Below are 47514 nucleotides of genomic sequence, written 5' to 3'. Positions count from 1 at the left end.
TGGCGGGCGGGCGTTGCGGCGGGGTGGGCGGGCCGGCGGCCGGGTCGGAGGCGGGCGGGTGCCGTGCGCGGCGGGTGCGCATCCGGACGGGGCGCGGCGGGCGGTTGGCCGGCGGCCGGGCGGTGGATCCGGGCGGGTGGTGTGGCCGGGTGGGCGCGCGGTGGCCGGGTGCGTGCGCGGCGGGGTGCGGAGCCGGGTGGGCGCGCGGCGGCCGGGCGGTGTGGTGCCTGGGTGGGCGCCGGACCGGGGCCGTGCCGGGCGGTGTCCGGTGGCGGGCCTCGGCCGGGACCGGGGACCTCGCCCGAGTCGCAGTCGTCCCCCGCACGGTGCCCGGCCGGGGCTGCCGGGGCCATGCAAGGTGCCGGCCCCCGGCCGGGGCGTGCCCTGCCCGGGTGGGCGCCCGCGCCGGGACGCGCTGCCCGGCCGGGCCCGGGAGCCGGGCAGACACCATGCCGCGTCGGCGACCGGGCGTGGGCCCGGCGTACCTCTCCAGCCTTCTCCGCGTTTCGTTGTTTTAAGGAAGTGACTGTGACCAGCACGGATACCGTGACGGCCGAGAGCCGGGGGGCCGCGGTGCTCCTCGACCGGACCCGTACCGTCGTCACCCCCCAGTTGCGCTCCACCGTGGAGACGCTGCCCGGGTCGATACGCCGCGTGGCGATGTACCACTTCGGCTGGGAGGAGCCCGACGGCACACCCGCCGCCGGGCAGGCGGGCAAGGCGATCCGGCCCGCGCTCGTGCTCGCCGCCGCACGGGCCCTCGGCGGTGAGCCGCACACCGCCGTCCGGGCGGCCGCCGCCGTGGAGCTCGCGCACAACTTCACGCTGCTCCACGACGACATCGTCGACGAGGACCCCACCCGCCGGAGCAGGCCCACCGCCTGGACCGTCTTCGGCATGCCGGACGCACTGATCGCCGGCGACGCCATGCTCGCCCTGGCGCTGCGGCTGCTCGCCGAGGACCGGCATGCGGCGGCGGCCGCCGCCTCCGCCCGGCTCGCCTCCTGCGTGATCGAGCTGTGCGCCGGCCAGCAGGCGGACTGCGCCTTCGAGGGGCGGGGGCCGCACGAGGTGTCGCTCGACGAGTGCCTCGCCATGGCGACCGCCAAGACGGGCGCGCTGCTCGGTTGCGCGTGCGCCCTGGGCGCGCTCTACGCGGGCGCGGACGAGGCGGAGGTCGCGGCGATGGACGCGTTCGGACGGGAGGCGGGCCTGGCGTTCCAGCTCATCGACGATCTGATCGGCATCTGGGGGGACCCGGAACGCACGGGCAAGCCCGCCGGAGCGGACCTGGCCGCCCGCAAGAAGTCGCTGCCCGTGGTCGCCGCCCTGGGCTCCGGCACGCCCGCCGGTGCGGAACTGGCGGAGCTGTACGGACGGCCCGGTCTGGACGGTGCCGGAGTGCGGCGTGCGGCGGACGCCGTGGAACGGGCGGGGGGACGTGACTGGGCGCAGGCGGAGGCGGCCGACCGGATGGCACGCGCGGTGCAACAGCTGTCGAGGGCGGTGCCGGACCTGTCGGCGGCCGGGGACCTGCTGGCGCTCGCGGAGTTCGTGACCCGTCGCACCCGCTGACCCGTCGCACGCGATAAACCCGGCGTATGCGATGAACCCGGCGTACGCGCCACCAGGCGTACGCGCCGCCGTCCAGGCGTACGCGCCGGCCGGGCGCCGACCCGGCCGCGTGCCCGTCCGGTCGCGGGCCCGCCCGGCGGTGCCGGGGACTAGCGGGCGGGCACGATCCGGTTCACCACCATTTCCACGACGCGGTCCAGGTCCTCCTCGGAGAGCACCCCGGGCAGGGTGAAGTGCTCCAGCAGCAGACCCGTCATGGCCAGGTACAGAGCCAGCACGGTGTCCGCGTCCCCCGGCAGCCCCGCCGCGAGGTGGAAGCGGACGTTCTCGTCGAGGTCGGCGCGGACCGCCCGGGTCAGCTCCGCCTGGAGGGCGGGGCGCCGGGTGGCCTCCAGCCGCAGCTCCAGCATGGCCAGATAGCCGGTGCGTTCCGCCGCGATGCGCCGTACCAGCCACTTCATCAGCTCGGTGACCAGCTCGCGGCTCGGTTCCGGCCGCATCGCCGCGTCGACCTTCTCGGGTGCGGGGACCATCCGTGCGTGAATCCGGGTCCCGGCCTGGGTGAGCAGGTCGTCGCGGTTGGCGAAGTAGTTGGACGACGTCCCCGCCGGTACCCCGGCCTGGGCGTCCACGGCCCGGAAGGTCAGCCCGCGGGCTCCGTCCCGGGCCAGCACGTCGATGGCGGCGTCCAGCAGCGCCGTCCTGCGTTCCGGATTCCTCGCCATGCGGCGGCCTCCTGAAAATGCCCTTGCTCAACCACTACGCCTGGAGCACTATAGCCGTCGTGGTTACGGCTTCCGCAGCCATGGCATCTGACCATCCGCAGAACGGGGGACTCCCACATGCGCAAGCTCACCTACTTCGTCGCCTGCTCGATCGACGGCTTCATAGGCGACCCGGACGGTGACGCCGGCTCCTTCATGCGGTTCGTCGACGGCGACTACCTGACGTTCCTCACCACCGAGTACCCCGACACCATCCCGGCGGAGGGCCGGAAGGCCCTGGGTCTGGAGGCCGTGGCGAACAGGCACTTCGACGCGGTCGTCCAGGGCCGCGGCAGTTACCAGGTCGGCCTCGACGCCGGCCTGCCCAGCCCGTACGGCCATCTTCGCGAGTTCGTCGCCTCCCGCACCATCGAGAAGTCCCCGCACCCCAACGTGGAGATCATCGCCGACGATCCCGTCGGCCGGATCCGGGAGCTCAAGGCGGAGGAGAGCGAGTACGGCATCTGGCTCTGCGGTGGCTCCGGGATCGCCGGTGAACTCGTCGACGAGATCGACGAACTCGTGATCAAGACGTACCCGCAGGTGTACGGCTCCGGCATGCCGATGTTCGGCTCCGGCTTCGCCATCACCGACTTCACGCTGGACTCCGTGCGCGCCTTCGGTGACGGTGTCGTGGTGCGCTGGTACAGCAGGAAGCGGTGACCGTCCGGCGCGGGACGCCCGACCGCCCGCGGCTCGCGGTCCGTGACCCGTCTCCTCCGTCGCCCGTGGTCCGTAGTCCGTGGTCGGACGGTATGAGCGGCCGGCCCGCGGGCGTCCTGTCGGTACGTCTGCGAGGTGACGCGAGATCCTCGGGGCGCGGGCGCCCGCCCGGCAGCCTCGGCCTGCCCGTGATCGCGCCGCGCGCCGGCGCCGCCGGGGCGGGGCGGGCGGACGAGCCGGGCAAGAGCGCCGAGACCGGCCGAAGTCCGGCTCCGGGGTGACCGGCTGCACCTCGGAGGCGGTCCTAGCGCTACAGTCCGCGCCATGTCATCGGAGTCGACGGAAGTCTGGACCGGCTGGTACCGGGACCGCCGTGGTGCGGAAGCGATCGCGATCACGGCGGACGGGCGGCGGATCGCCACCCGTATCAGGGGCGTGGAGTACGCGGGCCGGAGCTTTGGCGGGCTGCGTGCGGCGGAGGAGAACGGCGGCCTGCCCTTGGCCGGCTGCGTACTGGAGTGGGACCTGCCGCTACCGGTCCTCATCGACGGTGCCACCCAACAAGCCACCCTCAGCTGCCTGTTGGCACTGGGTGAAGCCCTGTCCGACGGCTCACCCGAGCGAGTGGATCTTCAGCTGAACCTGCACTGCGGGGGAGCGGCGTACGAGTCGGGCCTCGCCGGCGGCGACTTCGACCAGGCCCTCGACCGCATCCTGCGTCAGCTGCCCCCCGGCACCCGGTTCGGCCGCTCGTTCCCGGAGGGCGCGGAGGCTGCTGCCTGACGCCTGACGCCTGACGCCTGACGCCTGACGCCTGACGCCTGACGCCCCGCGTTCGGCGTTTCCGGCGTCCGGCGCCCGGGTATCCCGTCGGTCCGGTACCCACCGGGCGGGGCGGCGGGATCGCCGCCCCGCCCGGCGGAGACCTGCGGGCCGCTAGGAGACCCTGGCCAGGGCCGCTGCCAGGCCGTTGCGCCACAGGTAGTCGACGCGGGCGCGCTCCTGGGAGTTGGGCTGGGCGTTCTGGCACGACGGGCCGGGCCCGCCCCCGGACATCAGCTCGCTGCACGGGCCGGAGTAGTGGTCAGGCAGGCCCAGGACGTGACCGGTCTCGTGGGCGGTGACGCGGGTGGAGTTGTAGATCTGGTTCTGCCGGTGGTCGAGGAAGATGTAACCCCGGCCGTGGCCGTCGGTGCTGGCGTACGAACCGCGGGAGTCGTTGCCCTCGTAGTACCGGAAGTCGGGGTTGCTGCCCTCCTGGAGCTTCACGTTGCCGACGGAGCTGTTCCAGATCTGCGTGGAGCGGGCTATCTGGGTGCGGAAGCTCGGCGCGTTGGCCGCCGAGTAGACGACGGTGACGGCCTGGGCGCCGGGGTTGGCGGCACGCTTCTCGGCGACCGACTCCATGACGGCCTCGAAGAAGGCCCGGTTCGCCTTGGCGTCCTCGGCGGAACCGGCGTACGCCGCGTAGGAGGCAGGCGCGGGGGCGGGGGCGGGGGCCGTGGGGGCGGCGGTGGCGGTCGCGGCCGGGACGGCGGCCAGGGCGGCGGCGAGGCTCAGGGCAGCGGCCAGCGCGGCCTTGGGGTGTCTCATGGGGGGCTCCTCGTGTCCTGAACGGCTGGGTGGGCCGTTCGGTTGGGGAGAGTGTCGGGGAGCCGGAGGCCCGCGGGGATGATGCCAACGGGCGATAGCACCGGCGCATCACCCGGCTCTCAAGTCCCTTGCCGTATCTGGTGGTACGACCGTCAACCGTCCTACCCTCGGGGCATGGAGCTGGAGGTGAGGCACCTGCGGGCGCTGTGCGCCATCGCGGACACGGGCAGCCTGCACAAGGCGGCCCGCCTGCTCGGCGTCAGCCAGCCGTCCCTGACCACCCAGCTGCGGCGCATCGAACACGCCCTGGGCGCCGAGCTGTTCGCGCGCGAGCGGACCGGCTGCCGCCCCACGCCGCTGGGCCACGCCGTCCTGAGCCGCGCCCGCCCCCTCGTGGCCCAGATGGCCCTGCTCGTCACCGAGACCAGGTCGGCCGCCGCCCGCGCCGACGGCGCCCGGCTGCGGGTCGGCTCCACCGCCAGCCGGGCGCTGGCCGGCTGGCTGCGCCGGCTGAGGGACCGGCTGCCCGGCACGGACATCACGCTGCACATGGACGTCTCGGCGGGCGCCCTCCTGCGGGCGCTGGCGGCCGGCCGGCTCGACGTGGCCTTCGTCCACGAGGTCGAGGGCTGCCCGCTGCGCGTCCCGGACGGACTGGAGCGGCGCGTACTGGTCGAGCGGGAGCCCCAGTTCATCTCCATGGCCCGGGACCACCCGGCCGCCGCCGCGCCGGTCGTGGAGCTCGCCGACCTGGCCCACGACCGCTGGATGGTCGACCCGACCGTGGACGGCGAGTGGGACGGACTGCGCCGGGTGCTCGGCGCGGCCGGGATCGACCCGCCCGTCCTGCACGGCGACTACCACACGGCGGCGTCGCTCATCGTGGCCGGTGAGGTGGTGGCACCCTGCCAGCCGACGTCGGGGCCGCGCGACGACATGGCGATACGGCCGTTACGGGGCGACCCGCTGGCGGTCCGCCTGCTGCTGTACAGCCGCCCCCGGACGGACACCGACGCGGGACACGCGGAACCGGCGTACGCGGACCTCGCGGCCGCCTACCGCGAGGCGGCGCTGCGCACCTCGGCGTACCGGCAGTGGCTGCTGCGCCACGGAAGCCCCCTGGCACAGGCCGTCTGACCCCCACGGAAGGCACCCATGCTCCCCACGCCCCTCGCCCTCACCGACGGCGCGGTCGTGCTGCGCGAGTGGACGGACGCCGACATCCCCGCCATGAGCGAGCTGTTCGACGAACCCGCCGTCACCCACCGCACGCCCCTCGCCTCCCCCTTCGACGAGGCCGCGGCGACCGCGTACCTGACGATGATCCGCCGCACCCGCGCCGACGGCACCCGCCTCCACCTGGCCATCACCGAGGACGGCGGCGCACCGCTCGGCGAGGTCCTGCTCGGCACCGTCCAGGGCGCCGTCGGGTACGCCGTCGGCGCCGCGTATCGCGGCCGGGGCCTCGCCACCCGTGCCACCCGCCTGCTGACCGGCCACGCCCATGAAGCGCTGGGGCTGCGGCGGGTGATCCTGCGGATCGAGCCGGACAACCGCGCGAGCGCGGCCGTCGCCCGCGCGGCCGGCTTCCGCCTCACCGGCGAGCCGCCCGAGACGGTACGGAGCAACGGCCGCACCCACGCGCTCCTGACCTGGGCCCACGAGTGCCCTGCGGCCGCTACCCCTTGAGGTTGTCCAGCGTCGCGCGGGTGTCCGCCTCCAGCATCGCCCGCACCTCCTGCTCGGTCGGCGGCGTCGCCTTGTCGTCGGGGCCGCCGCCGAACCAGCTCCACCTCATCTCGAAGGTGAACCAGCCGTCCCGTACGGCCAGCGTCATGCCGCCGAGCCCGTCCTTGTCGGGACCGCGCTTCTCGGTCACCAGGTACGCCTCGTCGCCGAGCCCCTCGACCGGCTCGGTCTCGTACGTGTACGTCTTGTCCGACCTGTCCTCGTGGGACAGCTGGAGCGACGCGAACTCGCCCGTCGGGTCGGTGACCTTGTGCCATTCGGCCCGGGCCGACACGTAGATGCTCGTCAGCGAGTCCTCGTCGGCCTCGCGGTCCTTGAGGCCGTGGCTGCAGTAGCTCTGGTCCAAGCCCTTCTGCCGGGAGGCGAAGCCGTTGTCCGAGTCGGTCTCCTTCTCCAGCGCGTACCGCTTGCCGAAGGCGTCCAGGGCCGTGCTCCCGCACATGTCGTCCGGGTACCGGTGCCCCGCGAAGTCCGCCTCGCTCCCGCCGAGCGTCCCGGTCGCGAACAGCGCCCCCGCCCACACGGCCGAGGCCACCACCACGCCCCCGAGCGCCCACAGCCACCCCGGCACCGGCTTGCGACCGCCACTACCGCCCGCACCCGGCGGAACCGGCGGAACGGGCGGCTGGACCGGGCCGTAGGGCGGCTGGGGCTGGGCGTACGGATTGGGCTGCTGCGGAGGGATGTGCTGGTAGGGAGGCTGCTGGTACGGGTTGGGTGTTGACATGGACGCAATCTATCCGGGGGCGGCAGCCGTGCCCGGACCGCCCGTTGCCGGCCGGCCGGCGGCCGTCTTCCCGAGCACGTCACCGCAAACAGGAACGCACCCGGTCCCTCAGGGGCGCCGGGTTGCGGCGGCCTGACGGACCGGGTGCGGACAGAGACCCGGCGATCAGAAAGATCGCGGGTCGAAGGGCTGATGCGGAATCAGGCCTTCTTGGTCTCCCAGAAGATCTTGTCGATCTGCGCGATGTAGTCGAGCGCCTTCTGGCCCGTCGCCGGGTCGGTCGACGCCTTGGCGGCCGAGAGGGCCTTCAGGGCGTCGTTGACCAGCTGGTGCAGCTCGGGGTACTTCTCGAAGTGCGGCGGCTTGAAGTAGTCGCTCCACAGCACCGAGACGTGGTGCTTGGCGAGCTCCGCGCGCTGCTCCTTGATGACCGTGGCGCGGGCCTGGAAGTGCGGGTCCTCGTTCGCCTGCATCTTCTCCTGGGTGGCCTTGACGGACTCGGCCTCGATGCGGGCCTGGGCCGGGTCGTAGACACCGCAGGGGAGGTCGCAGTGCGCGCTGACCTTCACCTTCGGGGCAAACAGGCGGGAGAGCATTGAGCTGTCCTTCCTCGTGATCGTCTTCTCAGGTGGGACATTACTCCGTGAGGGATGGGATTACGCGGGTGCCCCCATGGGCTTACGACAAAAGTCCAGGGTGACCATGGGACTCGTGGAGGAAGGTCCAGGACGGTTCAGGAGGTGTGCCGGATGACGGAGCGGGGCGGGGAGCGGGGGGAGGGCGACCCCGGACGGAAGGCGCCGTTCGGAGTCGCGGAGGTGACCGGGCCGTCGATGGTGCCCACCCTGCACCACGGTGACCAGCTGCTGGTGCACTACGGGGCGCCGCTGCGGGCCGGGGACGTGGCGGTGCTGCGGCATCCGCTGCAGCAGGACCTGCTCATCGTGAAACGGCTCGTGGAGCGGCGTGACGGCGGCTGGTGGGTGCTCGGCGACAACCGGGCCGCCGAGGCCGTGGACAGCCGGGCCTTCGGCCCCGTGCCCGAGGACCTGGTGCTGGGACGGGTGCGGGCGCGGTACCGGGGTATACGGCCCGGGCGTCAGCGGTCGGTCGGCGTGGTGCTCTCCTGGCTGGTGTCCGCGGTGCGGCCGGTGCTCGCCGACCGTTCCGTCTCCAGGCGCTTGCGGGCCCGGTAGGCGGCGACGTTCGCGCGGGTGGCGCAGCGGTCCGAGCAGTAGCGGCGGGACCGGTTGGTGGAGGTGTCCAGGTACGCGTTGCGGCACGGTGCCGCCTGGCACAGGCCGAGCCGGTCGGCGCCGAACTCGGTCAGGTGGAACGCCAGGCCCATCGCGGCGATGGCCGCGTATCCGGCGGTGGCGTTGGACGGGTGGTCCGTGAGGTGCATGTGCCAGCGGGGCCGGCCCTCGTCGTCCAGGAAGTCGTGTCCGGAGATCTGCGGGCTGACCGGGAACTCCAGCAGCAGGGAGTTGAGAAGGTCCACGGCCTGCGTCTGGTCGCCGGAGTCGGCCGCGGTGAAGACCGCCCGCAGCCGTGCCCGTACCGAACGGAACCGGGTGACGTCCGCGTCGGTCGCGCGCCGGGCCATCTGCGAGACCTCGCCGAACAAGTCGCGGACCGCTTCCACGGAGGTGAGTGAGTCCTTGTTGCGCGCCGGCTCCTCGGTGTTCACCAGACGTACGGCGTAGTCCGAGTAATAGGCCAGTTCCACTTGTAGTCCTTACGGCGGCGGTCTAGGGTCGGGAACAGAACGGGTAACGGACAGGTCTGATACGAGGGTATTACGGAGGTCGTGGTGACGGAGACGACTGCGGGAACCGACTGGCGGGCCTGGCAGGACAGCTGGGACCGGCAGCAGGAGTGGTACATGCCCGACCGCGAGGAGCGGTTCCGGGTCATGCTCGACATGGTCGAGGCGTTCACCGGCCCCGCGCCGAGGGTCCTCGACCTCGCGTGCGGTACGGGAAGTATCACGAAGAGGCTCTTCGACCGGTTCCCGGACGCGGTCAGCACGGGCGTCGACCTCGACCCGGCGCTCCTCGCCATCGCCGAGGGGTACTTCGCCGGCGACGAGCGGGTGACCTTCGTACGGGCCGACCTCAAGGACCCGGCGTGGGTCGAGGCGCTGCCGTACGACTCGTACGACGCCGTCCTCACCGCCACCGCCCTGCACTGGCTGCGCGTCGAGCCCCTGACCGCGCTGTACGGGCAGCTCGGCGGGCTCGTCCGGGAAGGCGGCGTCTTCATGAACGCCGACCACGTGCGGGACGAGGCCACCCCCCGGATCAACGCCGCCGAGCGCGCCCACCGGCACGCCGTCATGGACCGCGCCAAGGTCGGCGGCGCCCTCGACTGGGCCGCCTGGTGGGACCTGGCCGCCAAGGACCCGGTCCTCGCCGCGCCGACCGCCGAGCGGTTCGCCATCTACGGCGAGCACGCCGAGGGCGACACGCCCTCGCTGGACTGGCACACGCGCACCCTGAGGGAGGCCGGTTTCGCGGAGGCGAGGGCCGTGTGGTCGTCGCCCTGCGACGCGCTGGTGCTGGCGCTGAAGTAGTCCGCGGCCGGCGCCGAAGCGGCCCGCCTCATGGGAAGGGGCGGTACGGGTCCTCCCGTACCGCCCCTTCACGCGTCCGCTACAGCACCTTCGACAGGAACGCCTTCGTCCGTTCGTGCTGCGGGTCGGTCAGGACGTCACGCGGGTGACCGGACTCGACCACCACACCGCCGTCCATGAACACCAGCGAGTCGCCGACCTCACGGGCGAACCCCATCTCGTGCGTGACGACGACCATCGTCATGCCCGACTCGGCCAGGTCGCGCATCACGTCCAGCACGTCGCCCACCAGCTCCGGGTCGAGCGCCGACGTCGGCTCGTCGAAGAGCATCAGCTTCGGCTCCATCGCCAGCGCCCGGGCGATCGCCACGCGCTGCTGCTGGCCACCGGAGAGCTGGGTGGGGTAGTTGCCGGACTTGTCGCCCAGCCCCACCCGGTCCAGCAGCTTCAGCGCGCGCTCGCGGGCCACGGCCTTGGACTCGCCCTTGACCTGGACCGGGGCCTCCATGACGTTCTCGACGGCCGTCATGTGCGGGAACAGGTTGAAGCGCTGGAAGACCATGCCGATGTCCCGGCGCTTGAGCGCGACCTCGCTGTCCTTCAGCTCGTACAGCTTGTCGCCCTTCTGGCGGTAGCCGACGAGCTCGCCGTCGACGTACAGCCGCCCGGCGCTGACCTTCTCCAGGTGGTTGATGCACCGGAGGAAGGTGGACTTGCCGGAGCCGGACGGGCCGATGAGGCAGAACACCTCACCCGGCGCCACCTCCAGGTCGATCCCCTTGAGGATGTGGGCCGTGCCGTAGGACTTGTGCACGCCCTCGGCCTTCACCATGGCGGTCATGCGGCACCTCCCGCGGCCGGTCGGTTGGTCAGGGAGAGCACGTTCGCCTTGACTTTCTGGAAGACGGTGGGCGGCAGCTGGCGCGAGGAGCCGCGTGCGTAGTAGCGCTCCAGGTAGTACTGGCCCACGCTGAGGATCGAGGTCAGGATCAGGTACCAGGCGGCAGCGAGGAAGAGCATCTCCACCGGGGCGCCGGACGTCTGGCCGATGTCCTGGGCGTTGCGCAGCAACTCGTAGTACTGCACGGCCGCCACCAGTGAGGTCGTCTTCAGCATGTTGATGACCTCGTTGCCCGTGGGCGGCACGATCACGCGCATGGCCTGCGGGATGACGATTCGGCGCAGCGTCTTGCCCTGGCTCATGCCGAGGGCGTGGGAAGCCTCGGTCTGACCCTCGTCGACCGCGAGGAGACCGGCGCGGCAGATCTCGGCCATGTACGCGGCCTCGTTCAGGCCCAGGCCGAGCAGCGCCGTCAGGAACGGCGTCATGAAGTCGGCCCACTCGTCCTTGTAGACCGGGCCGAGGTTGATGTACTCGAAGACCAGGCCCAGGTTGAACCAGACGAAGAGCTGGACCAGAACCGGCGTGCCCCGGAAGAACCAGATGTAGAACCAGGCGATCGACGAGGTCACCGGGTTCTTCGACAGCCGCATCACCGCGAGGACGATGCCGCCGACGATGCCGATCGCCATCGACAGGACGGTCAGCAGGAGGGTCTGTCCCATGCCTTCGACGATCCGGTCGTCGAAGAAGTAGTCGGGGACGGCGCCCCAGTTGATCTTGCCTTGCGCGAAGGCGTAGATGATTGCGGCGAAGAGCGCGAGAGCGACGACGGCGGTGACGTACCGGCCGTAGTGCCGGACGGGGATTGCCTTGATGGCTTCCGGTCCGGCGGGCGGCGTGGCGTCCTCCGGGCCCGTCTTCTTGATGTCAGTGGTCAAGGTGGTGCCTTTCAGGGACCTACGTGGCGCTGGTGGCCGGGGATCAGGAACCGCCGTTGATCTTGGCCTCGGTCACCGCACCGGCGGCGACACCCCACTTGTCCAGGATCTTCTTGTAGTCGCCGTTGGCGATGACCGCGTCCATCGCGGCCTTGATCGCGTCACGCAGCTGGGTGTTGCCCTTGGCGACGGCGATGCCGTACGGCGCGGCCTCGACCTGCGGGCCCACGACCTGGAAGTCGTTCCCGCCACCCGAGGTCTTGACCGTGTACGCCGCGACCGGGAAGTCCGCGGAGCCGGCGTCGGCGCCACCGGCACGCAGCCGGGTCTGGGCCTGCTGGTCGGTGTCGAACGCCTCGATCGCGATCTTGCCCTTCTTCGCCTTCACGCACCGCGCGGACTCGGCCTTGGCCAGGTCCTCGGAGACGGTGCCGCGCTGCACGACCAGCTTCTTGCCGCACAGGTCGGCCCAGGTCCTGATGCCCTTGTCGGCGCCCTTCTTGGTGTAGATCGACACACCGGCGTGGAAGTAGTCGACGAAGTCGACGCCCTCGCCCACCTTCTTCTTGGTCTCCGAGTCGATGCCCTGCTGGCGGTCCTTGGTGTCCGTCATCGCCGACATCGCGATGTCGTAGCGCTTGGCGCGCAGACCCGTGATCAGGGTGTCGAAGGTGCCGTTCTCGAACACCAGCCGTACCCCGAGCTGCTTGCTCATGGCCTCGGCGAGGTCCGGATCGATGCCGACCGTCTTGCCGTCCTTGTCCTTGAATTCGACAGGGGCGTACGCGATGTCCGAGCCGACCTTGATCTCACCCTTGTCGCGGATGGCCTGGGGCAGCCGGTCGGCGAGCGGAGCGGCGATGGCAGGCCGGCCGGAGGCCTGGTCCGTCTTGACAGGCTTATCGGTCTGGTCACCGCAGGCGGTCAGCAGCATGGAGCCGGCGACCGCGATCGCGGCGACCGCGGCTATCCGGGACGTCCGGGGCGTCCCGGGCTTCGCGGCGGTCGTACAGCGGGTGGTGCTTGCGGTCATGGTCGGGTTCCTCCGGCGGGTGAGGGAGTTGCCAAAGCGGTCGCGCACGCACCATCGGGTGCTTCGACCGCGTGTGATTACGGCATCTTGCCATTCGGACTGGCCCGAACAGGGGGCCGCGCATGTCAAAATCGGGTAACGGGACACCCCCGAACCCCAACAGGCCGGTACATCAAGGCCGGACCTTCTGCGGGGTTACCTTCTTCCGGCCGGAAAATCTCCGGTTGATCTCGTCATTCGGACGCGATAGCGGCCGCAAAGCGGCCCGCGTACTGACTTGTCCAGATATCCGGCTATGAGTCATGTCACCGGATTCCGGCTGCGGCCGGGGTCGAGGCTCATATGAGATACCGACTCGTCGACAGAGCGGTCCGTCCGGTAAGAAGGATCCTTACACCCCTCATCCGGGGCTCAGGGCGCGTGTGCGGCGCGCCCGACGCGTACGTACCTCCCCTGCCCGGGCGGGCCAACCGCCTGACGCAGGCACGGACGCGGTGCCCGCCCACCCCTCCTCAACCAGGAGTGGCCACCCTCGAACGAAATGACTTAAGGGGTCAACAAATGGCAGCGGAGATCGTCAATCCTCGCAGCGACAGTGACAACAGCACCGAGAGTGCCGCCGACGAGCCCTTCGATCCGGCGTTCGCCCTGCATCGCGGCGGCAAGATGGCCGTCCAGGCCACCGTTCCGGTGCGCGACAAGGACGACCTGTCCCTCGCGTACACGCCCGGCGTCGCCAAGGTGTGCAGCGCCATCGCCGAGCGGCCGGAGCTCGTGCACGACTACACCTGGAAGTCCCAGGTCGTCGCCGTCGTGACGGACGGTACGGCCGTGCTCGGACTCGGTGACATCGGCCCGGAGGCCTCCCTCCCGGTCATGGAGGGGAAGGCGATCCTCTTCAAGCAGTTCGGCGGCGTGGACGCGGTGCCCATCGCGCTCGCCACGACCGACACGGACGAGATCGTGGACACCGTCGTCCGCCTCGCCCCGTCCTTCGGCGGCGTGAACCTGGAGGACATCTCGGCGCCCCGGTGCTTCGAGATCGAGCGCAAGCTCCAGGAGCGGCTCGACATCCCGGTCTTCCACGACGACCAGCACGGCACCGCCGTGGTCACCCTGGCGGCCCTGCGGAACGCCGCGAAGCTCACCGGACGGGGCCTCGGTGACCTGCGCGCCGTGATCTCCGGCGCCGGCGCGGCCGGTGTGGCCATCGCCAAGTTCCTGCTGGAGGCCGGCCTCGGCGACGTGGCGGTCGCGGACCGCAAGGGCCTCGTCAGCCGGGACCGTGAGGACCTCACGCCCGTGAAGCGTGAGCTCGCGGAGCTCACCAACCGCGCCGGGCTCTCCGGCTCCCTGGAGAGCGCGCTGGCCGGCGCGGACGTCTTCATCGGCGTCTCCGGCGGTACGGTGCCGGAGCCGGCGATCGCGTCGATGGCGCCGGGCGCCTTCGTCTTCGCGATGGCCAACCCGAACCCGGAGGTCCACCCCGACGTCGCGCACAAGTACGCGGCCGTCGTGGCCACCGGCCGCTCGGACTACCCGAACCAGATCAACAACGTGCTCGCCTTCCCCGGCATCTTCGCCGGCGCCCTCCAGGTGCGGGCCTCCCGCATCACCGAGGGCATGAAGATCGCGGCCGCCAACGCGCTGGCGGACGTCGTCGGCGACCGGCTGGCCGCCGACTACGTGATCCCGTCGCCGTTCGACGAGCGGGTCGCCCCGGCGGTCACCGCCGCCGTCGCCGCCGCCGCCCGCGCGGAGGGCGTCGCCCGCCGCTGACCCCCGGCCGGCCGCCCGCCTTGAAGGGCCCCGTTCCGACCCCCTCGGGGAGCGGGACGGGGCCCTTCGGCGTCCCCCCGGTCCTGGACTTTCCGCAGGGATCCTTGGACTGCCCGCCCAATGTTCGCCACGGCTCTTCCGGAGGTTCACACGCGGCTGCTGTGATGCGCGCGCCGCCCCGTACGGGGCGGCGGCAGCAGAGAGGAGGCGCCGCGTGAACCTGGTCGTCAACGGAGACGCCGAGAGCGGTCCCGGAGGTACCGCAGAGCCGGTCGGGACGGTCACCGGCTGGCGGGTCGTGCAGGGCGCGCCCGCCCTCGTCGCGTACACCCTCGGCGGCGGTTACCCCACCGCCTCCGACCCCGGCCCCGCCCGGCGCGGGAGCCGGTTCTTCACCGGCGGGAACGCCCCCCGCACCGCACTGCTCCAGGACATCGCCCTGCCCGCCACCGGCACCACCGGCCAGGCGGCGGTCGACGCCGGCCAGGTGCGGTACACGGTGAGCGCCTGGCTCGGCGGCTACGCGTCCCAGGAGGACGGCGCCCGGCTGTCGGTGGAGTTCCGGGACGGCAGGGGCACCCCGGTCGCGCTCAGCGTGCTGGGGCCGGTGACGGCGGCGGAACGCAAGGGGCGCACGGGGCTGCTGGAGCGTACGGCCGGGGCCCTCGTACCGCCCGGCGCCCGTACCGCGCGCGTGCTCCTCGTCCTCACCCGCACCGGCGGCGGCACGTCGAACGACGGCTACGCGGACGCCATCACGCTCACGCTCACGGGGGTACGGCCATGACGCTCGACCGACGCAACCTGCTCAAGGCCGCCGGCGCGGCCGGTGCGCTGAACGTGGTGTGGCCGCTCAGCGCCGGCCTCTCGCCCGCCCGGGCGCGTGAGGCCGCCGAGGCGCTCGGCGCGGACTACGACCCGGCGCCCTTCACCCTCGGGGTCGCCTCCGGGGACCCCCAGCCGTCGGGCGTCGTGCTGTGGACGCGCCTCGCGCCCGAGCCGCTCGCCGCCGAGCAGCAACTGCCCGAGGTCGTCGAGGTGGAGTGGGTGGTGGCGGAGGACCAGGCGCTGAGCCGGATCGTGGCCCGGGGTACGGCGCCCGCCTCCGCGACGCTCGGCCACAGCGTCCACGTGCCCGTGAGCGGGCTGGGCGCCGGACGCCACTACTGGTACGCCTTCAAGGCCCTCGGGAAGACCAGCCGGGTCGGCAGGACGAAGACCGCGCCGGTCGGCAGTGTCGCGCGGGTACGGTTCGCCGCCGCCAACTGCCAGGCGTTCCACGACGGCTACTACGCCGCCCACCGGGGCATCGCCCGCGAGGACGTCGACTTCGTGGTGCACCTCGGCGACTACATCTACGAGCACGGCCCGGTCGGCGGCGACCACGTGCGGGACCACGAGGGTCCCGCCGTACTCACGCTCGCCGACTACCGCCGCCGCCACGCCCTGTACAAGGGCGACGCCTCCCTGCGCGAGGCGCACGCCGCGCACCCCTGGTTCCTCACCTGGGACGACCACGAGGTCGCCAACGACTACAGCGGTACGGGCGGCGGGGCGCCGTTCCTCCAGCGGCGGGCGGCGGCGTACCAGGCCTGGTACGAGAACATGCCGCACCGGGACGCCTCCGCCACCTCCGCGCTGCCCGACCCGGAGATCCACCGCGTCCGCCGCTGGGGCGACCTGCTGGAGCTGACCGTCCTCGACCTGCGCTCCTACCGGTCGGCGCAGAACCTGGCCGACGGCACCATCCTGGGCGCCGGACAGAAGTCCTGGCTCAAGGGCACCATCGACCGGGCGCCCGACACCTGGCACGTGTGGGCCAACTCGATCATGCTGAGCCAGCTGCGGGGCCGGCCGGGCGGCCCGTACATGTTCACCGACCAGTGGGACGGCTTCCTCGCCGAGCGCGAGGAGGTGCTGAGCCACGTCCACACCAGCGGCCTCGAAGACCTCGTCGTCATCACCGGCGACTGGCACTCGGCGTTCGTCGACGACATCCGGACCGACTTCGACGACACCTCCTCGCCGCTCGTCGGCACCGAGTTCACCGCACACTCGGTGACCTCGGGCGCGTACTCCGCCGACTGGAACGCGGCCAACGGCCCCCTCATGGGCAAGGCCAACCCGCACCTGAAGTACTTCGAGGGCAACCGGTACGGCTACGACGTCTACGAGGTCACACCGCAGCGGTTCAGCGCCCATATGCGGGTGATCGCCGACCGTCGCGACCCGGTCTCACCCGTCTCCACGCTCACCACCTTCCACGTGGACCGGGGCCGGCCGGGCTCGTACGAGGACCCGGCGACGAAGAACAGCCCCGCGCAGTGGCGCCGGGACTGACCCGGGGGCGGGAGGGGGACTGACGTACGTCACACCGGTGCGCGGTACCGCCGCGCGCCGGTCCGCCCTAACCTCAAGGTCATGTTCGCTGCCTACGCCGCCCGAATCGACCGCGACCAGCCCCTGAACGGCCTTGAGCTGGGCGAACGCCCCGCTCCCGAGGTGCGCCCCGGCTGGACCACCGTCACCGTCAAGGCCGCCTCCCTCAACCACCACGACCTGTGGTCGCTGCGCGGGGTCGGGCTCGGCGAGGACAAGCTGCCGATGATCCTCGGCTGTGACGCCGCCGGCCTCGACGAGGACGGCAACGAGGTCGTCGTCCACTCCGTCATCGGCCAGACCGGCCACGGCGTCGGTCCCGACGAGCCCCGCTCCATCCTGACCGAGCGCTACCAGGGCACGTTCGCCGAGAAGGTCACCGTCCCCGTCTGGAACGTGCTGCCCAAGCCGAAGGAGCTCTCCTTCGCGGAGGCCGCCTGCCTGCCGACCGCCTGGCTCACCGCGTACCGCATGCTCTTCACCAACGCGGGCGTACGCCCCGGTGACTCCGTCCTCGTGCAGGGCGCGGGCGGCGGGGTCGCCACGGCCGCGATCGTCCTCGGCAAGGCGGCCGGGCTGCGGGTCTTCGCCACCAGCCGCGACGAGGCCAAGCGCAAGCGCGCGATCGAGCTGGGCGCGGTCGAGGCGTACGAGCCGGGCGCCCGGCTGCCGCAGCGGGTGGACGCCGTGATCGAGACCGTCGGCGCGGCCACCTGGTCGCACTCGGTCAAGTCGCTGCGGCCGGGCGGCACGCTGGTGATCTCCGGTGCGACGAGCGGTGACCGGCCCTCGCACGCCGAGCTGACCCGCATCTTCTTCCTGGAGCTCAAGGTCGTCGGCTCGACGATGGGCTCGAAGGACGAGCTGGAGGACCTGCTCGCGTTCTGCGCGGCGACGGGCGTGCGGCCGGTGATCGACGAGGTGCTGCCGCTGGACCGGGCGCGGGAGGGGTTCGAGAAGATGGCGGCCGGTGACCTCTTCGGAAAGATTGTCCTGACCGCCTCTTGATGGACTGTCAGCTCCGCTGATGGGATCTCCGGCACCGTCGACGTGCCGGAGGTCCCACCATGCGCACCCTCGCGCTCGCCCTCTCCGCCCTGCTGGCCCTCGCCCCCTCCGCCCACGCGTCCACCGGCCCGGGCGTCACCCCGGACACCGGCCAGGGCGTCACCCCGGCCACCGCCCCGGACACCTCGGGCATACCCCGCCTCACCGACGACCGGGGCCGCGTCCTGACGCTGCGCGGCTGGAACGTCGAGGACAAGACGCACCGGGGTGACGCGGCCCTGTCCGCCATCGGCGAGAAGCACTTCCGCGACATGCGCGCCCAGGGGTTCGGCTTCGCCCGGCTGCTGGTCTTCTGGGACGACCTGGAGCCGGTGCGCGGCCGGTACAGCGAGACGTACCTCCGCAAGATCGAGCGGATCCTGGACTGGGCGCACAAGCACCACATGTACGTCCTGATCGACGCCCACCAGGACGTCTTCGGGCCGGCCTTCGGCCACCGGGGCGTCCCCGAGTGGGCCACCCGCACCGACGGCCTGCCCTTCACCCCGCACCCGGACGACTGGTTCGCCGAGTACTTCGAACCGGCCGTGCAGCGGGCCTTCACCCACCTGTACGAGGACGAGGACCTGCGGCGCGCGCAGGCCCGGATGTGGCGGGTCCTCGCCGACCGCTTCGAGCACCACCCGGCGGTGCTCGGCTACGACCTCATCAACGAGCCGATGGGGGAGCTGCGCGAGGGCGAGGACCTCGCCACGGCCGCCCGCAGGATCGAGCGCGACCACCTCACGCCCATGTACAACCGCCTGGCTGCCGCGATCCGTTCGGTCGACGACGGCACCTGGCTGTTCGTCGAGCCGACCCCCATCGTGGGGGAGGGCGTCCCGACGGGCCTGGGCCGGATCAAGGACCACAAGGTCGTCTACGCCCCGCACTTCTACAACACCGCCATGGAGGCGGGCGCGGACTACGACCCGTCGGCCGGGTGGATCGAGTCGTACGAGGCGGCGGTGACGGTGTACCCCAGGGAGTACCGGGTGCCGGTCGTCGTGGGGGAGTGGGGGCCGCTGAACAACTCCCTGCCCACCATGGGCCGTTTCTACCGCGAGGCGCTGACGTCCCTGAACCGCTACAGCTCGGGCTGGGCGGGCTATGTGTGGTGTTACGGGGGCGGGTACTGCGCGGTGGACGGCGCGGGCGCCTGGCGCACCAACAAGGAGCAGACGGCGGCCCCCTACGCGGAGGCGGTCGCCGGGCGGGTGATCACCCAGGAGCCGGCCCGGCTGTCCTATGTCGCCGGGCGCGGCGGCGCCACGGTCCTGTCCCTGCCGCCGGCCCCGGACGGCTGGCGCGTCACGGTCGAGGGGCCGGCCTGGCCGCGTACGGCGACGGCGGCGCCGGGCCGGGCGGCGCGCGTGGAGCTGCGGGCGGTGCCGGGCGCGACGGTCACCGTGTCGGTGACCCCCGGCGCCCGCTGAACGCCCCGGCCGACAACAGCCCTTCCGGGCGTGCGGTTGAGGTTCCAGCCAGAACGATGCGTCAACGTCGGTTGACGCGGGTCGGCTGTCAATGTAGGTTGACGCCATGACCGAAGCGACCGATCTGGCCGCACGTGCGGGCGACCGCGACCCCCGGGTGGGTCTGCGGGCCGTGGCCGCGCTGCGGCGGCTGCTGGAGCAACTGGAAGCCGTACAAGTCCGAAGCGCCCGTGCCCAGGGCTGGTCCTGGCAGGAAATCGCCGCCGAGCTGGGCGTCAGCCGGCAGGCCGTGCACAAGAAGTACGGGAGGCGTTGATGTTCGAGCGATTCACCGAGGCTGCCCGGAACGTCGTCGAGGGGGCCGCCGTCCACGCGGAACGGGCGGACGCCGACTCCGTCACCGAGGAACACCTGCTGCTGGCGCTGCTCGACCTCGGGGGCACGCGGTCGGCGGTCGCGTTCGACGCGCTCGGCGTCACCGTCCGGCGCCCCTCCGTGGAGTCCGCCCTCGCGGAGGCGCGGAGGCGCGGCGGCCTGACGCGGGCGGACACGGAGGCGCTGGCCGGTATGGGGATCGACGTGGCGGAGATCGTCTCCAGGGTCGAGGCAGCCCACGGCACGGGCGCCCTGGCGAGCGGCCGGGCGCCGAAACGCCGCTGGTCCGGCCACCGGCCCTTCACCCGCCCGGCGAAACACACGCTGGAGCAGTCCCTCAGGATCGCCCTGGCCAGGGGCGACCGCCACATCGGCGACGAGCACCTGCTCCTCGCGCTGGCGGCCCGCCCGGGCGTCGTCGCGGACGTCCTCGCGGACCACGGGGCGACGTACGTCGCCCTGGAGCGGGCGGTGTCCGGCCCTCACGCGGGCGGGGCGAAGGCGGGCTGACGGGGCCTCCCGCCCACCGAGGGCGGGGGCTCCCCGGTGGGCCGGGGGACTAGTCCCGGGGCTCTCGCAGCAGCGCGACGATGTGGGCGGCCGCCGTGGCGAGATGGCGGCGCGCCTCGGTGAGCTGGGCGCCCGTGACGCCGTGGTCGCGGGCCGCGTCCCGGACGTCGTCGCGGAAGCGGTCGAGCAGGCGCTCCAGGTCGCGGGCCGGGTCGGCGGACGCGGGGTCGTCGCGGGCCCACTCGGGAGTGCCGGCCGGTTCGGGCTTCACGTGCGGCGACCGGGGCGTGGTCGGGGCCGCGCCGCCGAGCAGGCCGCCGAGCCGGCCGGCGAGGTCGGCCAGGCCTTCGCCCCGCATCACGTGGTCCTGCACCTGCTGGGCCATGCGGAGCACCTCCTGGCGGGCCTTGTCCTGGGCCTCCTGGGCCTGTCGCCGCGCGGAGCGCGCGTCCTCACGGGCGCGCCGCGACTCGTCCTTGGCCCGCCGCGCCTGGTCCTTCCACTCCTCCTTGGCCCGGCGCCATGCCGCCCAGTCGTCGCCCCCGGGTGGCGTACGCCGGGACTCGCCCGCCGCGGCCCGCATCTCGCTGCGGAGCGTGCCGGCCGCGCCCCGCACGTCGTCACGGATCTCGGCCGCGAGCGCGGAGACCGAGTCGCGGATCTCCCTCTCCAGGTCGGCCAGTTCGTCGCCGCGGTCGGCGAGCTCCGCGCGGCCGGCGTCGGTGATCGAGTACACCTTGCGCCCGCCCTCGGTGGCATGGGTGACCAGGCCCTCGGCCTCCAGCTTGGCCAGGCGCGGGTAGACGGTGCCGGCGGAGGGCGCGTACAGCCCCTGGAAGCGCTCCTCCAGCAGCCGGATCACCTCGTAGCCGTGGCGCGGCGCCTCGTCGAGGAGCTTGAGCAGGTAGAGGCGGAGCCGGCCGTGGGCGAAGACGGGGGACATGTCAGAGCACCTTTCCGGTGGGGGCTTCCTCCGGCCGTCGGAGCAGCGCGATGGAGCCGGAGACCGTGGTGGCCTTCAGCGTGCCCCTGCCCTCGCCGAGGGTGCCGGTGATCTTCTTGGCGCCCCACTGGCCGGTGACCCGGAGGTCGTCGAAGGCGCTGGAGACGGCCCCGCCGAGGGTGTTCGCCTCCACCCGGGCGTTCGCCGGGTGCGGCAGCCGGATGGCGACCTCGCCGGAGACGGTGGTGAGCCGGATGTCGGCGGGCCCCTCGGCGGCGCCGAGGTCGATGGCCATGTCGCCGCTGACCGACTCGGCGCGTACGGAGGTGCCGGCGCCGTCGACGACGGTGAGGTCGCCCGACACGGACTTGAAGCGCAGGTCCCCGGTGACCGCCTGCGCCTCCACGCTGCCCGCGACGGTGTCGGCGTGGACCTCTCCGGACAGACCGACGAGCGTGGTGTCGCCGGTGACGCCGCGAACGTCCGTACGCCCCCGGATGCCGGAGACCACCGCTCCGGCGCCGACCACGCCGACCTCGACTCGCGCACCGGCCGGGACGGCGAGCGAGACGACGGCGCTGCGGTTGCGGCCCTTGTGGTCGAGCCAGGCCAGGAACCCCTGCCAGGGCAGGTCCTCGTAGCAGATCGTCAGGGTGGATCCCCGCCGGGTGACGATCAGGGGCGGGCCGTCGACCTCGGAGATCTCCAGCCGCGCGGGCCCCTCGTCGGTGCCCACGACGTTCACCGTCCCGTTGACGATGCGCACGTTCAGCGCCGTCACGGGCTCGTCGTCGAGGGTCAGTTTCGTCGGCTCGGTGACGGACCACTCCGGCATGGGGCCTCCCTGGGACACGACACGATACGCAACATATCGCGTCTGCATGAGAGACACGATATATCGCGGTTGGGGGAAGTCAAGCGTGCCGTAACGGGGCAAATTGGCCTAGCGTAAGGCCCATGAACGCGACTCCCCTCGGCGCGCTGCTGTTCTGCCGGGCCGATCCGACGGCCGTACGGCCACCGGCCCTGCTGCTGCGTGAGCGGCTGCTCCTCACCCCGGCCGGGCCCGACTGGACCCTGCTCGTCCCCGAGGGCACCCCCTGGCGCGACGGCGCCGAACCGGTCGACCGGGTCGTCGCGGGCTGGGCCGGCGCCCTGGCGGTCGGCGTGCCGTGGCCGGTGGTGGCCCTGTGGTGGGACACGGACCGGGCGGGATGCGTCCTCGCGACCGGCTTCCGCCGCCCCGTCGCCTACACCTGGCTGGCGGACGGCACCCCCGCCGGCGAGGACGAGGCCATGCACACCTTCGCCGCCCGCCTCGGGCTCGACCCCGTCCTGGACGCCCAGGACCTCGAACCCCTCACCCGCCCCGACGAGCACGCCACCGCCCCGGCCCGCCTGCTGGGCCTGACGGCTGTTCTGGCCCGGCACGGCCTCACGCTCCCGCCGGGCCTCGCCCCCGGCGAACCGGCCACCCGCCTGTGGGTGACCGCCGAGGTCCAGGGCGCGGAGCCGGTCGAATGGCAGGGCTGGCTCGACGCGGTACGCACCGAACTGGACGCCGTCGAGGAGGGCCCACTCGGCCCCTGGCTCCGCGGCCCCCGCGCCCGCGCGCTCGCCACGGCCCAACTGGCGGCGGGCCTGCCCCTGCTGGCCTGGGCGTCCAGCCGCCGCAGCCCCGGCTGGGCGGCGACCGCAGCGCTGCTGATCACCCAGGGCGCGCTGGGCCTCGCCTACGACCGCATGCGCGCCGCGGCCGCCCCGGTCGCTCTCGTCCCCCGGGCCGCCGCGGCCGGACGGTGACTACTCCTCGTCGTCCTCGTCGTCGAGCCGGGCCAGCCAGGTGGCCAGGCGCTCGACGGGCACCTCGAAGTCGGGGTTGAGGTCGACGAACGTACGCAACTGCTCGGCGAGCCACTCGAAGGTGACCTCCTCCTCGCCGCGCCGCTTCTCCAGCTCCTCGATGCCACGGTCGGTGAAGTACAAGACGTGCTCCTGATGCCTGCTCGGTGTTCCCCCCAGGGTATGGCGCCCCCGGCCCGGCCGGGTACGCCGGAGGGCCCGGCCCCGCATCACGCGGGGCAGGGCCCTCCGGTCCGTACGGGCGCCGATCAGGCGTCGAAGACCTCGTTGACCAGCTGGACCTGCTCGGCCTGGTGGCGCTTGGCCGAGCCGACCGCCGGGGACGAGCCGTGAGGCCGCGAGATGCGGCGCAGGCGCTCGCCGTGCGGGATGTCCGCGCCGACCGCCAGGTCGAGGTGGTCGATCAGGTTGAGCGCGATGAACGGCCAGGCACCCTGGTTCGCCGGCTCCTCCTGGGCCCACAGGTACTTCTCGGCGTTCGGGTACTTGGAGATCTCCGCCTGGAGCTCCGCACCCGGCAGCGGGTAGAGGCGCTCGAGGCGGATGATCGCCGTGTCCGTGACGCCGCGCTTGACCCGCTCGGCCTCCAGGTCGTAGTAGACCTTGCCGGTGCAGAAGACGACCTTGCGGACCGCGTCGGCCTCCACCGAATCGTCACCGATCACCGGGCGGAAGCCGCCGGTGGTGAACTCCTCCGCCTTCGACGCGGCGGCCTTCAGGCGCAGCATCGACTTCGGGGTGAAGACGACCAGCGGCTTGTGGTGCGGGTTGTGCACCTGCCACCGCAGGAGGTGGAAGTAGTTCGACGGCAGGGTCGGCATGGCGACCGTCATGTTGTTCTGCGCGCACAGCTGGAGGAAGCGCTCCGGGCGGGCCGAGGAGTGGTCCGGGCCCTGGCCCTCGTAGCCGTGCGGCAGCAGCAGCGTGACGCCGGAGGTCTGGCCCCACTTCTGCTCGGCCGAGGAGATGAACTCGTCCACGACGGTCTGGGCGCCGTTGACGAAGTCGCCGAACTGGGCCTCCCACATGACCAGGGCGTCCGGGCGGGCCAGCGAGTAGCCGTACTCGAAGCCCATCGCCGCGTACTCGCTGAGCAGCGAGTCGTAGACGTTGTAGCGGGCCTGGTCCTCGGAGAGGTACTGCAGCGGGGTGTAGTCCTCGCCGGTCTCCTGGTCCACCAGCACCGCGTGGCGCTGGCCGAAGGTACCGCGGCGGGTGTCCTGGCCCGCGAGCCGCACCGGGGTGCCCTCCATCAGCAGCGAACCGATGGCGAGGGTCTCGCCCATGCCCCAGTCGATCGTGCCGTCGTCGATGGAGGCGGCGCGGCGCTGGAGCTGCGGCATCAGGCGCGGGTGCACCTTGACGCGGTCGGGGATGTTGACCTGCGACTCGGCGATCCGCTTCACCATCTCCTGGGAGACCCCGGTGGTGACGGCGACCGGGAACTCGGCCTGCGCCTCCGGGCTGTGCGCCGGGCCGGGCTGCGAGGTGGCCTCGCGGACCTCGGTGAACACCTTCTCCAGCTGCCCCTGGAAGTCCTGGAGCGCCTGCTCCGCCTCTTCCAGGGTGATGTCGCCGCGACCGATGAGCGACTCGGTGTAGAGCTTGCGCACCGAGCGCTTCTTGTCGATGAGGCTGACCATCTGCGGGTTGGTGAACTGGGGGTTGTCGCCCTCGTTGTGACCGCGGCGGCGGTAGCAGATGAGGTCGATCACGACGTCCTTGTTGAACGTCTGGCGGAACTCGAAGGCCAGGCGCGCCACGCGGACGCACGCCTCCGGGTCGTCGCCGTTCACGTGGAAGATCGGCGCCTCGATCATGCGGGCGACGTCGGTCGCGTACATCGACGAGCGCGACGACTCCGGGGCGGCGGTGAAGCCGACCTGGTTGTTGATGACGACGTGGACCGTGCCGCCGGTGCGGTAGCCGCGCAGCTGCGACATGTTGAGCGTCTCGGCGACGACACCCTGGCCGGCGAAGGCCGCGTCGCCGTGCAGGGCGACGGGCAGGACCGTGAAGTCCGTGCCGCCCTTGTTGATGACGTCCTGCTTGGCGCGGACGACACCCTCGACGACCGGGTCGACCGCCTCCAGGTGGGAGGGGTTGGCGACCAGCGAGACCTTGATCTGCTCGCCGTCGAGACCGGTGAAGGTCCCCTCGGCGCCCAGGTGGTACTTCACGTCGCCGGAGCCGTGCATCGACTTCGGGTCGAGGTTGCCCTCGAACTCGCGGAAGATCTGCGCGTACGACTTGCCGACGATGTTCGCCAGGACGTTGAGCCGGCCACGGTGGGCCATGCCGATGACGACCTCGTCGAGGCGGGACTCGGCGGCCGAGTCGATGACCGCGTCGAGCAGCGGGATGACGGACTCGCCGCCCTCCAGCGAGAACCGCTTCTGGCCCACGTACTTGGTCTGGAGGAACGTCTCGAACGCCTCGGCGGCGTTGAGGCGGCGCAGGATGCGCAGCTGCTCCTCGCGCTCCGGCTTGGAGTGCGGGCGCTCGACGCGGTCCTGGATCCACTTGCGCTGCTTGGGGTCCTGGATGTGCATGAACTCGATGCCGGTGGTGCGGCAGTACGAGTCGCGCAGCACGCCGAGGATGTCGCGCAGCTTCATCATCGACTTGCCGCCGAAGCCGCCGACCGCGAACTCCCGCTCCAGGTCCCAGAGCGTCAGGCCGTGCTCGGTGATGTCCAGGTCGGGGTGCTTGCGCTGGCGGTACTCCAGCGGGTCGGTGTCGGCCATGACGTGGCCGCGGACCCGGTAGGAGTGGATGAGCTCGAACACGCGCGCGGCCTTGGTGACGTCGTCGTCGTGCGACGCGTCGATGTCCTTGAGCCAGCGGACCGGCTCGTAGGGGATGCGCAGCGACTCGAAGACGTCGTCGTAGAAGCCCTCCTCACCGAGGAGGAGGTTCGCGACGATACGGAGGAACTCGCCCGACGCGGCACCCTGGATGACCCGGTGGTCGTAGGTCGAGGTGAGCGTCATCACCTTGGAGATGCCCAGCTTGTTCAGGGTGTCCTGGGAGGTGCCCTGGAACTCGGCCGGGTAGTCCATCGAACCGACGCCCATGATGACCGACTGACCGGGCATCAGGCGCGGCACGGAGTGGACCGTGCCCAGGCCGCCGGGGTTGGTCAGCGAGACGGTGACGCCGGTGAAGTCGTCCATCGTCAGCTTGTTGTTGCGGGCGCGGCGGACGATGTCCTCGTACGCCTGCCAGAACTCGAAGAAGCCGAGCGTCTCGGCCTTCTTGATGCCCGCGACGACCAGCTGCCGGTCACCGTTCGGCTTCACCAGGTCGATCGCCAGACCGAAGTTGACGTGCTCCGGCTTGACCAGGACCGGCTTGCCGTCCTTCTCCCCGTAGGAGTGGTTCATCGACGGCATGGCCTTGATGGCCTGCACCATGGCGTACCCGATGAGGTGCGTGAAGGAGATCTTCCCGCCGCGGGCGCGCTTGAGGTGGTTGTTGATGACGATGCGGTTGTCGAACAGCAGCTTCACCGGGACGGCGCGGACCGAGGTGGCGGTCGGCAGCTCCAGCGAGGCGTTCATGTTCTTCGCGACCGCGGCGGCCGGGCCGCGCAGCGGCACGTACTCCGGGCCGGCGGGAGCCTCGGCGGCGGGCTTCGTGTCGGCCGGCTTGGCGGCGGCCGGCGCGGGCTTCTGCGCCGGGGCGGGCTTCTGCGCCGGGGCGGCGGCCTGGGCCGGCGCCTGGGCCTGGGCGGCGGCGGGCTCGGGCTTCGCGGCGGGGGCCGGGGCGGCGGGAGCCGCAGCGGCCTGTGCGGGTGCCGCTGCGGCCGGCTGCGCCGGGGTGGCCGGGGCCTGGGGAGCCGGAGCGGAGGGCGCGGCGGGCGCGGCCCCCGCGGCTACGGCACCCTCGCCCGCGGGCTTGTCCGCCGAGCCGGACGAGGAGCCCGGCTTGTAGTCGGCGAAGAAGTCCCACCAGGCACGGTCGACCGAATTCGGGTCCTGGAGGTACTGCTGGTAGATCTCGTCGACGAGCCACTCATTGGCACCGAACGCGGCGGCAGGGTTCGCAGGACCCTGCCCGTCTTGGTCGGTCGAGATACTCGAGTTACTGGGGGACTGAGACGACACGGCGGCAACCGCCCTCTTCCGCTTCACAAGGTGATGGACAGCGGAAATAAAGGCTACGCCTCCCCGGCCGGGACGTGCAGGCCGGGCATGCCATCGTCGCGTAGATCACATCTGGAGACGTGTTTCGGTGCTGGAAATGGCGGGAAACAAGCGTGGTTGCCCTGCGAATGGGTACACAGCAGCGCGACTGTGGCCCCCGAGGGCGTCCAGCCTCGACCACGTCCCGCACATGTATACGCAGAACGAGCGCTTCCGGTTCGAACCCTACGTCAACCGCGCGGCGGCGGGATCCCTGGAAGAGTGACCTGAATCCGGCATCCGCGTGCGGATTCGGCCACCCCGATGCGCCCGCCGTGCAGATCGACCGCCCAGCGGGCGATCGCCAGGCCCAGGCCCGTACCGCCGTCGCTCTCCGGGCCGTGCGGTGAGGGGACGCTGCCCCGGTTGAACCGCTCGAACACCTTGTGCCGCTCCGACTCCGGGATGCCCGGACCCTCGTCCACCACTTCCAGCTCCAGCGACTCCGGCTCCCGCCCGCGCCGGGCCCGCACCGTCACGCGGCCGTGCGGCGGCGAGTGCTTCACCGCGTTGTCGATCAGGTTCGCCACGACCTGGTGCAGCCGTTCGCTGTCCGCGTGCGCGGTCAGCTCGGGCGGCGACACGTCCAGGTGCAGGTGCACGTCCGTACGCGTATGACTGCCCGAACCGGAGCTCAGCCCGCGCTGCGCGGCGGCGAGGTTGGCCTCCTTGAGCACCCCCGACAGATACGGCCAGACCTCGAAGCGCCGCGACCGGAGCGGTACGACACCGTTGTCGAGGCGTGACAGATCCAACAGGGTCTCCACCAGCCGGCCCAGCCGCTCGGTCTGCTTCAGCGCCGTGCGCATCGTCTCCGGATCGGCGGCCGAGACCCCGTCCACCACGTTCTCCAGCACCGCGCGCAGTGCCGCGATCGGCGTGCGCAGTTCGTGCGAGACATTGGCCACCAGCTCCTTGCGGTGCCGGTCCACCGCCTCCAGGTCGTCCGCCATGCGGTTGATGGTGGAGGCCAGGTCGCCCAGTTCGTCACGGCGGTCGGCACCGCGCACCCGGCGGGTGTAGTCACCGTGCGAGATGGCCTTCGCCACCGTGTTCATCTCGTCCAGCGGCGCGGTCAGGCCGTGCGCCACGAACTGGGTGATCAGCAGCGTGGCGATCACCGAGAAGACGGTGATGAAGCGCAGCTCGGTCTCGGTGCGCAGGGCCACCAGCAGCAGCCCGGTCGTGATGAAGACCGAGACGACGACGAGTGTGCCCAGTTTGGTCTTGATGGAGATCGAGACCGAACGCAGCCGGGACCTGAGCGACGTCATGGGGCCGGCGTCTCCAGCGCGTAACCGACACCGTGCACCGTACGGATCCGCTCGGCGCCGATCTTGCGGCGCAGCGCCTTGATGTGGCTGTCCACGGTCCGGGTGCCCGACGCGTCCGCCCAGTCCCAGACCTCGGCGAGCAGCTGCTCGCGCGAGAGGACCGCGCGGGGCGTGTTCGCCAGGCAGACCAGCAGGTCGAACTCGGTCGGCGTGAGGTGGACGTCCTCGCTCCTGACCCGGACCCGCCGCTGCGCGTGGTCGATCTCCAGTTCGCCCAGCCGCAGGATGCCGCTGCGCGGCGTGACGGCCGCCAGCGCCGCCCGCTCGACGCGCCGCAGCAGGACGTGCACCCGGGCGGCGAGTTCCCGCATCGAGAACGGCTTGGTCATGTAGTCGTCGGCGCCGACCCCGAGGCCGACCAGCATGTCGGTCTCGTCGTCACGGGCCGTCAGCATCAGCACCGGCACCGGCCGCTGGGCCTGTACCCGGCGGCACACCTCCAGGCCGTCGAAGCCCGGCAGCATCACGTCGAGCACCATCAGGTCGGGCTGCCACGCCTCGGCGGCGTCCACCGCCGCCGGGCCGTCGGTGGCCGTCTGCACCAGGAAGCCCTCCGCCCGCAACCGGGCGGAGATGGCCTCGACGATGGTGGTGTCGTCCTCGACGACCAGCACGCGACGCTGTGTACCCGGCGCGACGGCCGTGCCGGTCTGGCTGGTGTGTGTCTGCTCCATCGCCCCGCCCCTGTCGCGTCCTGCGCGAGCGTGTAGATCCGTGTGTTCGGTCAGCAGCGTAAAGGCACCGACCACGTCCCGGCTACGCAGGGCGAACGGCGAGGTGGACCGCGTCCGGTACGCCCCGGGCAACCGTGACCTCTTCGGTCCGTACCCCGCTGAACCCGGCATTCCGCAATGACTCTTCGAAATCGGCGGACGGCCGGGCGGACCAGACGGCGAGCACTCCACCGGGGTTCAGCCGGGCCGCGCAGGCCGCCAGACCGGCCGGCGAGTAGAGGCTGTCGTTGCCCTTCGTGACGGTCCAGTCGGGGCCGTTGTCGATGTCCAGGCAGAGCGCGTCGAAGGTGTCGGGGGAGGTGCGGACGTACGCGACCAGGTCGTCGTGGACCAGCACCGTCCGGGGATCGGCGAGGGCCTCGCCGGAGATCCGGGCGAGGGGCCCCTCGCGGTGCCAGTCGATGATCGCCTCCTCGCGCTCTACGACCGCGATGCGGCCCCAGGCGGGCTCGGCGGCCGCGTGCGCGAGCGAGAACCCGACCCCGAGCCCCCCGACGAGGACGGCGGGATGCGGGCGGGCCCCGAGCGCCCGCAGGGCGGCCTCGACCAGCAGCCGCTCGGACCGCCCGTCGGAGGTGTCCATCAGGAAGGTGCCGTTGGCGATGATCTCGAAGTTCTCACCACGCCGGCGCAGCACCACCTCGCCGTACGGGCCCTCTCGGCGGTCGAGCGTCACGGCAGTGCTCGCGGGCGGGGTCGCGGAAGCGGTCAGGGGAGCAGTCACGGGAGCGGTCACGGGAGTCGTCGCAGCCATGATCCTCAGCGTAGCGAGGGGCGGGCCGGCCGCTGTGATCTACATCATGGCCGAGACCGGACATGATCAGGCCGGCTGGGGCAAGGTTGGCCCGAAGGCGTTGTGCGGGGGTTACGAGAGGGCGGCCTCGTGGTGCACCGGCTCCGGACGCGCGGGACGGACGGCGCCGCCGTGCTGCCCGCGGGCATCCCGGTCCGGCGCGCGACTGCGGGCAGGGCCCCGGGTGCGGTTGCGGGCATGGCCCCGGGTGCGGCTGCGCGTACGGTCCCGGACGCGCCCGAGGGCGTGGGGACCGCCGGCACCCGGACGGCGCGTACGGCCCCGGCCCCGGCCGAGACCGCCACTCCGGCGCGGCCGCCGGGCCGGTGGCGGAGTGCCGCGCGGCTGCTGCCCACGCCCGCCGGTACGCCGTTCACCTTCGGCTACGCCCTCGTCCTGGTGGGCACTTCGCTGTTCGCCGAGTACGGCGACCCCCGGACCGTCGCCGCACTGCTGCACGCCTCCAGCACCGACGTCGCCCATCTGTCCCGTGCGCCGCTGCTCGTGCTGGCCGCCAGCGCGCTGTGGGTGGCCGGTGGCCTGTTCTCGCCGTACGCGGCCGGGTTCGTCCTCGTCCTCACGGCGCTGGAGCGCCGCGTCGGAGCGTGGCGGGCGGCGGCCGTGTTCTTGGTGGGGCATGTGGTGGCGACGCTCGCCACGGAGATCCCGGTGGGGCTGTCCGTGCTGGCCGGGCACCTGCCGGAGACGTCGCTGCACCGGCTCGACTACGGGATCAGCTTCGGCCTGCTGGCGTCCGTCGGGGCGCTGGCCGGGCTGCTCGCCCCGGTGGCGCGCGGCATGGTGCTGGCCTGGGTGTCGGTGATGCTGATGCACGACCTGGTGGTGTTCGAGGACCCGCTCACCAACTGGGGTCATCCGCTGGCCCTGCTGGCCGGCGTCGGTTGCCGGCCGCTGCTGCGCCGGGTGGGCAGGGCCGGCCCCGGCCGTTCCCGGTAGGCGGTCCCCGTGCCGCCGGCCCGGCGCGCCGGTTCCGGCGTGGCGCACGATCGCCGCGCCCGGGATCCCGTCTCGGCACGGGGTCCCGGGCGCGGCGCTCTCACCCCGTGCACCGCCCGGTACTCGGCGGCCAGCCACGGTCCCAGGTCGTCGAGGAGCGTGCCCAGCACCACCGCGTCGGCGTCCCAGGCGCGGCGTCCCACCGCGACGGCCGTCCGCATCAGGTCCGCCCGCCGCGGATAGTGAGCGGCGAAGACCTCCGCCATCTCGTCCAGGTCGCCCGTCCAGTCGCCCCAGCGCGGCATCACCAGCGTGAAGCCGGTACGCACCAGATGGCGGCCCACCCGGCGGCCGAGCCGTGCGCGCTCCCGGCCCGTCGAGGCCGCCGCCGCCCACTGCCGCCGGCGCGGCAGAAGCAACTCCAGGTCGCCGTTGGTCTCACGGGCCGGCAGTGAAGTGGGCCGGTAGCCCGGCAGCCGTCCGGCCAGGTCCTCGCCCAGCAGGGGGTGCACAGGCAGGCGACGAAGAAGCCCAGGTCGGACCGTTGCCGCTCGCTCAGCGCCGTGGCGACGTCGATCAGCACGGCCCCGACGCCGTCGATCTCGGGAAGGCGGCCGTCCAGCTCCGCCTCCATGCCGGCGACCGCCGCCCGGTCGGCATCCGCCGGTCGCTCACGCAGGACGATCAGCAGGTCGAGGTCGGACACACCGGCCGTGGTGGTGCCGCGCGGAATGCTGCCGTACACGTACGCGCTGTGGAGACGTGCTGAGCCGAAGATTCCGGCGGTCCGGGTCCGCGCGGCGTCGACCACCGGGGCGAAGACCTCGGGCGCGCGGTCGAGCGAGCCCTCACCGGCCAGGGTTCGGTCGTCGTTCAGCCCCCGGCCACTGTGCCGCTCCGGCGCGCGAAGAGGTGTCCGAAGAAGTGATCGCTGAGAGCGAACATGCGTGGGGAACACCGCGACTGTCAGAAGCATTGAGTGTGTACAGCTCAATTTGACTGCCGAAGGGGAGATCATGGCTTCGACGTCCACACCGCTCACCCTGCCCGTGCTGCCGCTCGACGACGAGGTCGTGCTGCCCGGGATGGTGGTGCCGCTGGACCTGTCCGACACCGAGGTACGCGCCGCGGTCGAGGCCGCCCAGGCAGCCGCCCCGTCCTCCGGGACCCAGGGCGGCAAGCCCAAGGTGCTGCTGGTGCCACGCGTCGACGGCACGTACGCGGGGACCGGCGTCCTCGGCACCGTCGAGCAGGTCGGGCGGCTCTCGGACGGCGATCCCGGCGCGCTCATCCGCGGCCGCGGGCGGGTGAAGATCGGCGCCGGCACGACCGGTCCCGGCGCCGCGCTGTGGGTCGAGGGCACCACCGTCGAGGAGTCGGTTCCCGACCCGCTGCCCGGCCAGGTCACCGACCTCGTCAAGGAGTACAAGGCGCTCGCCACCAGCTGGCTCAAGAAGCGCGGCGCCTGGCAGGTCGTGGACCGCGTCCAGCAGATCGACGGCGTCTCCGCCCTCGCCGACAACTCCGGCTACTCGCCCTTCCTGACCGTCGCCCAGAAGCTCGAGCTCCTGGAGACCGCGGACCCGGTCGCCCGGCTGAAGCTCGCCACCGAGCAGCTGCGCGAGCACCTCGCCGAGCAGGACGTCGCCGAGTCCATCGCCAAGGACGTCCAGGAAGGCGTCGACAAGCAGCAGCGGGAGTTCCTGCTGCGCCGCCAGCTCGAAGCCGTGCGCAAGGAGCTGCGGGAACTCAACGGTGAGAAGGACGGCGAGGAGTCCGACGACTACCGGGCCCGCGTCGAGGCCGCCGACCTCCCCGAGAAGGTGCGCGAAGCCGCCCTCAAGGAGGTCGACAAGCTGGAGCGGTCCAGCGACCAGAACCCGGAGACCGCCTGGATCCGCACCTGGCTCGACACGGTGCTGGACATGCCGTGGAACGAGCGCACCGAGGACAGTTACGACATCAAGGGCGCCAAGGAGGTCCTCGACACCGAGCACGCCGGCCTGGAGGACGTGAAGGAGCGCATCACCGAGTACCTCGCGGTGCGCAAGCGGCGCGCCGACCGGGGCCTGGGGGTCGTGGGCGGGCGGCGCGGCGGCGCCGTCCTCGCCCTGGTCGGACCTCCCGGTGTCGGAAAGACCTCGCTCGGCCAGTCGGTCGCGCACGCGATGGGCCGGAAGTTCGTGCGCGTCGCCCTCGGCGGCGTACGCGACGAGGCGGAGATCCGCGGCCACCGGCGTACGTACGTGGGCGCCCTGCCCGGCCGGATCGTCCGGGCCGTCAAGGAGGCGGGGTCCATGAACCCGGTCGTCCTGCTCGACGAGATCGACAAGGTCGGCTCCGACTTCCGGGGCGACCCGGCGGCCGCGCTGCTGGAGGTCCTCGACCCGGCGCAGAACCACACCTTCCGCGACCACTACCTGGAGGTCGAACTCGACCTGTCCGACGTGGTCTTCCTCGCCACGGCCAATGTCCTGGAGGCCATCCCCGAGGCCCTGCTCGACCGCATGGAGCTGGTCCGGCTCGACGGTTACACGGAGGACGAGAAGGTCGTCATCGCCCGTGACCACCTGGTGCCGCGTCAGCTGGATCGGGCCGGCCTGGAGAGCGGGGAGGTGACGCTGGACGAGTCGGCGCTGCGCAGGCTCGCGGGCGAGTACACCCGCGAGGCCGGCGTCCGGAACCTGGAGCGGTCGATCGTGCGGCTGCTGCGCAAGGTGGCCGCCCAGCACGAACTGGGCGAACGGGAGCTGCCCCTCACCCTCGGCGCGGACGACCTGCGGGGCCTGATCGGGCGGCCGCACCACGTGCCCGAGTCCGCCCAGGACCCGGCCGAGCGCCGCACCGCCGTACCCGGTGTCGCCACCGGACTCGCCGTCACCGGCGCGGGTGGTGACGTCCTGTTCGTGGAGGCGTCGCTGGCCGACCCGGAGACGGGGGCGGCGGGGCTGACGCTGACCGGCCAGCTCGGTGACGTGATGAAGGAGTCGGCGCGGATCGCCCTGAGCTTCCTGCGCTCGCACGGTGCCGAACTGGAGCTTCCCGTCACGGGCCTGAAGGACCGGGGCGTGCACATCCACTTCCCGGCCGGAGCGGTGCCCAAGGACGGGCCCAGCGCGGGCATCACCATGACGACCGCGCTCGCGTCGCTGCTCTCCGGCCGCCTGGTCCGTACGGACGTGGCGATGACCGGCGAGGTGTCCCTGACCGGGCGGGTGCTGCCGATCGGCGGCGTCAAGCAGAAGCTGCTGGCCGCGCACCGGGCGGGCATCACGACCGTGATCATCCCCAAGCGGAACGAGGCGGACCTGGACGACGTCCCGGCCGAGATCCTCGACAAGCTGGAGGTCCACCCGGTCACCGACGTCCGTCAGGTCCTGGAACTCGCCCTCGCCCCGGCGACGACCGAAGTCCCGCTGGCGGCCTGACCCCGACGGACGCCGGGCGGGGCGTCCGGGTGGGCCTCCCCGGCGACGGGCCGCTCCCTGGGCGGGGCGCCCCCCGGGCGGGGGCCCCGCCCAGGGGCGCCCCCGGCCACCGGTTCCGCCCAAGGGGCGGGGCGCCTGTGGCGCCCCCGGCCGCGCCCCGCGCCCCCGGCCGTACCGTCCGGACGGGGCCGAAGGGGAGGGGCGCCCACGCGCGGCGGCCGCGACCCACGCCGCGCGCGTCCCCGCGCGGCTGCGGCGACCCACGACGGCGGCCTCCCGCAGCCCGTACGGCTCGTTTCCGCCCATCGGCGGACCGCTCAGCCGTCCAGCCAGCCCCGTGACGACGCCCGCGCCCCCGCCTGGAACCTCGTCCGGGCGTCCAGCGACTCCAGCAGCCGGCTGATCCGCCGCCGCGCCGTGTGCACATGGACGCCCAGGCGGCGCGCGATCGCCTCGTCCTTGAGCCCCGCCGCCAGCAGCGTCAGCAGCTCACGCTGTGCCCCGGGCAGCCCGGCCGCCCCCTCCTCCTCCACGCCCACCGGCTCGGCCCGCTCCCACACGGCGTCGAACAGCGGCAGCAGCACCCCGCACAGCAGCCCGTCGCCGATCACCAGCGCGGCCGCCCGCGGCCCGGCGGTCTCCGTCGGCGGCAGCAGTGTGACGCGCCGGTCAACGGCGACCAGCCTCGCCGGGACGTCCGCGGCCACCCGCAGCCGAAGTCCGCGCCCCGCCAGGCCGGTCAGGGCCCGCACCCGGCCCGGGTCGGCGAGCCCCGACCGGTCCAGCACCGCCCGCACCCGCACTCCCCGGGCCAGCAGCGACTCGATGTCCAGGGGGGTGAACGGCGGCCGGTCCAGGACGACGACCTCCCGTTCGGCGCCGTCCAGCAACCGCGCCGCCCGCTCGGCGATGGCCCGCCGTCCCGTCACCACCTCGACACGCCCCCGCTCACCGCCCCGGGCGCCGGCCTCCACCGTGAACCGGTCCGCCGCCATGCGTAACCGCGCCAGCTCCGCCGACTTCAGGTGCAGCTCCGCCTGGCGGCGGTGGATCAACGTGCGGATGGCGGCAGCCGGAGCGGCCGGGTGCGGCAGCGCGTCGCCCTCGTCGGCAGGATCGGGCGGCCGGGCGAATCCGTGCTCGACGAGCCGGTCGAGCGCGGCGGCCAGGCGCTCACGCGGCAGGCCGAGCAGCCGCGCCAAGTCCTCCGCCCCGTCCGCCTGTTCCGCCAGCAGCGCCTCGTAGGCGCGCTCCTCGATCCTGCCCAGGCCGAGAGTGGTCAGTTCTCCCTGGATCATGCGTGGGATTCTCACGCCGCCTTCACACGCACACAAGTGTGCGTGTCCACTTCTCAACCCCCCGCATCCGTTGCCGCGTTGCCACCCCACGGCTTGCATGGCCATGACCACCTGAACGGCTGACCAGCACGTGGGAGGGATACGGACCGTGCGCGAACCCAGCACGCCCAGCACGTATTCGGGGACATCCGGCATACCGGCGGGAGCCCGGGCAGCGGCTCTGCTCGCCGCCGCCGGGCTCCTGATCACCGCGGTTCCGGCCTCGGCGGCGACCCCGCCGGCCGCCGAACCGCCGGCCGACGTCATCCCGGGGGCGCGGACCGCGACCCCCGCACTCGTCGACGGCCTCCGCGAGAAGGCGGACGCGGAGGCGAGCCCGGCGGACGCGGCGCGCGAGCACCTCGCGGCGAAGGAGAGCCGCTACAAGATCGCCGAACCGGGGCGTGATCTCGCCCCCGTACAGACGCTGAGGCGCGGCGCGGACGAGACGGTACGGCTCCAGCAGAGGCACAAGGGCGTGCCCGTGCTCGGCGGGCAGTACGTGGTCCGGATGGAGACCAGGGGCGGGGAGCGGGTCGTCACCGGCACGTCCGGCAAGTACTTCACGGACCTGACCACCGGGGTGGAGCCGGCGGTGGCCAAGGAGGTGGCGGTGCGCCGCGCGGTCGCCGCGACCCTGCGGCGGCTCGGCGGCCACCAGCTCTCCAGGGCCGGGGCGGGGAAGACCACGCCGCTGCGCGGCACCGCCGGGGGACTGGTCGTCATCCCGCGCGGCGAGGGCGTGCTGACCTACCACGTGACCGTACGCGGCACCGACCCGGCGACCGGCGCGCCGGTGCTCCAGCAGGTGTACGTCGACGCGCGGGCCGGGTTCCCGGTCCTCCAGTACAGCGGCATCAAGACGTTCACGCCGCCGAAGGTCCCGGCGGGGACGGCCGTGAGGAAGGCGGACGCCCCGGCGGACACGGGCGCCGGGGCCGTCGGCAGCGGCACGCTGCTGAACGGCACCAAGGTGGACCTCAACGTCAGCAGGGCCACGGACGGCCGGTACGTGATGGCCGACCGCGTCCGGATGGGGGAGGGCAGCAAGGCCGCGCTCACCACGTGGGACGCGCGCGACAAGGACGTCCTCGAGGTGCTGGGCGGCTGGCCGGCCGGCCTCGGGGAGTTCGGCTCACCCGGTGCGGAGTTCGGCGAGGACGCCACCGACTCGGGCGCCGTCGACGCGCACTGGGCGGCCGGGCAGGTCTACGACTACTACAAGGAGCACCACGCCAGAGACGGCCTCGACGGGCGCGGCTCGGCGGTCAACAGCCTGGTGGGCGTCACCCAGTTCGGCATGCCGTACGTCAACGCCTTCTGGGACGGCACCAAGATGGTGTACGGCTCCGGCGACAGCGAGTACAAGCCGCTCTCCGCCGACCTCGACGTCGTCGGCCACGAGATGACCCACGGAGTCGTGGAGAACACCGCCAACCTGGTCTACGCGGGCCAGTCCGGTGCCCTCAACGAGGCCGTCGCCGACTACTTCGGCAACGCCATCGACGTCACGCGGTCCGGCATGGCGATGGACCACCCGGACGCGGGGCTGATCGGCGAGGACCTGTGCCGCTCGGCCGCGCCCCGCGCCTGTGCGCTGCGCGACCTCAACGACGGCGCCACGACCTCCAAGGACTTCCTCGGCGCCACCTTCGGCACCGACAACGGCGGGGTGCACCTCAACTCGACGATCTTCTCCGGCGCGCTGTGGGACATGCGCCAGGACCTGGGAGCCGAACTGGCCGACCGGATCGTGTACAAGGCGCTGACCGAGTACATGACCCCGCTGGACGGCTTCACCGACGGCCGTAACGCGGTTCTCGCGGCGGCGAAGGACCTGGGCGTCACCGGGCAGCGGCTGAACACGGCCAAGCGGTCCTTCAACGCCCACGGCGTCGTCGCGGGCTGGGAGGAGGCCCTGGGCGTCGACTCCGACCTGCTCTTCGGGAAGCTGAACATCACCGGTACCGGAGCGCAGGCGGGCGGCGGCTGGTGGACGGTCGCCAAGTCCAACGACGACGGCACCGAGCCGTACTCCGTCTACGCGGGCCGCACGAACGGCAAGGGCGCCCCGAAGCTCGTCAGCCCCAACGACGGCCGCTACCACGTTTACCCGGCCACGGACGGCAGGACCGTCGTCTGGGCGGCGTACGGCGCGGCGAGCGTGGACATCCTGTCCCGGCCGATCGCGGGCGGCCCCGTCAAGAGGCTGTACTCGTCCACCACGACGGACGTCGGTGGGCTGCGGGTCGACAACGGCGTCACGGTCTTCGAGACGCTCGGCCTGTTCACCCGGCACGTCGTCCACCTGCGCCCGGGCGACACCAGGCCCACGTACGTGGACGGTGGCGACGACGACGTCCTGACCGGCCTGCCGTCCATCGCGCACGGCAGGATCGCGTACGTCAAGCTCTACCCGGAGGGCGGCGAGCACCGGCTCGGGGTGGAGCTCCTCGACCTGAGGACCGGCCGGAAGACCATGACCGAGCGGCTGGACGAGCCGCAGACCGTGGGGCAGACCGGCCTCAACGGCAGCAACGTCTTCTGGCTCACCGACGAGAACACCGCCGACGACGGCCGGACGGGCATCCGCCGGGCGAACCTCGACGGCACCGGCACCTACGACATCAGCGCCGAGTACAAGCCCGGTGCGCTGATCGCCTCCGACCTCACGGTCTCCGAGACGGCGGTCACCGTCAACGCGGTGCTGCCGGACACCGCGTACCGCAACGAGACCCTGCCGAAGAACTGGCAGCTGACGACCGACGGCACCCGCAAGGAGCGCGTCTCCTGCAACCGCGGCGAGCAGCTCGCCCCGGCGGCGCTCGAAGGCACCCAGGTGGTCTGGATCGACGGCACCACCGGGTGGACGAACCTCGTCACCCGCACCCGCCCGGCCGGCCGCTGCGGCTGAACCCCGCTCCTTCCCGGACCCCCCGGGGCGCCCGCGCGCCCGGGGGGTCCCCGTGTTCCGGCGCGTCATGGCGGACCGTCCGGCGGCCTCACCGCCATGACACGGCGGATCGCCCGGCTCCGGCCCCGGGCGGCCGCACCCGGCACCCGGCCACCACCACATCACCGTGGCGAGGCCGGGCGGCGGCGTACCCGGCCGGGCGGCTCCGCGGCGCGGGCCGACCAGGTGGGCGGGGTCGCGATTCCGCCGATGGTCCATGCCTGCGAAATACTGGAAGAGCTGCGGCGATGGCCGCCGCCGAGAACAACGGTCGGGCCGGGGAAAGCGCGCGAGGGGTGCTGAGTGCAGGGAAGCCGTACGGGGAATGACCGCGCGTCCGACGCCGCGTCCGACGAGGGACGCGGAGGGGAGCACGAATTCCTCGCTCTGGAGCGTGAACTGGCCGTCTTCCTGCGGCGCGCCCGCGCCTCGTCCGGCGAGATGGCCCGCGAGGTCCACCCCGAGCTCGAACCCGCCGCCTACGGCCTGCTCGTCCGCCTGGAGGAGGCCGGCACCCAGCGCGCCACCGAACTCGCCGCCTACTTCGGCGTGGGCAAGGCCACCATGAGCCGCCAGCTGCGCGCCCTGGAGGAGCTCGGGCTCGTCGCCCGCGACCCCGACCCCGCCGACGGCCGGGCCTCCCTCGTACGCCTCACCGACGAGGGCCGCAGCCGCTTCCGCCGGGTACGCGACGCCCGCCGCGCCCGGTACATGCGCAAGCTCGCCGGCTGGGACCGCGCCGAGGTCGCCGAGCTGGCCCGGCTGCTGCACCAGCTCAACACCGGCAGCGACGACTAGGTCCAGCCAGGCGGTCCCGTTCGGATCATCGGGCGGGCAAGCGGGAGACGCCTGCGACGGGGAGCCCGGCCGGTCGCCGCGCGGCGGGATGTCACCGTCACCGTGCCACCGGCCGCGACGGCTGGGCGTCACCGTCCGGCGTCCCCGGACGCCCGGTACGCCGGTGCCGGTGCCGGTGCCGGTGCCGGTGCCGGTGCCGCGGCCGGCGGATCCGCGGTGCCCGGGCTTCAGCAGGAGTCCGGGGACGGCCAGCAGCGCAGTGTCCGCTCGACGGCCGCCCGCACCCGGTCGGTGTGGCGGCGGATGTCCCGCTCCCGCCATCCGCGTGTCTCCACCGGCGGGAGCACGGCCACCTCGACGCGCCCGGGCCGCAGCAGCAGACCGGCGCGCGCCATGACGTCGGTGGTGTTGCGCAGGACGACCGGCACCACGGGAACGCCCGCGCGCGCCGCCAGGCGGAAGGCGCCCGTGCGGAACGGCCCCAGGTCGGGGGTGACGGCCCGGGTGCCCTCCGGTTCCATCACGACGGACGTGCCTGCCCGCAGCCGCGTCACCGCCGCGTCCAGCACCGACTCGGACTGGTCGCGGTCGGCCCGGTCCACGAACAGGACGTCGGCGAAGCGCAGGAAGGCGCCCAGCGCGGGCACGTCGGCCAGCTCCCGCTTGGCCACCGCGCACCAGTCGTCGCGCAGCAGGTGGGCGAGGACCACCGCGTCGACCGGGCTGGCGTGGTTGGCGACGAAGACGGCGGGACGCCGCTCGCGCAGGTGCGCCGCGCCGGTGACGACGTCCACCCGCACCCCCGCCGCCCGCAGGACGAGGTCGCTGCCCACCCGCAGGGCGGTCGTCGCGGCGTCGGAGCGGCTGCCGGTGACCGTCGCGACGGCGAGGGACGCGCTGAGCGCGGTGACGGTCGCGCCCGCGGCCGCGAGGGTCGACACCAGCGCCCCGCCGAGCCCGGCCCGCTGCTCCGGCCCCGGGCGGGCGACGGGCCAGCCACGTTCGCGGGCCACCTCGCGCAGCGCCCCGCGGGGGTTGACCACCCGTGGCCGGCCCACGCTCTCCAGCAGCGGCAGGTCCTCGTACCCGTCGCAGTAGGCGAAGCTGTCGGCCAGCCGCACGCCCGCGCCGGCGGCGTGCTCCCGTACCGCCCGCAGCTTGCCGTCCCCCGCGCACAGCGGTGCCTGGGTGCGGCAGTCCACGCGGCCACCGGCCACGCGCACCGGCGTGCACAGCAGGCGCTCCACGCCCAGGGCCCGGGCCAGCGGCGCCACCTGGGGCGTACTGGCGGCGGTGGCGATGACGACCGTGTGCCCCCGCGCCTGGTGGGCGCGCGCCAGCATCCAGGTGTCACGCAGCACGCGCGGCGCGATGTCCTCGGCGAAGACGCGGTCGGCGAGGGCGTGCAGTTCGTCCACGGGACGGCCGTGCCAGTGCGCGGCGGCGGCGGCACCGAGCCGCGCGGCCGCGTGGTTCTCGACGCCCGAGCGGGCCCGCGACAGGTCGGCGGCGATGCGGCGCGGCCCCGCGGACGTCAGGGCGTGCCACGCCTCGGTGGGCCACTCACCGTGCCGCAGCCGGTTGACGCAGAACGCCGCCGCCGAATGCCCCCGGATGAGCGTGCCGTCGAAGTCGAAGTACGCGCCCACCGAAGGACCGGGGGGCGCGGCGTCGATGTCCCGCAGCCACCGGGCGAGTTCCTCCCGGGTCCCCGACCGCCCGGGGCGTGGGCCGGGACCGGCGGAGCCGTCCGGGCGCCGGGCGGGAGACGCGCTCACCGTCGCCCCCCGTCGCCGTTCACGGGCTCGTCCGCCAGCCTCTCCAGGGCCGCCAGGTCGTCGAGCAGCTCACGGAGCCGGACGGTGCGCCCGGCGCGCCGCAACGCCTTCTCCCGCCCCATGCCGCCGAAGCCCTGGCGCTCGGCGTCCAGCAGCATCGCCCTGTACAGCCGCGGGGAGTCGGATTCGGCCCGGCCGCCGGGCGGGGAGGTGTCCGGTGCCGGGGCGCCGGGCAGGTCCCGGCCGCGCGGGCGCAGGCCCAGCCGCCGGAAGGCGGCGAGCTGCACGGTCACCGGGCCGCGCAGGACGTCCGGGGCGATCAGGGCGCCGGCGCCGGGCAGGCCCGCGCGAAACGTCCACGGGGCCTCCGGGTCGTCGCACGGCGCGGTCAGCCGCTCCAGCTCGACGACCGCCGTGGCCAGCAGGAACGGATCGGTGCCGAGCCCGGTGCCGCAGGTGACCAGCTCGACGAGGGACCGCAGTCGCTGCACCGCGTTCATCCAGGCGAAGGACGGCGGCACCGTGCAGGCCCGCAGCGCGGCCACCTCGGCGACGGCACGCGGCCACAGCCAGTGGACGCACTGGTTGCCGTACATGGCCGTGATCCGCCGGACGGCGTGGAAGACGGCCTCGTCCCCGTCCGCCGTCATCGACACCGCTCCGGCCGCGCGCAGCCGGTGCAGCGTCACCCGGACACCCTCGGTGTCGCGCAGGACCTCCACCCCCGCCGTCGGCGCGTCGGACCGCGCGACCGTGTCCAGCAGCGGCTGGAGCCGGTGGTGGACGTCCCGCACCGAACCGCCCGTCCGGCCGGCCGCCACGGCGAACGCGGTCAGCGCCTCCGCGGTGACCGGAGCCGACCGGCACAGGGCGCGGTTGACGTCCTGCCCCAGCGTGCGCGCCGCCGTGCCCGGGTCGTCCTCGGCCGCCTCGACGTAGGGGCCCGCCTCCAGCGGGGTCCCGAAGCGCACCTCCACGCGGCCGGCCGCACCCCGGTGCTCGCGCACGTACCGCAGGAACCACCTCAGCGACTCGGGGCGCTTGGGCAGCCCGTCCTCCTCGGCGGCGAGCTCGACGGCGTCCGGGACGGGGGTGTGGGTCAGGGACACGGGGACGAACCACACCCGGGGCGCGGTGTCCCGGCGCAGGGCGGCCAGGGTGTCGGTGAGCAGGCCGTGACGCGGCGGCTGGATCAGACCGTTCCTGGAGCGGCTGCCCTCCTGGTACCACTCCACCGGCTGGCCCCGCTCCAGCAGATACCGCAGGTACAGCCGCAGCGCGGTGCGGTACACCTCGTCCGTGGCGCAGCGCCGGCGCAGGAACAGCACACCGGCCCGGCGGGCCGGCGACGCCAGAACGGGCACGCGCAGGTTGTCGCCCGCGATCCACAGGTTGCGCGGCAGCCCGCAGCCGCGCAGCGCGCGGGACAGGAACAGCGGATCGGTGTGGGCGCGGTGGCAGGGCAGGAACACCACGCCGCCACCGGCGGCCAGCCGCCGTACCGTCTCCCGTTGCGGCTCCGGGCAGTGCACCTCCCAGGTGTCGGTGAGCAGCCATTCCATGATCCGGCCGAACGCGCGGGTCCACCGGCGGCCGTGACCCGCCGCCATCTCCCGCAGGCACTGCCGTAGTTCCCGGTGTACGTCGGTGTGGGGCCGGCCGGTCCGCCGGGACAGGCGGGCGATCTCGCGCGGGGCGGCCGGCTGGGCGAGCACGGCGGCGATCGTGGCCCTGCGACTGTGACGTTTCATGTGCACCTCCGGGCGCGGCATGGCCGCGCGGTCACGGGGTCGGGGGATCGGGGGTCGGGGGTCGGGGGTCAGGCGGTCGCGGCGACGGCTGCCGGTGCTCCGTGCCGCCGCGCCGGCGGCCGGGGGACCGGTGCCAGTCGGCGCCGCACCTCGCGCGCCCACGCGGATTCGGAGTGCCGGTCCGGGCCGGCCGGGCCTTCGATCAGCCCGGTGAGCAGTCCGGTGAGCAGTCCGGTGGAGCGGGGCAGCCCGTCCAGCAGGGCCCGCAGCAGCGCGTCGTCCGGATCGGCGCCGGTGCGCCCCTGGAGGCGGACAGCGGCAGGCCGCGCCCCCTCCAGGAACGCCGGGGCGACCAGTGGGCTGACGGACACGGCGTCCAGCGCCTCCAGCGCCGCCCGCACGACGGCGGACGGCGCGCGTGTCAGCGAGGCCGGCGGCAGCGCCGCCGCGACCTGGTGGTGGCAGGCCGGCCGCACCGTGCGCAGGTCGGCGTGGTCACCGAGGTCCGGCACGGCCGGGGTCCGCGGCACGAAGCGCACCGGGTGCACGGCGGCGCCGACGCGTACCGCCGCCTCCAGCACCGCCGCCGCACCGGTCGGCGCGCGGTGCCGGCCCGTGCCGTCCGGGGCGGGCAGCACCACGTCACCGCCGTGCGCCAGATGCGCGACGGCCCGTTCGGCCGGTGTGCCGGAGCGGTCGGCGCAGGGACACGCGCGCAGGTCCAGCCGGGTGCCGGGGCTGTCGAACACCAGGCGCAGCAGCCGCTTCGCCCAGGGCCCGGGGGCCGGCAGCAGCGTGCCGGTGTCGCGCAGCGCCGAGTTGACGGCGGCGAAAACCAGCGCGGCGGGATCGGGGTCGGCGCCGTGGACGTACAGCCGGCCCGGGCCGCCGCCCGGTCCCCAGGTGACGGACTCGGCGCTCTCCAGCTCGGTGAGGAAGCCGCGCACCACGGCGCTGAGCACGTCGTGGCCGGGCCAGTCCCCGTTGCGTGCCCGCCACCACCGGCCGATGCGCCGCGCGTCGAGCGAGGGGGGCGCCGCCTCCCGGACCGTCACCGCCGTGCCGCGCCGCCGTACCGAGAGGTGGTGGCGGGTGAGCGGCCGGGTCTCGGTCACGGCGTGCAGCGGACCGCCGTCGGTGCGCACCCGCGCCGGGTGGTCGTCGCAGCGCCGCGCCACGTGGCTGCGCACGGCCACGGCGGCGAGCCGTTCGCCGTCGGGCTCGGCGGGCGGGCGGGCGGGCAGCGCGAAGGCGTGGTCGACGGTGCCGGGGAACCAGTCGACCAGCCGGACCTCGTCCGCCCGGACCGTGGTGGCGCCGTCGTGGACCGTGCCGATGCCGGGGCCGGGGAGGGCCTGCCGGTCCCGCAGGAAGCCCTGCCGCAGCGCGGGCTCGTACCGGGCGAGGAAGCCCAGCGGGAGCAGCCGCTCCTCCACGCGCATCTCGGCCAGCACCCGCCCCGAGCGGTGCAGGTACAGATCGGTGACGGGCCGTTCGGGATCGTCGTCGGCGAAGCCCGCGAACCGCGCGTCGACCCGTACCGCGCGGTGGGCCGGCAGGGGCTCGTACAGCCTCAGGTGGACGAGGCGGTGGGGGAATGCGGCCCGTCCCGGCGGAACCCGGGGGTCCCAGCGCTCGAACGCCTGGTGCGGGATGACGTGCAGCGCGCCGTCCAGCAGACCGGGGTGCAGGATGCCGCGCGGCACCCCGCACAGCGACGGGTCGAGTACGCCGGTGCTGCCGCGCTCCGCCCACCGCAGCCCGACCAGCGAGCGGAAGGCGGGCCCATGGAAGATCAGCCCGTCGTCGTAGGGCAGGGCCGCCGCGGGGCGGGTGTCGCGCAGCGCCGGCGGCACCTCGGGACGGGTGCCCGTCCCGTGCCGGACGACGGCGCCGCCCACCTGCTCGTAGCGGGAGAGCGCGTGGCGGGGGGCGGCACGCCACAGCAGCAGCCGGACCTCCGTGCGCTCGGCGGTGGCCCGCACCTCGGTCAGCAGGTGCCGGGGCGAGTCGACGACGATCCACTGGTCGAGCGTGACCTCCTCCAGCGCCTGCGGCGGCCGTCCCGTGTGGCGCCGCGCCGCCGCCGCGAGCACATCGGCCGCGCAGGTCATGGGCAGGGCGGGCGCGGCGTGGGTGGGCCGGTGGTCACCGAGCCACGGCTCGTCCTCCGGGTCGAGGACGCTGGCCGCGAAGTGACCGGGCAGCTCGGGCGGATCGGCGTCGACCACGCGCAACGCGATGTTGCGGACGTGGTAGATGGTCGTGCCGTCCACGGTGAGCCAGGCGTCGGCCAGGGCGTAGCGCCCTTCCCGGGTCTCGCCCGACTCGGTGATCTCCAGGTCGATCACCACCCGCCGCGAGCGCGGGGTGACCTGCCCCCGGTACTTCCACACCAGGGGGCGGCCGGTGTCGGCCGTCTCGAACCGGGGGGCGCGCATGCCCGCGCCGAAGTCCTTCTCGATCAGCAGGACGCGCAGCAGCTGGTACATCGTCTCCACGCCCAGGGATCCGGGCTGCACCGGGTCCTGGTAGAAGTGCGCGCGGAAGTACCAGTTGTCGGCGCGCACGTCCTGTTCGCCCCGGATGCTGCCCAGGCCGGCCGGGCCGCCGCGGGGCCGGCAGCCGGTGACCCGCTCCGAGGTCACCAGCCAGGGGTGGCCCAGGCGCAGCGGTCCGGAGCAGTACCGCTCCGGACGCACCGTCAGGTCGGTGGGGGGCAGCGACGGCGAGTCGCCGGCCGCCTCGCCGGGGCCGCCCGGCAGGCCGGTCCCACCGTCGAAGGCGCCCGCCGGGAAGTAGCCGAAGCTCGTCGAGCACACCAGGACGGGTACGCCGTCGGCCAGGCACTCGACGTCGAAGAACACCAGCACCATGGAGCCGTCGGCGGTCACCTCGCGCAGCGTGGCGCGGGTCCGCAGCACGCGTGTCCCGGCCGGTACGGGGGCGAGGACCGAGGTGGTGCCGTCGAGGTTGCGGAAGAACAGGTCGCGGCCGCCGTCCGGGGCGCACCCGGTGAACTGGGCCAGCCACCCGCAGGGCTGGAGACCGGCCTCCATGAGGACGGCCGTCGGGAGGGTGTCGCCCTCCTGCCGGAACCACGCGTCCCGCGTCAGGTCGAACTCGGCCTCCACCCGGCTGCCGGGCTCCGGCTGCCCGGCGCGGGCGTCGAGCGAGACGACCCGGTCCATGCACAGGTACGGCGGGCCGGGCAGCCGGGGGCCGCGCCGGCGCCCGTCGGACAGGGCCGCGAACGACGGGCCCATCGCCTCTGCCGGGCTGCCCCAGGCGGAGGCCAGCATGCTGTCGCGGCCCAGCGGCGTGCCGTCGACGACGACGGGCCGGTGCGGGCCGTCGCCACGGCGCAGTTCGGCCGTGGCGACCGGCAGGCCGCGGGGGGTGACGTCGGACCGGGCGTGGGCCACGCGCCGCCAGTGGTCCAGCGGGGTGTCCGGGACGAGCCGCAGGGCGATCCCCTCGGCGTGGAAGGACCGCCTGCCGTCCACCGTGCACAGCAGGTCGGCGCGGAGCACCGGCTCCGGTCCGTCGTCGACGCCGAGGACGAACACCTCGTACACCAGCAGCTCGTTGCCCGGCACCGCCTGGCCGCGGCAGCGCATCCGCACGCTCTCGTCGAGCACGGGCTCGAAGCGCCAGCCGTCGCGTCCGGTGGTCAGACCGAGCGCGGCCATGTGGAAGGCCATCGCCTGGTAGCCGCCTTCGAGCATGAGCGTGCCGGGCATGCACGGGTCGTTGTGGAAGTGACCTTCGAAGAACCAGTCGTTCGTCGTCAGCGGCAGCTCGGCGCGCAGGTAACCGGCACCGGTCGGCCCGCCCTCGGGGGCGAAGTCGGTGACCTCCCGGATGAGCTGGTGGCGGCCGTCGGCGATCCGCGGAGTCCGCAGATGGCTGCGGGTCGTCTCCCAGGCACCGCCGAAGCAGTCGGCCGGGCGGCCCTGGGCGAACGCCGTGACCTGTTCCGGGGCGAACGCCTGCCGCTGTGCCGGTTCGCCGTCCGCGTCCCCGCGCGCACCGGCCGGGCGGAGCGCGTCCGGGCTCCACAGGATGCCGGCCGACTCGCGCAGCTCCTCGTCGGTGAAGAAGCCCGCCTGCCCGTTGCGTACGCTGATCCGGCGCTCGGTGCCGACCCAGCAGTCGTACTGGAAGAAGAACAGCCGCACCCCGCCGTGTTCGGCGTGGCCGGTGACCTCGATGCGGTGGCGGAGGGTCTCGCCTGGGCGGGGCAGCGGCCCGTGGAAGGTGAGGTCGCAGCCGAGCAGGCGGTAGACCCGGTCCTCGGTGTGCCGCAGGTCCACACCGAGCCAGCTGATGAGCAGCAGGTCGGCCTGGCCGGCCTCGACGGTCATGGCGGGAGCCATCCGGCCGGCCGGGTCCAGGTACCAGGCGTCGGGCGTGACGTCGGTCTCCGTCCAGATGACGCCGGTGCCCATCGAGGCCGGTTCGGCGTCGATGCCGGTCACCCGGTCCACGAGCAGCATCGGGGGGCGGGGCAGCCGGGTCTGGCGGCGGCGGCCGTCCTGGGGGCGGAAGCGCGGGCCGAACAGCTCGGACACCGGGCCGCAGGCGAGCCGTTCCAGTTGCGCGCGGTCGAAGCGCGGGCCGGGCAGGTCCGCGGCCGGGGGCGGGGGCGGGGGCGGGGGCGGGGGCGGG

Annotated in this window: 39 protein-coding genes and 2 pseudogenes; 20 read left to right on the top strand and 21 right to left on the bottom strand. The window is 73.3% G+C overall.

The features are described 5' to 3' along the window. Nucleotides 1–522 precede the first annotated feature (522 nt). The gene (locus ABD347_RS26350; protein ID WP_344365824.1) at nucleotides 523–1575 is read left to right on the top strand and encodes a family 2 encapsulin nanocompartment cargo protein polyprenyl transferase; all 1053 of its coding nucleotides are present in this window, start codon (nucleotides 523–525) and stop codon (nucleotides 1573–1575) included. A gap of 149 nt (nucleotides 1576–1724) precedes the next feature. On the opposite strand, the gene ABD347_RS26345 is transcribed toward ABD347_RS26350, so the two are convergent. Next, nucleotides 1725–2300 (bottom strand): TetR/AcrR family transcriptional regulator, encoded by a 576-nt coding sequence (locus ABD347_RS26345; protein WP_344365821.1) that lies wholly within the window; start codon nucleotides 2298–2300, stop codon nucleotides 1725–1727. 117 nt (nucleotides 2301–2417) lie between these two features. On the opposite strand from ABD347_RS26345, the gene ABD347_RS26340 reads away from it, so the two are divergent. Next, nucleotides 2418–3002 carry a dihydrofolate reductase family protein gene (locus ABD347_RS26340; protein ID WP_344365818.1) on the top strand — a complete coding sequence of 195 codons (585 nt, stop codon included), beginning with the start codon at nucleotides 2418–2420 and terminating at the stop codon, nucleotides 3000–3002. Between the two features lie 324 nt (nucleotides 3003–3326). Continuing rightward, nucleotides 3327–3785 carry a DUF6304 family protein gene (locus ABD347_RS26335; protein ID WP_344365815.1) on the top strand — a complete coding sequence of 153 codons (459 nt, stop codon included), beginning with the start codon at nucleotides 3327–3329 and terminating at the stop codon, nucleotides 3783–3785. A gap of 153 nt (nucleotides 3786–3938) precedes the next feature. On the opposite strand, the gene snpA is transcribed toward ABD347_RS26335, so the two are convergent. Beyond that, nucleotides 3939–4595: a snapalysin gene (snpA, locus tag ABD347_RS26330; protein ID WP_344365812.1), complete on the bottom strand. Its 657-nt coding sequence runs from the start codon at nucleotides 4593–4595 to the stop codon at nucleotides 3939–3941. 174 nt (nucleotides 4596–4769) lie between these two features. Between snpA and ABD347_RS26325 the strand changes: the two genes are divergently transcribed. Together ABD347_RS26325 and ABD347_RS26320 are read left to right on the top strand one after the other, a co-directional pair. Next, entirely contained in the window at nucleotides 4770–5732 is a 963-nt protein-coding gene (locus ABD347_RS26325) for a LysR family transcriptional regulator (RefSeq protein WP_344365810.1), read from the top strand. Nucleotides 5733–5750: 18 nt separating this feature from the next. After that, a complete protein-coding gene (locus tag ABD347_RS26320) occupies nucleotides 5751–6284 on the top strand; it encodes a GNAT family N-acetyltransferase (RefSeq protein WP_344365807.1) in 534 nt (177 codons plus the stop codon). On the opposite strand, the gene ABD347_RS26315 is transcribed toward ABD347_RS26320, so the two are convergent. Together ABD347_RS26315 and sodN are read right to left on the bottom strand one after the other, a co-directional pair. Then, a complete protein-coding gene (locus ABD347_RS26315; RefSeq protein ID WP_344365806.1) occupies nucleotides 6274–7071 on the bottom strand; it encodes a hypothetical protein in 798 nt (265 codons plus the stop codon). The two genes, ABD347_RS26320 and ABD347_RS26315, sit on opposite strands and share 11 nt — an antisense overlap. A 200-nt stretch (nucleotides 7072–7271) precedes the next feature. Further along, nucleotides 7272–7667 (bottom strand): superoxide dismutase, Ni, encoded by a 396-nt coding sequence (gene sodN / locus ABD347_RS26310; protein ID WP_344365804.1) that lies wholly within the window; start codon nucleotides 7665–7667, stop codon nucleotides 7272–7274. Nucleotides 7668–7820: 153 nt separating this feature from the next. Between sodN and sodX the strand changes: the two genes are divergently transcribed. Continuing rightward, nucleotides 7821–8267, top strand: a complete 447-nt coding sequence (gene sodX / locus ABD347_RS26305; protein ID WP_344365802.1) for a nickel-type superoxide dismutase maturation protease — start codon at nucleotides 7821–7823, stop codon at nucleotides 8265–8267. On the opposite strand, the gene ABD347_RS26300 is transcribed toward sodX, so the two are convergent. Next, on the bottom strand, nucleotides 8171–8800 hold the full coding sequence (locus tag ABD347_RS26300; protein WP_344365799.1) for a CGNR zinc finger domain-containing protein: 630 nt from the start codon (nucleotides 8798–8800) through the stop codon (nucleotides 8171–8173). The genes sodX and ABD347_RS26300 overlap by 97 nt on opposite strands. An 84-nt stretch (nucleotides 8801–8884) precedes the next feature. On the opposite strand from ABD347_RS26300, the gene ABD347_RS26295 reads away from it, so the two are divergent. Further along, on the top strand, nucleotides 8885–9646 hold the full coding sequence (locus ABD347_RS26295; protein WP_344365798.1) for a class I SAM-dependent methyltransferase: 762 nt from the start codon (nucleotides 8885–8887) through the stop codon (nucleotides 9644–9646). Between the two features lie 79 nt (nucleotides 9647–9725). On the opposite strand, the gene ABD347_RS26290 is transcribed toward ABD347_RS26295, so the two are convergent. From ABD347_RS26290 to ABD347_RS26280, 3 genes are read right to left on the bottom strand one after another with little or no spacing between them, the layout of a single operon-like run. Beyond that, nucleotides 9726–10487 (bottom strand): amino acid ABC transporter ATP-binding protein, encoded by a 762-nt coding sequence (locus ABD347_RS26290; RefSeq protein WP_344365797.1) that lies wholly within the window; start codon nucleotides 10485–10487, stop codon nucleotides 9726–9728. After that, complete coding sequence (locus tag ABD347_RS26285) at nucleotides 10484–11428, bottom strand: amino acid ABC transporter permease (RefSeq protein ID WP_344365796.1); 945 nt, start codon at nucleotides 11426–11428, stop codon at nucleotides 10484–10486. Before ABD347_RS26285 ends, ABD347_RS26290 begins: the two co-directional genes overlap by 4 nt. Nucleotides 11429–11471: 43 nt before the next feature. Next, nucleotides 11472–12461 (bottom strand): ABC transporter substrate-binding protein, encoded by a 990-nt coding sequence (locus ABD347_RS26280; protein WP_344365793.1) that lies wholly within the window; start codon nucleotides 12459–12461, stop codon nucleotides 11472–11474. A gap of 561 nt (nucleotides 12462–13022) precedes the next feature. Here ABD347_RS26280 and ABD347_RS26275 point away from each other — a divergent pair. The 7 genes from ABD347_RS26275 to ABD347_RS26245 all read left to right on the top strand — a co-directional run bounded on the left by ABD347_RS26275 (nucleotide 13023) and on the right by ABD347_RS26245 (nucleotide 19987). Continuing rightward, a complete protein-coding gene (locus ABD347_RS26275; RefSeq protein ID WP_344365790.1) occupies nucleotides 13023–14240 on the top strand; it encodes an NAD(P)-dependent malic enzyme in 1218 nt (405 codons plus the stop codon). Nucleotides 14241–14454: 214 nt separating this feature from the next. Beyond that, nucleotides 14455–15027, top strand: coding sequence for a phosphoesterase (locus ABD347_RS26270; RefSeq protein ID WP_344365787.1), 573 nt, complete (start codon nucleotides 14455–14457; stop codon nucleotides 15025–15027). Beyond that, complete coding sequence (locus ABD347_RS26265) at nucleotides 15024–16580, top strand: alkaline phosphatase D family protein (protein WP_344365786.1); 1557 nt, start codon at nucleotides 15024–15026, stop codon at nucleotides 16578–16580. Before ABD347_RS26270 ends, ABD347_RS26265 begins: the two co-directional genes overlap by 4 nt. A gap of 81 nt (nucleotides 16581–16661) precedes the next feature. Further along, complete coding sequence (locus tag ABD347_RS26260) at nucleotides 16662–17627, top strand: zinc-binding dehydrogenase (protein WP_344365783.1); 966 nt, start codon at nucleotides 16662–16664, stop codon at nucleotides 17625–17627. Between the two features lie 59 nt (nucleotides 17628–17686). Then, nucleotides 17687–19102, top strand: coding sequence for a glycoside hydrolase family 5 protein (locus ABD347_RS26255; RefSeq protein WP_344365781.1), 1416 nt, complete (start codon nucleotides 17687–17689; stop codon nucleotides 19100–19102). Nucleotides 19103–19208: 106 nt separating this feature from the next. After that, on the top strand, nucleotides 19209–19418 hold the full coding sequence (locus tag ABD347_RS26250; protein WP_064068547.1) for a helix-turn-helix domain-containing protein: 210 nt from the start codon (nucleotides 19209–19211) through the stop codon (nucleotides 19416–19418). Beyond that, complete coding sequence (locus tag ABD347_RS26245; RefSeq protein WP_344365777.1) at nucleotides 19418–19987, top strand: Clp protease N-terminal domain-containing protein; 570 nt, start codon at nucleotides 19418–19420, stop codon at nucleotides 19985–19987. The genes ABD347_RS26250 and ABD347_RS26245 overlap by 1 nt, the downstream gene beginning before the upstream one ends. 49 nt (nucleotides 19988–20036) lie before the next feature. Here the strand turns inward: ABD347_RS26245 and ABD347_RS26240 are convergent, their stop codons facing one another. Together ABD347_RS26240 and ABD347_RS26235 are read right to left on the bottom strand one after the other, a co-directional pair. Next, entirely contained in the window at nucleotides 20037–20930 is an 894-nt protein-coding gene (locus ABD347_RS26240) for a PadR family transcriptional regulator (RefSeq protein ID WP_344365774.1), read from the bottom strand. Between the two features lies 1 nt (nucleotide 20931). Next, on the bottom strand, nucleotides 20932–21765 hold the full coding sequence (locus ABD347_RS26235) for a DUF4097 family beta strand repeat-containing protein (protein WP_344365772.1): 834 nt from the start codon (nucleotides 21763–21765) through the stop codon (nucleotides 20932–20934). Between the two features lie 122 nt (nucleotides 21766–21887). Here ABD347_RS26235 and ABD347_RS26230 point away from each other — a divergent pair, with 122 nt between their 5' ends. Continuing rightward, the gene (locus ABD347_RS26230) at nucleotides 21888–22733 is read left to right on the top strand and encodes a hypothetical protein (protein WP_344365769.1); all 846 of its coding nucleotides are present in this window, start codon (nucleotides 21888–21890) and stop codon (nucleotides 22731–22733) included. On the opposite strand, the gene ABD347_RS26225 is transcribed toward ABD347_RS26230, so the two are convergent. From ABD347_RS26225 to ABD347_RS26205, 5 genes are all read right to left on the bottom strand, one after another. Further along, a complete protein-coding gene (locus ABD347_RS26225; protein ID WP_005312030.1) occupies nucleotides 22734–22916 on the bottom strand; it encodes a DUF6104 family protein in 183 nt (60 codons plus the stop codon). A 125-nt stretch (nucleotides 22917–23041) separates the two neighbouring features. Next, nucleotides 23042–26902 (bottom strand): multifunctional oxoglutarate decarboxylase/oxoglutarate dehydrogenase thiamine pyrophosphate-binding subunit/dihydrolipoyllysine-residue succinyltransferase subunit, encoded by a 3861-nt coding sequence (locus ABD347_RS26220; RefSeq protein ID WP_344365766.1) that lies wholly within the window; start codon nucleotides 26900–26902, stop codon nucleotides 23042–23044. A gap of 269 nt (nucleotides 26903–27171) precedes the next feature. Continuing rightward, on the bottom strand, nucleotides 27172–28254 hold the full coding sequence (locus ABD347_RS26215; protein WP_344365765.1) for a HAMP domain-containing sensor histidine kinase: 1083 nt from the start codon (nucleotides 28252–28254) through the stop codon (nucleotides 27172–27174). After that, nucleotides 28251–28988 (bottom strand): response regulator transcription factor, encoded by a 738-nt coding sequence (locus ABD347_RS26210; protein WP_344365763.1) that lies wholly within the window; start codon nucleotides 28986–28988, stop codon nucleotides 28251–28253. Before ABD347_RS26210 ends, ABD347_RS26215 begins: the two co-directional genes overlap by 4 nt. A gap of 82 nt (nucleotides 28989–29070) precedes the next feature. Next, nucleotides 29071–29802, bottom strand: a complete 732-nt coding sequence (locus ABD347_RS26205) for a spermidine synthase family protein (RefSeq protein WP_344365760.1) — start codon at nucleotides 29800–29802, stop codon at nucleotides 29071–29073. A gap of 237 nt (nucleotides 29803–30039) precedes the next feature. Here ABD347_RS26205 and ABD347_RS26200 point away from each other — a divergent pair, with 237 nt between their 5' ends. Further along, nucleotides 30040–30798, top strand: coding sequence for a rhomboid-like protein (locus ABD347_RS26200; RefSeq protein ID WP_344365758.1), 759 nt, complete (start codon nucleotides 30040–30042; stop codon nucleotides 30796–30798). On the opposite strand, the gene ABD347_RS26195 is transcribed toward ABD347_RS26200, so the two are convergent. Further along, on the bottom strand, nucleotides 30714–31310 hold the full coding sequence (locus ABD347_RS26195) for a hypothetical protein (protein ID WP_344365830.1): 597 nt from the start codon (nucleotides 31308–31310) through the stop codon (nucleotides 30714–30716). The two genes, ABD347_RS26200 and ABD347_RS26195, sit on opposite strands and share 85 nt — an antisense overlap. A gap of 32 nt (nucleotides 31311–31342) precedes the next feature. On the opposite strand from ABD347_RS26195, the gene ABD347_RS26190 reads away from it, so the two are divergent. Continuing rightward, entirely contained in the window at nucleotides 31343–31567 is a 225-nt protein-coding gene (locus ABD347_RS26190) for a hypothetical protein (RefSeq protein WP_344365829.1), read from the top strand. Here ABD347_RS26190 and ABD347_RS26185 read toward each other — a convergent pair. Then, a pseudogene (locus tag ABD347_RS26185) lies at nucleotides 31496–31774 on the bottom strand (BTB/POZ domain-containing protein); the annotation flags it as partial. The gene ABD347_RS26190 and the pseudogene ABD347_RS26185 sit on opposite strands and share 72 nt — an antisense overlap. Nucleotides 31775–31814: 40 nt before the next feature. On the opposite strand from ABD347_RS26185, the gene lon reads away from it, so the two are divergent. Then, nucleotides 31815–34226: an endopeptidase La gene (gene lon / locus ABD347_RS26180; protein ID WP_344365755.1), complete on the top strand. Its 2412-nt coding sequence runs from the start codon at nucleotides 31815–31817 to the stop codon at nucleotides 34224–34226. A 317-nt stretch (nucleotides 34227–34543) separates the two neighbouring features. Here lon and ABD347_RS26175 read toward each other — a convergent pair whose 3' ends face one another. Further along, entirely contained in the window at nucleotides 34544–35524 is a 981-nt protein-coding gene (locus ABD347_RS26175) for a helix-turn-helix domain-containing protein (RefSeq protein WP_344365753.1), read from the bottom strand. Between the two features lie 148 nt (nucleotides 35525–35672). Here ABD347_RS26175 and ABD347_RS26170 point away from each other — a divergent pair, with 148 nt between their 5' ends. Together ABD347_RS26170 and ABD347_RS26165 are read left to right on the top strand one after the other, a co-directional pair. Then, nucleotides 35673–38477, top strand: a complete 2805-nt coding sequence (locus tag ABD347_RS26170; protein WP_425575771.1) for a M4 family metallopeptidase — start codon at nucleotides 35673–35675, stop codon at nucleotides 38475–38477. Nucleotides 38478–38819: 342 nt separating this feature from the next. After that, on the top strand, nucleotides 38820–39314 hold the full coding sequence (locus tag ABD347_RS26165) for a MarR family winged helix-turn-helix transcriptional regulator (protein WP_425575770.1): 495 nt from the start codon (nucleotides 38820–38822) through the stop codon (nucleotides 39312–39314). 227 nt (nucleotides 39315–39541) lie between these two features. On the opposite strand, the gene ABD347_RS26160 is transcribed toward ABD347_RS26165, so the two are convergent. The 3 genes and pseudogenes from ABD347_RS26160 to ABD347_RS26150 all read right to left on the bottom strand — a co-directional run. Further along, complete coding sequence (locus ABD347_RS26160; protein ID WP_344365751.1) at nucleotides 39542–41092, bottom strand: HAD-IB family hydrolase; 1551 nt, start codon at nucleotides 41090–41092, stop codon at nucleotides 39542–39544. Continuing rightward, nucleotides 41089–42843, bottom strand: a complete 1755-nt coding sequence (locus ABD347_RS26155) for a 1-acyl-sn-glycerol-3-phosphate acyltransferase (protein ID WP_344365749.1) — start codon at nucleotides 42841–42843, stop codon at nucleotides 41089–41091. The genes ABD347_RS26160 and ABD347_RS26155 overlap by 4 nt, the downstream gene beginning before the upstream one ends. A 68-nt stretch (nucleotides 42844–42911) precedes the next feature. After that, a pseudogene (locus tag ABD347_RS26150) lies at nucleotides 42912–47514 on the bottom strand (hypothetical protein); the annotation flags it as partial.

This window comes from Streptomyces gobitricini (genome assembly GCF_039532985.1).
In the GTDB taxonomy this organism is placed as follows: Bacteria; Actinomycetota; Actinomycetes; order Streptomycetales; family Streptomycetaceae; genus Streptomyces; species Streptomyces gobitricini.
Note: the sequence above shows the minus strand (reverse complement) of the source record. Positions and strands in the feature narration are given on the sequence as shown.

Coding starts and splice junctions, on each gene's coding strand:
- ABD347_RS26345 (WP_344365821.1), bottom strand. CDS start 2,300: ATGGCGAGGAATCCGGAACGCAGGACGGCGCTGCTGGACGCCGCCATC.
- ABD347_RS26340 (WP_344365818.1), top strand. CDS start 2,418: ATGCGCAAGCTCACCTACTTCGTCGCCTGCTCGATCGACGGCTTCATA.
- ABD347_RS26335 (WP_344365815.1), top strand. CDS start 3,327: ATGTCATCGGAGTCGACGGAAGTCTGGACCGGCTGGTACCGGGACCGC.
- snpA (WP_344365812.1), bottom strand. CDS start 4,595: ATGAGACACCCCAAGGCCGCGCTGGCCGCTGCCCTGAGCCTCGCCGCC.
- ABD347_RS26325 (WP_344365810.1), top strand. CDS start 4,770: ATGGAGCTGGAGGTGAGGCACCTGCGGGCGCTGTGCGCCATCGCGGAC.
- ABD347_RS26320 (WP_344365807.1), top strand. CDS start 5,751: ATGCTCCCCACGCCCCTCGCCCTCACCGACGGCGCGGTCGTGCTGCGC.
- ABD347_RS26315 (WP_344365806.1), bottom strand. CDS start 7,071: ATGTCAACACCCAACCCGTACCAGCAGCCTCCCTACCAGCACATCCCT.
- sodN (WP_344365804.1), bottom strand. CDS start 7,667: ATGCTCTCCCGCCTGTTTGCCCCGAAGGTGAAGGTCAGCGCGCACTGC.
- sodX (WP_344365802.1), top strand. CDS start 7,821: ATGACGGAGCGGGGCGGGGAGCGGGGGGAGGGCGACCCCGGACGGAAG.
- ABD347_RS26290 (WP_344365797.1), bottom strand. CDS start 10,487: ATGACCGCCATGGTGAAGGCCGAGGGCGTGCACAAGTCCTACGGCACG.
- ABD347_RS26280 (WP_344365793.1), bottom strand. CDS start 12,461: ATGACCGCAAGCACCACCCGCTGTACGACCGCCGCGAAGCCCGGGACG.
- ABD347_RS26275 (WP_344365790.1), top strand. CDS start 13,023: ATGGCAGCGGAGATCGTCAATCCTCGCAGCGACAGTGACAACAGCACC.
- ABD347_RS26265 (WP_344365786.1), top strand. CDS start 15,024: ATGACGCTCGACCGACGCAACCTGCTCAAGGCCGCCGGCGCGGCCGGT.
- ABD347_RS26260 (WP_344365783.1), top strand. CDS start 16,662: ATGTTCGCTGCCTACGCCGCCCGAATCGACCGCGACCAGCCCCTGAAC.
- ABD347_RS26255 (WP_344365781.1), top strand. CDS start 17,687: ATGCGCACCCTCGCGCTCGCCCTCTCCGCCCTGCTGGCCCTCGCCCCC.
- ABD347_RS26250 (WP_064068547.1), top strand. CDS start 19,209: ATGACCGAAGCGACCGATCTGGCCGCACGTGCGGGCGACCGCGACCCC.
- ABD347_RS26245 (WP_344365777.1), top strand. CDS start 19,418: ATGTTCGAGCGATTCACCGAGGCTGCCCGGAACGTCGTCGAGGGGGCC.
- ABD347_RS26240 (WP_344365774.1), bottom strand. CDS start 20,930: ATGTCCCCCGTCTTCGCCCACGGCCGGCTCCGCCTCTACCTGCTCAAG.
- ABD347_RS26235 (WP_344365772.1), bottom strand. CDS start 21,765: ATGCCGGAGTGGTCCGTCACCGAGCCGACGAAACTGACCCTCGACGAC.
- ABD347_RS26230 (WP_344365769.1), top strand. CDS start 21,888: ATGAACGCGACTCCCCTCGGCGCGCTGCTGTTCTGCCGGGCCGATCCG.
- ABD347_RS26215 (WP_344365765.1), bottom strand. CDS start 28,254: ATGACGTCGCTCAGGTCCCGGCTGCGTTCGGTCTCGATCTCCATCAAG.
- ABD347_RS26210 (WP_344365763.1), bottom strand. CDS start 28,988: ATGGAGCAGACACACACCAGCCAGACCGGCACGGCCGTCGCGCCGGGT.
- ABD347_RS26205 (WP_344365760.1), bottom strand. CDS start 29,802: ATGGCTGCGACGACTCCCGTGACCGCTCCCGTGACTGCTCCCCTGACC.
- ABD347_RS26200 (WP_344365758.1), top strand. CDS start 30,040: ATGGCCCCGGGTGCGGCTGCGCGTACGGTCCCGGACGCGCCCGAGGGC.
- lon (WP_344365755.1), top strand. CDS start 31,815: ATGGCTTCGACGTCCACACCGCTCACCCTGCCCGTGCTGCCGCTCGAC.
- ABD347_RS26175 (WP_344365753.1), bottom strand. CDS start 35,524: ATGATCCAGGGAGAACTGACCACTCTCGGCCTGGGCAGGATCGAGGAG.
- ABD347_RS26155 (WP_344365749.1), bottom strand. CDS start 42,843: ATGAAACGTCACAGTCGCAGGGCCACGATCGCCGCCGTGCTCGCCCAG.